Annotated in this window: 58 protein-coding genes (2 of these 58 running past the window's edge); 18 read left to right on the forward strand and 40 right to left on the reverse strand. The window is 63.4% G+C overall.

Annotated elements, in window-relative coordinates:
* The 3 genes from D7S89_RS05060 to hrpA all read right to left on the reverse strand — a co-directional run.
* A protein-coding gene (locus D7S89_RS05060) for a sterol desaturase family protein (protein ID WP_121276285.1) crosses the window boundary here: on the reverse strand, positions 1–927 show its 5' portion. The gene continues 69 nt to the left of window position 1, outside the view; the window shows 927 of its 996 coding nt (coding positions 1–927); the start codon lies at positions 925–927; the stop codon falls past the left edge of the window.
* 31 nt (positions 928–958) lie between these two features.
* Positions 959–1,978, reverse strand: coding sequence for a YVTN family beta-propeller repeat protein (locus tag D7S89_RS05065; protein ID WP_121276286.1), 1,020 nt, complete (start codon positions 1,976–1,978; stop codon positions 959–961).
* A 128-nt stretch (positions 1,979–2,106) separates the two neighbouring features.
* Entirely contained in the window at positions 2,107–6,186 is a 4,080-nt protein-coding gene (gene hrpA / locus D7S89_RS05070) for an ATP-dependent RNA helicase HrpA (protein WP_121276288.1), read from the reverse strand.
* 22 nt (positions 6,187–6,208) lie between these two features.
* Between hrpA and argA the strand changes: the two genes are divergently transcribed.
* Together argA and D7S89_RS05080 are read left to right on the forward strand one after the other, a co-directional pair.
* Complete coding sequence (gene argA / locus D7S89_RS05075; protein ID WP_121277303.1) at positions 6,209–7,588, forward strand: amino-acid N-acetyltransferase; 1,380 nt, start codon at positions 6,209–6,211, stop codon at positions 7,586–7,588.
* A 50-nt stretch (positions 7,589–7,638) separates the two neighbouring features.
* Complete coding sequence (locus D7S89_RS05080) at positions 7,639–7,914, forward strand: oxidative damage protection protein (protein WP_121276290.1); 276 nt, start codon at positions 7,639–7,641, stop codon at positions 7,912–7,914.
* A 115-nt stretch (positions 7,915–8,029) separates the two neighbouring features.
* Here the strand turns inward: D7S89_RS05080 and D7S89_RS05085 are convergent, their stop codons facing one another.
* The 5 genes from D7S89_RS05085 to D7S89_RS05105 all read right to left on the reverse strand — a co-directional run bounded on the left by D7S89_RS05085 (position 8,030) and on the right by D7S89_RS05105 (position 10,832).
* The gene (locus D7S89_RS05085; RefSeq protein ID WP_121276292.1) at positions 8,030–8,356 is read right to left on the reverse strand and encodes a putative quinol monooxygenase; all 327 of its coding nucleotides are present in this window, start codon (positions 8,354–8,356) and stop codon (positions 8,030–8,032) included.
* Positions 8,357–8,369: 13 nt separating this feature from the next.
* On the reverse strand, positions 8,370–9,245 hold the full coding sequence (locus D7S89_RS05090; protein WP_121276294.1) for an alpha/beta fold hydrolase: 876 nt from the start codon (positions 9,243–9,245) through the stop codon (positions 8,370–8,372).
* Positions 9,246–9,327: 82 nt separating this feature from the next.
* Positions 9,328–9,810, reverse strand: a complete 483-nt coding sequence (locus tag D7S89_RS05095) for a metallophosphoesterase family protein (RefSeq protein WP_121277304.1) — start codon at positions 9,808–9,810, stop codon at positions 9,328–9,330.
* 49 nt (positions 9,811–9,859) lie between these two features.
* Entirely contained in the window at positions 9,860–10,051 is a 192-nt protein-coding gene (locus D7S89_RS05100; protein WP_121276296.1) for a hypothetical protein, read from the reverse strand.
* 160 nt (positions 10,052–10,211) lie between these two features.
* Entirely contained in the window at positions 10,212–10,832 is a 621-nt protein-coding gene (locus tag D7S89_RS05105; RefSeq protein WP_121276298.1) for a glutathione S-transferase, read from the reverse strand.
* Between the two features lie 222 nt (positions 10,833–11,054).
* Here D7S89_RS05105 and D7S89_RS05110 point away from each other — a divergent pair, with 222 nt between their 5' ends.
* Positions 11,055–11,597 (forward strand): GNAT family N-acetyltransferase, encoded by a 543-nt coding sequence (locus tag D7S89_RS05110; RefSeq protein ID WP_121276300.1) that lies wholly within the window; start codon positions 11,055–11,057, stop codon positions 11,595–11,597.
* On the opposite strand, the gene D7S89_RS05115 is transcribed toward D7S89_RS05110, so the two are convergent.
* The 5 genes from D7S89_RS05115 to D7S89_RS05135 form a co-directional block, all read right to left on the reverse strand.
* Complete coding sequence (locus D7S89_RS05115) at positions 11,594–12,265, reverse strand: response regulator (RefSeq protein WP_121276302.1); 672 nt, start codon at positions 12,263–12,265, stop codon at positions 11,594–11,596. The two genes, D7S89_RS05110 and D7S89_RS05115, sit on opposite strands and share 4 nt — an antisense overlap.
* A complete protein-coding gene (locus D7S89_RS05120) occupies positions 12,262–13,650 on the reverse strand; it encodes a sensor histidine kinase (protein ID WP_121276304.1) in 1,389 nt (462 codons plus the stop codon). Before D7S89_RS05120 ends, D7S89_RS05115 begins: the two co-directional genes overlap by 4 nt.
* A gap of 79 nt (positions 13,651–13,729) precedes the next feature.
* Positions 13,730–14,587 (reverse strand): ABC transporter permease, encoded by an 858-nt coding sequence (locus tag D7S89_RS05125; RefSeq protein WP_121277305.1) that lies wholly within the window; start codon positions 14,585–14,587, stop codon positions 13,730–13,732.
* 33 nt (positions 14,588–14,620) lie between these two features.
* Entirely contained in the window at positions 14,621–15,418 is a 798-nt protein-coding gene (locus D7S89_RS05130; RefSeq protein ID WP_121277306.1) for an ABC transporter ATP-binding protein, read from the reverse strand.
* A gap of 81 nt (positions 15,419–15,499) precedes the next feature.
* Positions 15,500–16,513 (reverse strand): ABC transporter substrate-binding protein, encoded by a 1,014-nt coding sequence (locus tag D7S89_RS05135; RefSeq protein WP_121276306.1) that lies wholly within the window; start codon positions 16,511–16,513, stop codon positions 15,500–15,502.
* A gap of 438 nt (positions 16,514–16,951) precedes the next feature.
* On the opposite strand from D7S89_RS05135, the gene D7S89_RS05140 reads away from it, so the two are divergent.
* The gene (locus D7S89_RS05140) at positions 16,952–18,274 is read left to right on the forward strand and encodes an amino acid permease (RefSeq protein WP_121276308.1); all 1,323 of its coding nucleotides are present in this window, start codon (positions 16,952–16,954) and stop codon (positions 18,272–18,274) included.
* 111 nt (positions 18,275–18,385) lie between these two features.
* Here D7S89_RS05140 and D7S89_RS05145 read toward each other — a convergent pair whose 3' ends face one another.
* Positions 18,386–19,000 (reverse strand): nitroreductase family protein, encoded by a 615-nt coding sequence (locus D7S89_RS05145; RefSeq protein WP_121276310.1) that lies wholly within the window; start codon positions 18,998–19,000, stop codon positions 18,386–18,388.
* A 105-nt stretch (positions 19,001–19,105) separates the two neighbouring features.
* Here D7S89_RS05145 and D7S89_RS05150 point away from each other — a divergent pair, with 105 nt between their 5' ends.
* The gene (locus D7S89_RS05150) at positions 19,106–19,978 is read left to right on the forward strand and encodes a LysR family transcriptional regulator (RefSeq protein WP_121276312.1); all 873 of its coding nucleotides are present in this window, start codon (positions 19,106–19,108) and stop codon (positions 19,976–19,978) included.
* Between the two features lie 6 nt (positions 19,979–19,984).
* On the opposite strand, the gene D7S89_RS05155 is transcribed toward D7S89_RS05150, so the two are convergent.
* The 24 genes from D7S89_RS05155 to D7S89_RS05265 form a co-directional block, all read right to left on the reverse strand.
* Positions 19,985–20,701 (reverse strand): alpha/beta hydrolase family protein, encoded by a 717-nt coding sequence (locus D7S89_RS05155; RefSeq protein ID WP_121276314.1) that lies wholly within the window; start codon positions 20,699–20,701, stop codon positions 19,985–19,987.
* Entirely contained in the window at positions 20,698–21,171 is a 474-nt protein-coding gene (locus D7S89_RS05160; RefSeq protein WP_121276316.1) for a hypothetical protein, read from the reverse strand. Before D7S89_RS05160 ends, D7S89_RS05155 begins: the two co-directional genes overlap by 4 nt.
* Before the next feature lie 56 nt (positions 21,172–21,227).
* The gene (locus D7S89_RS05165) at positions 21,228–21,545 is read right to left on the reverse strand and encodes a hypothetical protein (protein WP_121276317.1); all 318 of its coding nucleotides are present in this window, start codon (positions 21,543–21,545) and stop codon (positions 21,228–21,230) included.
* A gap of 8 nt (positions 21,546–21,553) precedes the next feature.
* Entirely contained in the window at positions 21,554–22,045 is a 492-nt protein-coding gene (locus tag D7S89_RS05170; RefSeq protein ID WP_121276319.1) for a glycoside hydrolase family 73 protein, read from the reverse strand.
* Positions 22,046–22,048: 3 nt separating this feature from the next.
* Positions 22,049–22,312: a hypothetical protein gene (locus D7S89_RS05175; RefSeq protein ID WP_121276321.1), complete on the reverse strand. Its 264-nt coding sequence runs from the start codon at positions 22,310–22,312 to the stop codon at positions 22,049–22,051.
* A 60-nt stretch (positions 22,313–22,372) separates the two neighbouring features.
* Entirely contained in the window at positions 22,373–22,864 is a 492-nt protein-coding gene (locus D7S89_RS27110) for a hypothetical protein (RefSeq protein ID WP_147426594.1), read from the reverse strand.
* A gap of 10 nt (positions 22,865–22,874) precedes the next feature.
* Positions 22,875–24,503 carry a phage head spike fiber domain-containing protein gene (locus D7S89_RS05185; protein ID WP_121276325.1) on the reverse strand — a complete coding sequence of 543 codons (1,629 nt, stop codon included), beginning with the start codon at positions 24,501–24,503 and terminating at the stop codon, positions 22,875–22,877.
* Positions 24,504–24,558: 55 nt separating this feature from the next.
* Entirely contained in the window at positions 24,559–25,116 is a 558-nt protein-coding gene (locus D7S89_RS05190; protein WP_121276327.1) for a hypothetical protein, read from the reverse strand.
* 2 nt (positions 25,117–25,118) lie between these two features.
* Entirely contained in the window at positions 25,119–26,384 is a 1,266-nt protein-coding gene (locus D7S89_RS05195; protein WP_121276329.1) for a gp53-like domain-containing protein, read from the reverse strand.
* Positions 26,385–26,462: 78 nt separating this feature from the next.
* A complete protein-coding gene (locus D7S89_RS05200) occupies positions 26,463–27,056 on the reverse strand; it encodes a YmfQ family protein (RefSeq protein WP_121276331.1) in 594 nt (197 codons plus the stop codon).
* Positions 27,057–28,214: a baseplate J/gp47 family protein gene (locus D7S89_RS05205; protein ID WP_121276333.1), complete on the reverse strand. Its 1,158-nt coding sequence runs from the start codon at positions 28,212–28,214 to the stop codon at positions 27,057–27,059.
* 1 nt (position 28,215) lies between these two features.
* Positions 28,216–28,686 carry a phage GP46 family protein gene (locus tag D7S89_RS05210; RefSeq protein ID WP_245982709.1) on the reverse strand — a complete coding sequence of 157 codons (471 nt, stop codon included), beginning with the start codon at positions 28,684–28,686 and terminating at the stop codon, positions 28,216–28,218.
* A 36-nt stretch (positions 28,687–28,722) separates the two neighbouring features.
* Positions 28,723–29,364 carry a phage baseplate assembly protein V gene (locus tag D7S89_RS05215; RefSeq protein WP_121276337.1) on the reverse strand — a complete coding sequence of 214 codons (642 nt, stop codon included), beginning with the start codon at positions 29,362–29,364 and terminating at the stop codon, positions 28,723–28,725.
* Positions 29,364–30,527 carry a phage baseplate assembly protein gene (locus D7S89_RS05220; protein ID WP_121276338.1) on the reverse strand — a complete coding sequence of 388 codons (1,164 nt, stop codon included), beginning with the start codon at positions 30,525–30,527 and terminating at the stop codon, positions 29,364–29,366. Before D7S89_RS05220 ends, D7S89_RS05215 begins: the two co-directional genes overlap by 1 nt.
* Positions 30,528–30,570: 43 nt before the next feature.
* Positions 30,571–32,049, reverse strand: coding sequence for a DNA circularization protein (locus D7S89_RS05225; protein ID WP_183085102.1), 1,479 nt, complete (start codon positions 32,047–32,049; stop codon positions 30,571–30,573).
* Positions 32,046–33,917 carry a hypothetical protein gene (locus D7S89_RS27365; RefSeq protein ID WP_183085103.1) on the reverse strand — a complete coding sequence of 624 codons (1,872 nt, stop codon included), beginning with the start codon at positions 33,915–33,917 and terminating at the stop codon, positions 32,046–32,048. Before D7S89_RS27365 ends, D7S89_RS05225 begins: the two co-directional genes overlap by 4 nt.
* 142 nt (positions 33,918–34,059) lie before the next feature.
* Complete coding sequence (locus D7S89_RS05230) at positions 34,060–34,386, reverse strand: phage tail assembly protein (RefSeq protein WP_121276342.1); 327 nt, start codon at positions 34,384–34,386, stop codon at positions 34,060–34,062.
* The gene (locus tag D7S89_RS05235; protein WP_121276344.1) at positions 34,383–34,763 is read right to left on the reverse strand and encodes a phage tail tube protein; all 381 of its coding nucleotides are present in this window, start codon (positions 34,761–34,763) and stop codon (positions 34,383–34,385) included. Before D7S89_RS05235 ends, D7S89_RS05230 begins: the two co-directional genes overlap by 4 nt.
* 67 nt (positions 34,764–34,830) lie before the next feature.
* Positions 34,831–36,324, reverse strand: coding sequence for a phage tail sheath subtilisin-like domain-containing protein (locus D7S89_RS05240; RefSeq protein WP_121276346.1), 1,494 nt, complete (start codon positions 36,322–36,324; stop codon positions 34,831–34,833).
* Positions 36,321–36,500, reverse strand: a complete 180-nt coding sequence (locus D7S89_RS05245) for a DUF2635 domain-containing protein (RefSeq protein ID WP_121276348.1) — start codon at positions 36,498–36,500, stop codon at positions 36,321–36,323. Before D7S89_RS05245 ends, D7S89_RS05240 begins: the two co-directional genes overlap by 4 nt.
* Positions 36,501–36,509: 9 nt before the next feature.
* A complete protein-coding gene (locus tag D7S89_RS05250) occupies positions 36,510–37,082 on the reverse strand; it encodes an ABC transporter permease (RefSeq protein ID WP_121276350.1) in 573 nt (190 codons plus the stop codon).
* Positions 37,083–37,650: 568 nt separating this feature from the next.
* Positions 37,651–38,055 (reverse strand): hypothetical protein, encoded by a 405-nt coding sequence (locus D7S89_RS05255; protein WP_121276352.1) that lies wholly within the window; start codon positions 38,053–38,055, stop codon positions 37,651–37,653.
* 39 nt (positions 38,056–38,094) lie between these two features.
* A complete protein-coding gene (locus tag D7S89_RS05260) occupies positions 38,095–38,493 on the reverse strand; it encodes a helix-turn-helix domain-containing protein (protein WP_121276354.1) in 399 nt (132 codons plus the stop codon).
* A complete protein-coding gene (locus D7S89_RS05265) occupies positions 38,490–38,762 on the reverse strand; it encodes a hypothetical protein (protein ID WP_121276356.1) in 273 nt (90 codons plus the stop codon). Before D7S89_RS05265 ends, D7S89_RS05260 begins: the two co-directional genes overlap by 4 nt.
* A 421-nt stretch (positions 38,763–39,183) precedes the next feature.
* On the opposite strand from D7S89_RS05265, the gene D7S89_RS05270 reads away from it, so the two are divergent.
* The 3 genes from D7S89_RS05270 to D7S89_RS05280 are packed head-to-tail and all read left to right on the forward strand — an operon-like array spanning position 39,184 to position 41,000.
* Positions 39,184–39,579, forward strand: coding sequence for a helix-turn-helix domain-containing protein (locus D7S89_RS05270; RefSeq protein ID WP_121276358.1), 396 nt, complete (start codon positions 39,184–39,186; stop codon positions 39,577–39,579).
* A complete protein-coding gene (locus D7S89_RS05275; RefSeq protein ID WP_147426595.1) occupies positions 39,536–40,033 on the forward strand; it encodes a DUF6932 family protein in 498 nt (165 codons plus the stop codon). The genes D7S89_RS05270 and D7S89_RS05275 overlap by 44 nt, the downstream gene beginning before the upstream one ends.
* Positions 40,026–41,000: a hypothetical protein gene (locus D7S89_RS05280; protein WP_121276362.1), complete on the forward strand. Its 975-nt coding sequence runs from the start codon at positions 40,026–40,028 to the stop codon at positions 40,998–41,000. Before D7S89_RS05275 ends, D7S89_RS05280 begins: the two co-directional genes overlap by 8 nt.
* A gap of 72 nt (positions 41,001–41,072) precedes the next feature.
* Here the strand turns inward: D7S89_RS05280 and D7S89_RS05285 are convergent, their stop codons facing one another.
* Complete coding sequence (locus D7S89_RS05285; RefSeq protein ID WP_121276364.1) at positions 41,073–42,005, reverse strand: LysR family transcriptional regulator; 933 nt, start codon at positions 42,003–42,005, stop codon at positions 41,073–41,075.
* Between the two features lie 110 nt (positions 42,006–42,115).
* Between D7S89_RS05285 and D7S89_RS05290 the strand changes: the two genes are divergently transcribed.
* The 3 genes from D7S89_RS05290 to D7S89_RS05300 are packed head-to-tail and all read left to right on the forward strand — an operon-like array spanning position 42,116 to position 45,602.
* Positions 42,116–42,784 carry a DsbA family protein gene (locus D7S89_RS05290; RefSeq protein ID WP_121276366.1) on the forward strand — a complete coding sequence of 223 codons (669 nt, stop codon included), beginning with the start codon at positions 42,116–42,118 and terminating at the stop codon, positions 42,782–42,784.
* A 27-nt stretch (positions 42,785–42,811) separates the two neighbouring features.
* Complete coding sequence (locus tag D7S89_RS05295; RefSeq protein ID WP_121276368.1) at positions 42,812–43,453, forward strand: glutathione S-transferase family protein; 642 nt, start codon at positions 42,812–42,814, stop codon at positions 43,451–43,453.
* Positions 43,454–43,478: 25 nt separating this feature from the next.
* The gene (locus D7S89_RS05300) at positions 43,479–45,602 is read left to right on the forward strand and encodes a 2Fe-2S iron-sulfur cluster-binding protein (protein WP_121276370.1); all 2,124 of its coding nucleotides are present in this window, start codon (positions 43,479–43,481) and stop codon (positions 45,600–45,602) included.
* A gap of 26 nt (positions 45,603–45,628) precedes the next feature.
* On the opposite strand, the gene D7S89_RS05305 is transcribed toward D7S89_RS05300, so the two are convergent.
* Positions 45,629–46,381 carry an AAA family ATPase gene (locus D7S89_RS05305; RefSeq protein ID WP_121276372.1) on the reverse strand — a complete coding sequence of 251 codons (753 nt, stop codon included), beginning with the start codon at positions 46,379–46,381 and terminating at the stop codon, positions 45,629–45,631.
* Between the two features lie 446 nt (positions 46,382–46,827).
* Between D7S89_RS05305 and D7S89_RS05310 the strand changes: the two genes are divergently transcribed.
* The 7 genes in view from D7S89_RS05310 to D7S89_RS05340 are tightly spaced (at most 36 nt apart) and all read left to right on the forward strand, a layout consistent with a single transcriptional unit that may run on beyond the window.
* Positions 46,828–47,919, forward strand: a complete 1,092-nt coding sequence (locus tag D7S89_RS05310) for a toxic anion resistance protein (RefSeq protein WP_183085104.1) — start codon at positions 46,828–46,830, stop codon at positions 47,917–47,919.
* A gap of 23 nt (positions 47,920–47,942) precedes the next feature.
* A complete protein-coding gene (locus D7S89_RS05315; RefSeq protein WP_121276376.1) occupies positions 47,943–49,226 on the forward strand; it encodes a VWA domain-containing protein in 1,284 nt (427 codons plus the stop codon).
* A gap of 15 nt (positions 49,227–49,241) precedes the next feature.
* Complete coding sequence (locus D7S89_RS05320) at positions 49,242–50,090, forward strand: double zinc ribbon and FHA domain-containing protein (RefSeq protein WP_121276378.1); 849 nt, start codon at positions 49,242–49,244, stop codon at positions 50,088–50,090.
* 31 nt (positions 50,091–50,121) lie between these two features.
* Positions 50,122–51,489 (forward strand): hypothetical protein, encoded by a 1,368-nt coding sequence (locus D7S89_RS05325; protein ID WP_121276380.1) that lies wholly within the window; start codon positions 50,122–50,124, stop codon positions 51,487–51,489.
* Entirely contained in the window at positions 51,486–52,670 is a 1,185-nt protein-coding gene (locus D7S89_RS05330; RefSeq protein WP_121276382.1) for a hypothetical protein, read from the forward strand. The genes D7S89_RS05325 and D7S89_RS05330 overlap by 4 nt, the downstream gene beginning before the upstream one ends.
* 36 nt (positions 52,671–52,706) lie before the next feature.
* Positions 52,707–54,947, forward strand: a complete 2,241-nt coding sequence (locus D7S89_RS05335; RefSeq protein WP_121276384.1) for a serine/threonine-protein kinase — start codon at positions 52,707–52,709, stop codon at positions 54,945–54,947.
* Positions 54,948–54,983: 36 nt separating this feature from the next.
* Positions 54,984–55,521, forward strand: the 5' portion of a protein-coding gene (locus tag D7S89_RS05340) for a PP2C family protein-serine/threonine phosphatase (RefSeq protein WP_121276386.1). Its footprint extends 365 nt past the window's final position; the window shows 538 of its 903 coding nt (coding positions 1–538); the start codon lies at positions 54,984–54,986; its stop codon lies beyond the right edge, outside the window.

Below are 55,521 nucleotides of genomic sequence, written 5' to 3' on the forward strand. Positions count from 1 at the left end.
CAGCCAGTGCTGCGACCAGAACCCTTCGCCATACGATTCGCCTTCGATCTGCGCCCGGATGCCGGTCGGCTCGACTGCGCGATTCCACGACGCCGTCTTGAACAGCATGTCCCACCACGGGAACAGCACGCCGAAGTTGCAGCCGTAGGCCGTGCCTTCGTGGCCGTAGCCCACCGCGTGGTGGCGGCGATGGAACGCCGGACTCACGATGAGCCGCTCGAGCAGCCAGCCGAAGTTCAACCGCGCATTCGTGTGCTGCACGCTCTGCGCGAAATTGGTCACGGCCGTCAGCACGACGAACTGCGTCGGCGCAATGCCGATCGCGAGTGCGATCGCAGCGAAAAAGCCGGCTTGAATGATGTCGTCGAGCAGATGATTGCGATCGTCGCACCACAACGACATCTGCCGCTGGCTGTGATGAACTGCGTGCAGCTCCCACCAGATGCCGATCCGGTGCTGCCAGCGGTGATACCAATAGCCGGCGAAATCGAGCACCACGAGATAGATGAGGAACGTGACGAGCGGCTGCGAGGTCACGCCGGGCCACAGATTGTCCAGATCGATGTTGGCGATGCCTTGATAGCGGAGCCAGACCTGCGTGTTGTCGAAGATCGGCTGAAAAGCGAAGAAGAAGAAGAGATTGAAGAGGCCGAGCTTGGCGATCCACGTGTAGAGGACGTCCACGCGCACGGCCTTGCGGCTCTCCCACCGCTCGATGGGCCGCAGCGCCTCGAGCGGACGCAGCAGCGCGTACATCGCGACGATCGTCAGCAAGCCGACGATGACGGGATACAGCGCATCGTAGGTGTCCTCGTCGTAGTCCATCCAGCCGATTTGGAACAGCAGCGGCTGCGCGACGTTGACGTAAAGCCAGGTCTGCAACGTCGAGACGAGCGTATCGAGCGAACTAACGATCAGATGAAACATAGCCGGACCGATCCTGATGCTGAAGCGCCGTTCAAGCGCCGTTCGGCGCCGTCACCGGCGCGCGGTCGAAGAAATAAATGCCGTGCGGCGAGCGCCCCACCGCGATCGTCTTCACGAGCTGGTAGGTCTTCAAATCGATGATGCCGACATGCTTGGCGAAGCGGAACGTCACCCACAGATAGCGCTTATCGGCCGACAGCTCCATGTCGTCCGGCCCCGGCATCAAGCCCGTGATGTCGCGCACGTTCGTCAGCGTTTCCTCGTCGATGATGCTGATCGTGCCGGCGACGCGGTTGCTGAGCGCCACGTGGCGCCCGTCGTCGAGCGAGCGGAAGTTGTGCGCGCCCTTGCCCGTATGAATGCGCTTGATCACCTGCTGCGTGCGCCAATCGACGACGGCCACGTCGTCCTCGCCGGTCATGCCGACGAGCAGATACTTGTCGCCCGGCGTCAGCCACAAGCCGGCCGGCGTGTCGCCGACCTTCATCTTCCACTTGACCGTCTGCGTCGCCAGATCGACGGCCGCCAGCTCGCCCGAGACCTGCAGCGTGACGAAGACGGTCTTGCTGTCGTTCGTGAACGCCATGTGGCTCGGCATCGTCGCGAGCGGCAGACGCTTGGCGAGCACCGGCTCCTTGCCGTCGTAGTGGTAGACGTCGAGACGATCGAGCCGCAGGCCCGTCGTCACGAACCATTTACGGTCAGGCGAAAAGCCGAGCTGATACGGGTCCTCGATGTTCTCGATCCACTTTTGCAGCTTGCCCGTCTTCGGGTCGACCAGCATCAGGTTGTTCGAGACCGAATTGGCGACGATCAGCGAGCTGTTGTCGGGCATCGCCATCAGGTGGTGCGGCTCTTTGCCCGTCGGCACTTTGCCGACGACTTGCTGCGACGCTTCGTCAATCAGGCTCAGCGTCGCCTCGCCCGAATTGAGCACGATCACGTTGTTCGCGTGGGCCAGTGGGGAGAGCAGACCGGCCGCGGCCGCCACAAGCGCGGCCGCCACGGCGCCGCTGGCGCGCTTCGCGCCCGAAACAAAAAGGGTATGCATGAGTACTCTGAGAAAAAAGCCGACGCAATCTTAAAACGTTTGCGCGGCTGCGAGGTTGACGACGCTCAGGGAAATCCGCCATTCGTCGCGCGCCCCGCGTTTGACTGGCGCAAAAGGGTCGGAGCCGATCACCGTTGCATCGACTCCCACACCTTGTGTAACCGCTTAATGGAGACCGGCATCGGCGTGCGCAGTTCCTGCGCGAACAACGAAATGCGCAACTCCTCGAGCATCCAGCGGAACTCGGTCAGCCGCGCGTCGGCCACGCCCCCGCGGGTGGACTGCGCACGCTGATAGTGCTGCAACAACGGTTGCAATTCCGTGAACTGGCGCGCGTCGCGGGTCGGATCGGCCTTGAGCTTGTCGATGCGCAACGCGACGCCCTTCAGGTAGCGCGGGAAATGCGCGAGCTGCGTGTAAGGCGTATCGACGACGAAGCGCTTGCCGAGCAACGCCTGCACTTGCTGCTGCATGTCGGCATGAGCCTGCGCGAACGGCTTGGCCTGCACGAGCTTCTTCGTCACGGCCGCGTATTCGGCCAGGATCTGGCCGACGAGCCGCGCGATCTCCTGCGCGAGCAGCGAGAGCCGCCCCTTGCCCTCGTCGCGGCGCGCATGGAAGCTCGCGTCGTCGTCGGGCAGCGGCTCCTGCAGACACGCGCGCTCGAGGGCCATATCGATCAGTTGATCGCGCAGTTGCTCCTGTGTGCCGAGCGGCATGAACTGCATCGCCATCTCACGCAGCCCCGGCAGGTTCTTCTCGAGATACTTGATCGGCTCGCGCAACTGCAGCGCGAACAGGCGCCGCAGCCCGGCACGGTGAATGCGCGCGGCTTCCTCAGGAGAATCGAAGACCTCGACGTCGCAGTGCGTCGTGCGGTCGACGAGCGCCGGATAGCCGAACAGCGTCTGTCCACCGCGCCGGACCTCGAGGAGTTCCGGCAGCTTGCCGAAGTTCCACGTCGTGAGGTTCTCGTACAGTGCCGTGGCCGTACCGTCACCGCTCGCCCCCGGTGCCGCCCCCTGCCCGGCCCCGCTCGCGGCTCGCGCGTTCTGCACGCTCTGCGCGCTCGCGCCTCGCTCGGGCGTTGCCGGCGTGCCGCGCACACCCGGCGCGCGCGCTGCCGCGGTGACCGAGGCCGAAGCCGAAGCCGCAGCGCCGGCCACTGCCATCGTCGAGCCCGCCGCGAGCTTCTGGAAGTGGCGCTGCGCATCGCCGCCGAGCTCGGCGCGCAGTTGCGCGAGATTGCGCCCCATCGCGAGCTGACGGCCGTGCTCGTCGACGACCTTGAAGTTCATGAACAAGTGTGCCGGCAGCGTCTCGAGCTTGAAGTCGGTCGTCTTGAGCATGACCTGGGTGGTGGCGCGCACGTCGGCGATCAGGGCTTCGACGAGGCCCCCCCCGCCGACACGCTCGGCCGTCCGCTCGACGAAACCGGCTGCGTATTCGGGCAGCGGCACGCAATGACGACGCAGCTTCTGCGGCAGCGACTTGAGCAGCAGCTGCACCTTCTCCTTCAGCATGCCGGGCACGAGCCATTCGGCGCGCCGCGCATCGACCTGATTGAGCGCGTAAAGCGGCACGGCCAGCGTCACGCCATCGCGTGGCGAGCCGGGCTCGAAATGATAGGCGAGCGTCATGTCGACACCCGCCATCGGCATGCGCTTCGGAAACAGGTCGGTCGTGACGCCGGCCGCTTCATGACGCATGAGGTCGTCGCGCGACAGATACAGCAGCCGCAGCTTGTCCTCGGGCTGCCCGCTTCTGCCGACCTCCTCGCGATACCAGCGCTCGAACGCCGTGCCCGTGCAGATACCTTGCGGCACCGCCTGATCGTAGAACGCGAAGATCAGCTCGTCGTCGACGAGCACGTCCTGCCGACGCGACTTGTGCTCGAGCTGCTCGATGTCGGTCAGCAGCTTGCGGTTATGCGCGAAGAACATGAGCTTCGTGTCGAATTCGCCGTCGACAAGCGCACCGCGAATGAACAGCTCGCGTGCGCGGGCCGGGTCGCGCGGCCCGAACGCGACGCGCCGCCGGTGATAGACCGGCAAGCCGTACAGCGTGGCGCGCTCGAACGCCGACACCTGCGCGGGGCGTTTTTCCCAGTGCGGCTCGGACAGCGATTTCTTCAACAAGTGCGCGCCGATTTTCTCGATCCATTCCGGCTCGATTTTCGCGAGGCAGCGCGCGTAGAGCCGGCTCGTCTCGACGAGTTCGGCCGCCATGATCCAGCGCCCCGCCTTCTTCGCGAGCATGGAGCCCGGCCACAGGAAGAACTTGATGCCGCGCGCGCCCAGATAATGCGGCTCGTCGTCGGCTTTCAGGCCCACGTTGCCGAGCAGCCCCGTCAGCAGCGCGAGGTGAACCTGCTCGTAGGTGGCTTCCGTTTCGTTCAGGCGCCAGCCATGCTCGCGCACGACCGTCAGCAGCTGCGAGTGCACGTCGCGCCACTCGCGCAACCGCAGGTGCGACAGAAAGTTCTCGCGGCACGAGTCGACGAGTTGACGGTTCGACTTCTTGTGCGCGACGGCCTCACCGAACCAATTCCACAGCTTGATCCACTGCAGGAACTCGGAGCGCTCATCGGCGAAGCGCCGGTGCGCCTGATCGGCTTGCTCCTGCGCGTCGGCAGGTCGCTCGCGCGGGTCCTGCACCGACAGCGCGCTCGCGATGATCAAGACTTCGGTGAGCGCGTGCTGATCGCGCGCAGCCAGGATCATGCGGCCCACGCGCGGATCGAGCGGCAGGCGCGCGAGCTCGCGGCCGAGTGGCGTGAGCCGGTTCTCGTCGTCGACGGCACCGAGCTCGTTCAGCAGCTGATAGCCGTCGGCGATCGCACGGCCCGGCGGCGGCTCGATGAACGGGAACGTCTCGATCTCGGTCAGGTGCAGCGACTTCATGCGCAGAATCACCGACGCGAGCGACGAGCGCAGGATTTCGGGGTCGGTAAAGCGCACCCGAGCCGCAAAATCGGCTTCGTCATAAAGGCGAATGCAGATCCCGTCGGCCACCCGCCCGCACCGACCGGCCCGCTGATTCGCGGCCGCCTGCGAGATCGGCTCGACCTGCAACTGCTCGACCTTGTTGCGATACGAGTAGCGCTTGACGCGCGCGAGCCCGGTATCGACGACGTAGCGGATGCCCGGCACCGTCAACGAGGTTTCGGCGACGTTGGTCGCGAGCACGAGGCGCCGCGCGTTCGACGCCTTGAACACGCGCGCTTGCTCCTCGGCCGAGAGCCGCGCGAACAACGGCAGAATCTCGGTGTGCGGCGGATGGTGCTTCCTCAGCGCTTCGGCGGCTTCCCGGATCTCGCGCTCGCCGGGCAAAAACACGAGCACGTCGCCCGGGCCGGCGCGGCACAGCTCGTCGACGGCATCGACGATCGCATCCATGAGATCGCGCTCGGCATCGCGCGCGCTTTTCAAGCGCTCACGCCCCGCGGGCGCGCCCTGCGCCGCTTTGATCGCGGGGCTCACCTCCTCGACGGGCCGATAGCGGACCTCGACCGGATACAGCCGTCCGCTGACTTCGATCACGGGGGCCGGCTTCTCGTCGGTGCCGAAATGGCGCGCGAAGCGGTCAGCGTCGATCGTGGCCGAGGTCACGATCAACTTCAGGTCGGGCCGGCGCGGCAGGATTTCCTTCAGATAGCCGAGCAGGAAATCGATGTTCAGGCTTCGCTCATGCGCCTCGTCGATGATCAACGTGTCGTAGGCGCGCAGAAGCGGGTCGGTTTGCGTCTCGGCCAGCAAAATGCCGTCGGTCATCAGTTTCACCGACGCGCCGGGCGCGAGATTGTCCGTGAAGCGCACCTTGTAGCCGACTACCTCGCCGAACGGCGTGCCGAGCTCTTCGGCGATACGCCGCCCGGTCGCGGCCGCTGCAATACGGCGCGGCTGCGTATGGCCGATGAGCCCCGCACCGCCGGCGCCGCGCCCGCGGCCGAGCGCGAGGCAGATCTTGGGCAGCTGCGTCGTCTTGCCCGAGCCCGTTTCGCCGGAGACGATCACGACCTGGTGGTCGGCGATCGCGCGCGCGATCTCTTCGCGGCGGCCCGAGACGGGCAGCGCGGCGGGAAACTCGATCGGCGGAACCGGGTTGGGCGGGATGGGCGAAGGACGGGAATGGCTCGGGCGCGCCGGACGCGGTGCGCGCGGCGGCCGGCCCTCATTCGTGGCCGGACTTTTGGGTACGTTCGACATGGGGGCGCATTATAATCCCGGCATGAATTCTCAAACCGACCTCGTTTCCGCCCAACAGAGCGCCTCCAGCCGGCCGCCGACGCCCGAGTGCGCCGACGACCACGCGCAGTTCGTCGACTGGATGCGTTCGGTTGCCCCGTATATCCACGCATTCCGCAACAAGACCTTCGTCGTCGGATTCGGCGGTGAGGTGGTCCATCAGGGCCTGTTGAACGCCCTGGTGGCCGACGTCGCGCTGCTGCAGGCGATGGGCATCCAAATCGTGCTCGTGCACGGCTCTCGTCCGCAGGTCGAGGAGCAAATGAGTCTGCACGGCGTGCAGTCGGAGTTCTCGCACGGCATGCGCATCACCGATGCCAGAGCGCTCGAATCGGCCAAGGAAGCGGCCGGCGAAGTGCGGCTCGATATCGAAGCGGCGATCAGCCAAGGCTTGCCGAACACGCCGATGGCGCACGCGCACATCAGCGTCGTGTCGGGCAACTTCGTCACGGCGCGTCCGGTCGGCATTCTCGACGGCGTGGATTTCGCGCATACGGGCGTCGTGCGCAAGATCGATGCCGAGTCGATCCGCCACTCGCTCGCGAGCCGCAAGATCGTGCTGCTTTCGCCGCTCGGTTTCTCGCCGACCGGCGAAGCGTTCAACCTGTCGATGGAAGACGTGGCCTCGGCCGCGGCCATCGCGCTGCGTGCCGACAAGATCATCTTCCTGACGGAAACGCCGGGCATCATGGACGAGCAAGGCGAGCTCGTGCACGAAATGTCGCTCGACGAGGCCTACCGCCTGCACGAGAGCGGCGAGGTCAAAGGCGATGCCGCGTTCTACCTGAAGCACGCGGCGCGCGCGTGCCGCGGCGGCGTCGCGCGTGCGCACATCATTCCGTACTCGCTCGACGGCAGCCTGCTGCTCGAACTGTTCCTGCACGATGGCGTCGGCACGATGATCTCGTACGAGAACCTCGAGAGCCTGCGCGAGGCCACGCCCGACGACGTCGGCGGCATCCTCACGCTGATCGAGCCGCTCGAGTCCGACGGTACGCTCGTCAAGCGCGGCCGCCACCAGATCGAACGCGATATCGATCACTTCTCGGTCATCGAGCACGATGGCGTGCTGTTCGGCTGTGCGGCGCTGTACCCGTATCCGCAAGAGCGCATCGGCGAAATGGCCTGCCTGACCGTCGCGCCCGAGGCGCAGGGCTCGGGCGATGGCGAGCGCCTGCTCAAGCGCATCGAACAGCGTGCCCGCGCACGCGGCCTCACGCGCATCTTCGTGCTGACGACGCGTACCGAGCACTGGTTCTTGAAGCGCGGCTTCGTGAAGGCCACGGTCGACGACCTGCCCGAAGACCGCCGCCGCCTCTATAACTGGCAGCGCAAGTCGCTCGTGCTGATGAAGCACCTCTGAGCGCACGACACTGCCCTGCCGCCCCACATCGATTACAGGAGAAACCCACGATGACCCGCATGGTTCAATGCGCAAAGCTCGGCAAGGAAGCCGAAGGCCTTGATTTTCCGCCGCTGCCGGGCGAGCTTGGCAAGCGCATCTACGAAAGCGTCTCGAAGGAAGCATGGCAAGGCTGGCTCAAGCATCAGACGATGCTGATCAACGAGAACCGCCTGAACATGGCCGATCCGCGCGCGCGTCAATACCTGATGAAGCAAACGGAAAAGTTCTTCTTCGGCGAAGGCGCCGATCAAGCTTCCGGGTACGTTCCGCCGACCGAGGGCTGACCGCCTGCGCGTCGAGCGCCGGCGCCAGAAAGAAAGCCGGTTCGCCCCTACGCTGGGGCGAACCGGCTTTTTTACTTCGTGCGGCCTTCGCGCGGCCGCCAAGGTCACGCGCGGCTCATCGCTTCGGCGCAACGTGCGCCGAGTGCATCGACAGCAGCTCGATGTCCATATCCTTGGCGAGCAGGTCGGCGCTATCCTTCACGAACTCGACCAGATACGGCTGCGCGAAATGCGCGTCCAGATCGGCGTTCGAGCGCCAGTTCTCGTACATCACCCACTGCGCCGGATCGTCGTTCGAACGATGCACGTCGTAGTTGATGCAGCCCGCTTCGCTGCGCGAGGGCTCGACCAGTTTCAGCAACCGGCGGCCCAGTTCCTCTTCGCTGCCCGGCTTCGCTTGCAGATGGGCGATCAGCGTCAGTTGTTGTCGTTCGTTCGTCACGATTCTCGAGTCCTCACATTAAGAAATGCCGCATCAGCGTAGCGATCAGCGGGGCTTGCTCATCGAGCGCAAAGTGGCTCGCATTCAACAGATGGATCTCGGCATCCGGCACCTCACGTCCGATGGCCAGCGCGCCTTCGGTCGTAAACAGCGGGTCCCGCTTGCCCCACACAACGAGCGTGCGCGGCTGCTGCTCGCGCAGCCAGGCCTGCCACTGCGGATACGCCGCAACGTTCGTGCGGTAGTCGTAGACGAGCTCCATCTGAATCTGGTCCATGCCCGGGCGCGTCAGAAACGCGTATTCGTCGGCCCAGGTGTCAGGGTCGATGCGCGCTTCGTCGAACACGCCGGCCAGGTGACGCTGACGCGCGACCTCGGGCGACAGCATCGCCGCACGCGCGGCCTCGTAGTGCGCGCTGCGGTCGTTCCAGAACTCGCGCCTGAGCTTCCAGCCCGCCGACAGCCCCTCCTCGTGCACGACAGCGTTCTGAAAGACCAGCGCCGTGACGCGCTCGGGATGTGCAAGTGCGAGCCGCATGCCGATGGGGCCGCCGTAGTCTTGCAGATACAGGGCATAGCGCTCGAGTTCGAGCGTATCGAGCAGGCGTTGCGTGTAGTGCGCCAGATTGTCGAACGTATAGCGGAAAGCGTCCGGCGAAGGCGCGTCGCTGTGACCGAAGCCTGGATAGTCGGGGGCGATCACGCGGTAGCGGTCGGCCAGCAGCGGCATGAGCCCCGTGTACATGCGCGACGACGACGGAAAGCCGTGCAGCAGTACGATGACGGGCGCATCGAGCGCGCCGGCCTCGCGATAGAACAGCTTGATGCCGTCGATGGTGATCGTGTGGTGACGAACGATGGTGCTGTCGCGACCGTGAAGGGTGGACATGCTGAGCTCCTTGTTGTTGTTGGCTTGTTATCAGGGTCTTTGCCAATGATTCGCCATGCGCGATTCGCCCATGACGCACGAATCAGCTGGCCACGAGCGTGTGTAGCTGCGCGCGCACACGCCCGTCTTCGATGACGAGCACGCCCGCGGACACCGGCAACTTGAACCGGCGCGGCCCCGCGCTGCCGGGATTGACGAACAGCACGCCATCTTCCGTGCGCACCGACGGCTTGTGCGAATGCCCTGTCACGACGACGTCGATACCTTCGGCACGCGGATCGATATCGAGGTCGGCGATATCGTGCACCACGTGAACCGCGACGCCGGCGACCTTCAGCGTCGTGCGCAGGGGCAAATGCTCGGCCCAGACGCCGCAATCGTTGTTGCCCCGTACAGCCGTCACGGGCGCCAATTGCTGAAGCGCCTCGAGCACGTGTGGCGCGCAAATGTCGCCGGCATGCACGATGGCGTCGCAGCCGGCGAGCCAATCGAGCGCCTCGGGTCGCACGAGGTTGTGTGTATCGGAGATCAGACCAATGCGGGCGTGGCTGGCGTTTATCGACATCAGCAAATCGAATATTCAGTGCAGATCCGGCCGCGAATACGCACGTGTGTCATGCATGGGCGCCATGAAGCGAGCAAAGGAGGTCACGTGACCGATGCAGCGCTGCCCGCGCGCCGCGCGTCGCCACGACGGCGCCGACCTGCCCGAGATTGAAGTCGAGCGACACCATCAATTCCATCAGGGCAACCATCGGCAACACCACTGACGGGTTGTAGAGTTGGCTTTCGATCAGGTTCTTCATGATGACTTTCCTCTTTGCTCTTCGCTCTTTGCGGGCGGGGCGCCTAGCCGCCAATCCCTTATCGCTTCGATGGAAACGATTCTAGGCAGAGCGCGCGCCCCGATAAATGCGCAAATCGGAAAGTCACTTGTCGGTGTGGCCGAACAATCGCTCGCGCGCCTTATTCGAGCGGCGCACCAATGAACGCGGGCAACGCCTCAGCGCGCGCGGAGAACGCCGCCAGCGCCGGATAGCGCGCCGCGTCGATCGTGCCCGGCAGAATGAACTGCGTAAAGCGCCAGGCCACGGCTAGGGTGATGTCGGGCTGCATGATGCGCTCGCCAAGCGTCCAGCCGCTCGTCGAGCACGCGGCGAGCTCGCGCTCGAGCAGGTCGTAGGCGGCGGCCAGTTGCCCGGTCAGGCGCTCGAGCCAAGGCCCATGCTGCTTCTCGGCAGGCCGCAAATTCTTTTCATAGACGATCTGCACCGTCTTCTCGGCCGCGACGAGCCCAAAACCGATCAGGTGCAGCGCCCGCGTGCGCGCGGCCAGTTCCTCGGGCATCAAGCGCTGCGCGGGCGCGACCTTGTGGTCGAGCTGATCGAGGATCAGCGTCGAATCGACCAGCAGCGAGCCGTCGTCTTCGATCAGCGTCGGGGCCTTCACGACCGGGTTCAGTGCGGCGAACGTGTCGAACTGGCGAAACACCGATATCGAACGATGTTCGAACGTCACGCCCAGCACGGCCAGCGATATGGCCACGCGGCGCACGAACGGGGAATCCAGCATGCCTATCAGTTGCATGGGGTGCTCTCGTCGGTAACAAAGGGGACCGACTAGTGTAGCGAAGCCGCGCGCGACGTGCAGGCAGACGGGTCAACCGACCATGATCGGCATTGCCTGACAAATTGAAAGGTGAAAACACTACCTCTCACGCTACGACGGCTACCACTCCGACATTTGGCAGTTACCGCGCCAATCCAATCGCGTTACCGTCGCCTGCCCTCTCCTTCACACACCATCGCGATGACCGAACCCATCGAACTTCGCACGGCACGGCCCGACGATTACGCGGCGATCGTCGCTTTGCAAAAGGCGAACGTCATTCACAACCTCAGCGAAGCCGAACAGCGCGGCGGGTTCCTCTCGGCCGAGATCCCCGAGGACAAGCTCTCGACGATCGCACTCGAGACCGGCATCGTCGTCGCTTACGACGGCAGTGAGTTCGCAGGCTTTGTCTGCATCTCGCGTCTCGCGCACTGGCATGGCAACGCGATCATCGACGCGCTCGTGACATCGTTGGGCGAAGAAGCCACCTTCGAACCTGCCCGCACCTGCCTGCTCGGCCCAGGCTGCCTCGCCCAATCGGCACGCGGCAAAGGCGTGATCGGCCAATTGATCGAGCATGCGATCGCGACGGCCAAGCCGCGCTTTCGTACCGCGATCACGTTCATCGCCGCCGATAACGAACGCTCGCTGCGCGCTACCGAGAAGATCGGCTATCGGGCCGCGAACCGGTTCGTCGTAAGCGGGCGGGAATACTGCGGCTTCTGGCTCGCGCTCTCTTAACCGTCCTTGGCTTTCAGGATGTAGCCCAGGCCGCGCAACGTCATGATCTGCGCCGTCGACGAGGCCAGATGCTTGCGCAGCCGATGAATGTAGATATCGATGGCATCGGCGCTGGGCTCGTCGTCGAGGCTGTAGACGCTATCCATCAGGGCTTGCTTCGACACGGTCTTGCCCTGGCGCAGCATCAACGTTTCGAGGATCGCATGCTCGCGGCGGCGCAGCGAGAGCGGCACGTCGTGATGGTGGAACTCGCGTGTGTCGGAGATGTACTGCAAATCGCCGCACACGAGCGCCGTCGACTTTCCGCTCGACTGGCGGCGAATCAGTGCCTTGATGCGTGCAACGAGCTCGCGTGCATCGAACGGCTTGACCACGTAGTCGTCGGCGCCGAGGCTGAAGCAATCGACCTTGTCGTCGATCGAGCCATGGGCGGTCAGCATCAGCACGGGCACGTTGTCGCCGCGGCGCCGCAAGCGCGTCAGCACGTCCTTGCCGCTCATGCGCGGCAGCCGCATGTCGAGCAGGACGACGTCGTAGCGCTGTGTCGCCAGTACGGCGTCGGCCGATTCGCCGTCTGGCGCACAGTCGACGGCGAAATTCTCGCCGCGCAGCAGATTGACGATCCAGTGCGCCAGTTCGGCGCTGTCTTCTACGAGCAACAGCTTCATCGCGTTGGTTCCTCTAGCCCCCGCCAAGCCGGCAGACGCACGGATGCGACGAGCCCTACGCGGCCCGGCCCAGGTGCCACCGCCACCGTGCCGCCATGCGACTGCGCAATGCGGCGCACGATCGCCAGCCCGAGACCCGTCCCGTCACTATCGCTGGCGCCGCGGAAAAAGCGCTTGAATACGTGGGCGCGCAGCTCGGCCGGAATGCCGGGCCCGTTGTCGACGACCTCGAACACGACCTCGTCGCCTTCGCGCCGCCCGGCCGCCGTGACGTGCCCGCCCTCCTGGGTATACCGGATCGCATTGTCGACGAGATTGGCGACGAGCGCCCCCAGCAGATGCTCACTGCCGGCCACGCGCAAGTCGCCGTCGAGCTCGGCGCCAAGATCGATATGACGCCGCTGCGCCGCCAACACGAGCTCCTCGAGCGCCGACGAAACGACCTGCGTCATGTCGACGGCTGCATCGGCGGCCGGCTTGGGCGCCGATTCGGCCTGCGCGAGCAGCAGCAGCTGGTTCGTGATTTCGATCATCTTGCGGCTCGTGCGGCGAATGCCGGCGAGCGCATCGGTCAGCGCCGGATCGTGCGGCGAGCACTGACAGGCGAATTGCACCTGCGTATCGAGCAGCGTCAGCGGCGTGCGCAACTGGTGTGCGGCGTCGGCGATGAACTGGCGTTGCGTACTCGCCTGCAGGTTGAGCCGTGCGATGCACTGATTGATCGCATCGACGATCGGCCTGAGCTCCGAGTGCAGATGCGCGACGCGGATCGGCTCGAGCTGCATCGGCTCGCGATCGGCCACGTCGTCCTTCAATTTCATGAGCGGCCGCAACTCGGTCGTGAGTCCGATCAGCACGAGCGCCACGGCCAGCGCGAGCATCAAGCCCTGGCGCGCGAGCTGCGGATGCCAGAGGTCCTCGATCATGGCCATGCGCGAGCCCTGCGTCTTGCCGACCACGACCGTCACGGGCAGGACGGTGCCCGAATCGTAGAGCTGCCGCTGATAGGCGACGGCACGCAGTGGCTGGCCATGCAGCATCGTGTCATAGAACGCCGGATACGCCTCAGCCTGCTCGGGCAAGGCCAGATCGGGCGAGCCGCCGAGCAGCCGGTCGCGGCCCGCCACGACCTTGTAGAACACGTGATCGTGATACGGCGACTCGAAGATCTCGAGCGCCGCGGGCGGAATGACGGCACTCAACGCACCATTGACCCAGGTCACGTCTTCGCCGATCGTCCGCGCCGAGGCCAGCAACGCGTTGTCCTGCACAAGGTCGGCCGTCTGGCGCGCCGCGCTGTACGACAGCATCCCCGTCACGAACATGAAGGCCGCGAGCGGCAACAGCACCCACCACAGCAGGCGGGCGCGCAGGCTTGCCATCATCGGCCGCCCCCTTCATGCGGGGCCGGCCCCGGATGCGACACGGCCCGGTGGCCGCTGTCGCCGGCGAGGCCGATCAGAATCAAAACGCGGCGGGTCTCCATTTCAACAAACGCTTTTCCAATGCGGTCAACACATAGTCGGTCGTAAGCGCGACCACGGCCAGCACGATCATCGCCGCGAACACGCCGCTCGCGTTGAACGCGCCTTGTGCCGTCGAGATCAACAGACCGATGCCCTGCTTCGAGCCGAGAAACTCCCCGACGACCGCACCGACCAGTGCGAAGCCGAAGCTCACGTGCAGGCTCGCGAGAATCCACGACAGCGCCGACGGAATCACGACCGAGGTCGTCAGCTGCCGTTTCGAAGCGCCCAGGATCTGGGCATTCGCGATCATGTAGCGGTCGGCTTCGCGCACACCTTGAAACGCGTTGCCGAACACGACGAAAAATACCATGACGACGGCCAGCGCGACCTTCGAGGCCATGCCGAGCCCCAACGCGATCACGAACACCGAGCCCAGCACCACACGCGGAATCGAGTTGGCAATCTGGATGTAGATGCTGAAAACGTCGGAGAGCAGCTTGTTGCGACCCAACACGACGCCGCACACGACGCCGCCGATCGAGCCGATCAGAAAGCCGAGCAGCGTTTCCTCGAGTGTCACCCACACCTGAACCAGCAGCGGCCCCTGCGAGGTCCCGTTCTGGAACCAGTCGATGATCTGGGCAAAGATCAGCGACGGCATCGAGAAGAAGAACGGATCGATCCATTTGAAGCGGCCGGCGAGCTCCCAGCCGCCGAGTACGAATACCAGCACCGCGATACGCAGCGCAATGACGAGTGCATGACGTCGACGCAGGTGACGCTGCGCGACACGTTCGGCTTCGGCCAGCGACGCGTGGCCGAAATCCGCTTGGATAGGTTCAGTGGTTGCCATCATCAGTCGTCCATAGTCCATATCGAGGCAGGGTCAAGCGATCTGCACTTCTTCGCGCAGGTCATGCCAGATGTCGCGCGAGATTTCAATGAAGCGCGGCTCATAGCGAATTTCCGACGTGATACGCGGACGCGGCAGGTCGATCTCGTAGACCTTCTTCAGCGTCGCCGGGCGCGCGGTCAGCACGAACACGCGGTCGGCCAGCGCTATCGCCTCTTCGAGATCGTGCGTGACGAACACCACCGAGCCCGCGTTGGCCGACCACAGCTGCAGCAGTTCGTCTTGCATCAGCGTGCGCGTCTGCATATCGAGCGCCGAGAACGGCTCGTCCATCAGCAGGATCTCGGGCTTGTTGATGAACGTCTGCGCGAGCGCGACACGTTTGCGCATGCCGCCCGACAGCTGGTGCGGATAGTGATGGCCGAACTTTTCGAGGCCGACGCGGCGCAGCCACTGCTGCGCTTCTTCGTAGGCCGCCGCTTTCGAACGGCCGCGGAACAGCGGGCCGGCCGCGACGTTGTCGAGCACCGAGCGCCACGGGAACACGGCGTCGGCCTGAAACACGAAGCCGATACGCGGATCGATGCCGGTGACGGGCGAGCCCATCACGCGCACCTCGCCGGACGTCGGCTGGAGCAGACCCGTGATCATGCTGAGCGTCGTCGACTTGCCGCAGCCCGTGGGCCCGACGATGGCGACGAACTCGCCCTTGGCGACGGACATGCTGAAATCGCGCAGCGCGATCGTCGCCTTGCCGTCGGGAGAAATGAAGCGGCACGACACCGAGCGAAACTCGATGACGGGCACGTCTTTCGAAGCAGCGTGGTTCATCTTGGACATCCAGGAAATAGGCGGCGCCGCGAGGAAAGCAGCGTCCGGTGTTCGGCGGCGTGTCGCGCGTCGAGTCGTCCGTTATTTGGCCGTCACGAATTCGTTCGTGTACGTCTTCGACAGATCGACGTGCTTGCCCTTGACCGACGGGTTGAACGCCGCGAGCACCTTCAGGACCGTATCGGGGCCGTCGGCCGGCATCTTGCCGTCCGCTGTATACATCGGCAGCGACGCCTTCAGCGCGCTCACGTACAGCGCCTTGTCCTTCTGATAATCGGCCGGCATCTTGGCTGCGATCTCGTCGGCGCTATGCGTGTGAATGAACTGCATCGTGCGCACGAACGCATGAGCGAGCTTCTTCGCCTGCGCCTTGTGACCGTCCGCCCACGCCGACTGGACATAGAGGCTCGACGCCGGATACGTGCCGCCGAGCGCGGCCTTCGTGCCCTCGACCGAGCGCATGTCGACGAGCACCTTCGCCTCGCCGCCCTTCAGCAGGGCCGAGACGGTCGGCTCGGTCGTCATGCCGGCATCGATGCGGCCTTGCTTGACGGCCGCGATGAAGCTCGCATCGGCGCCCACGGGCAGCATCGTGTACTCGGTCGATTTGATGCCGTGCTGCTGCGCGAGATACTGGGTAAGAAAGCTCGTCGACGAGCCCAGGCCCGTCACGCCCAGCGTCTTGCCCTTCACGTCGCCCATCGACTTGAGCGTATCGGCCGACTTCGCCGACACCATCTCGACTTCGCCGGGCACCTGGCCGAACACGACGATCGACTCGACGTTCTTGCCCTTCGTCTGCAGATCGATCGTATGGTCGTAGAAACCGACGACGGCCTGCACGGCACCGGCCAGAAGCTCGTTCTCGGCGTCGACGCCGGCCGGCTGCGAAAGCAATTCGACGTTGAGCCCTTCGTCCTTGAAGTAGCCGAGCTGTTCGGTCAGACGGGCGGGCAGATAGATGAGCTTGGTGATGCCGCCCACCATGATGCTGATCTTGCCGTCATCGGCCGCCGCGGCAGGTTGCGACGCGGCACCAAATGCGAGGGCCGAAGCAAGTGCGAGAACGTGAAACTTTCGCAAGGTCGGGTACATCTTGGGTCTCCGTTTTTGTCGCGGGCGCGGGATGCGACCGGTCTGCATGGATGGCCGATTCTAGGAGAAGCAATCTTTCCCGAGGCTTTCATGTTCGTAGACTAGGTATACGGGATTTCCATGAGATACGGCTGATTTGCCTCGCCAACGGAGCGATTACGCGTGGGGCGTGTCAGTCCGCATGCCGTGCCTCGGCGAGCCGGTGCGGGAGCGGCCGGCCGCCGGCCGTGCGTCGCAATCGGCCGGCTCGCGCATGCTCGATTCACGGCATCGTTTGCCGGTTATGGGCGATGATGGCGAGCGCATGGCCGTGGCACCGGCATCGGTTTCGATGTTGGCGGCCCATCGATGATACGGAGTCCCCACGATGACAGATGTTTCCCAGCTCGACGCTCCCGCGCCGTGGTTCGGCGCGGCCCGTCACCGGAGCGCGCGCCCATGACCGCTTCGACGGCACAAACACCCACGCCCACTGCCCACGCCCAGCGCCACGGCCTCACGGTCGTGCAAGGCGCGGCGCTCTATGTCGGCGCCGTGCTCGGCACCGGTGTGATCGCGCTGCCCGCGCTGGCCGCGCAAATCGCGGGGCCGGCCTCGCTGCTCGCGTGGCTGGCGCTCGTCATCCTGTCGGCGCCGCTGGCAGGCACTTTCGCGGCGCTCGGCGCGCGCTACCCCGACGCGGGCGGCGTGGCCACCTACGTGCGCAACGCTTTCGGCCCGCGCGCCTCGGCCATCGTCGGTTGGTGCTTCTATTTCGCGATCCCGGCGGGCAACCCCGCGGCCGCCATGTTCGCGGGCGCCTACGTCGCGCAAGCGATCGGCGGCGGGACCCACACTGCTTTTCTGACAGGCGCAGCACTACTTGCGATCGTCACCGTGGCCAATGCGCTCGGTGTGACCGTCTCAGGCCGCGTACAAGTAGTGCTGTCGGCACTGCTCGTCGCGCTGCTGCTCGCCGCCGTCGCGAGCTCGGCACCGCATGCACACGCCGCGAACCTGCATCCCTTTGCCCCGCACGGTTGGTCTGCCATCGTGCCCGCCGCTGCGCTGCTCGTCTGGAGCTTCGCGGGCTGGGAAGCAATCACGCACCTGGCTGGCGAGTTCCGGCATCCGGCACGCGACCTGCCGCTTGCATCCGGCATCGCCGTGGTGGTCGTCGGCGCGCTCTATCTGGCGGTCGCGGCGGCAATCGTGCTCGTGTTGGGCCCAGCGGCAGGCAGCAGCAACGCGCCGCTTGCTGAACTGCTGGTGCTCGGCATCGGCGGCAAGATCCATGTGGTGGCCGCAGCGGCCGCACTGCTGCTGACGCTCGGCACGATGAACGCCTATTTCGCGGGCGCAGCCAAGCTCGGCGCCGCGCTCGCGCGTGACGGCGCTCTGCCGGCCTGGCTCGCGGCAGGCAGTCATGCCGGCGATGTCCCGCGCCGTAGCCTGGCCGCGATCTCGACGATGTCGGCTGTCGCGCTGGCCGCTGTCGCGCTGCTTGGCGTCGACGCCAAGCCCCTCGTGATGTTGACGACGGGCTCGTTCGTGACCGTCTACGCGCTCGGCACTGCCGCTGCGCTACGCCTGTTGCCGCGCGGGAGCATCGCGCATCGCTGCGCGCAATGTGCCATGGCCGCCGTCGCCGTACTCGCCATCGCGACCGGTTGGTTCCTGCTGTGGCCGCTCGTGATGAGCGCCTGCGCACTGCTCTACTTGCACTTCAATTCGCACAGCAGCAAGCCACAGCCGCAAGTCGAGTCGCGCGATTGCGCGTAAGCGCCGAGCCGGTCGGCGCTCAGATATCGCTGATCGGTTCGTGCCCGACTCAACAACCTTGGCGACATGTGGCCCAAGATCTGGGGGCGGCGCTGAGCTGAGCGAGACTGATTACGCGTAGCGCAGGAATTCGGCCAGTGGCTTGCGCGGCTTTTGCGGCCAATTGCCTTGCGCCGCGTAGCCTGCGGCGATCAGCATGACGGGCACTTCGTTGGCGGTCAGCCCAAACGCTTCCGACACCGCTTGTGGATCGAACCCGCTCATCGGCCCCGTGGCGAGCCCCATCGCCTCCGCTGCAAGCATCAACGTCATCCCGGCCAGGCTTGCTGAACGAAACGCCTCGTCGCGTTGCAACTGCGCATTGCCCTCGTGCGATCCCGATGCCATGCCGACCCAGGTATCGAAGATATCCTGCGTGAGGATGCCTTGATCGACCGATGGCTTAAGCATCGTCGGCAGTTGACGATGGGCATTGAGCGTGCCGACCACGATGAAAGTCACCGCAGCATCGACGACCTTCTGCTGTCCGTACGCAGCAGCCTTGAGCCGTTCCTTGGCCTCGCGATCGCGCACCGCGATCAGCGTGCGGTTCTGAAAGTTGTAGGCGCTTGGCGCGAGCGAGGCAAGCCTTGCCAGCTCGTGAATTTGCTCGTCCGATATCGGGCGTGACGTGTCGAAGTGGTTGGCCGAGATGCGTTTTTCAATAGTGTCGTGAACGACTGACATCGAATACTCCTTGGGTACGGGGCTAGGATGACGAAACGATGGACGCAATGTAGGATTTCCATCATGCAATGACCATATGCATCAACACATACTTCACTTGCAGATATGCAATACAAACTGACCGCGGGCGATCTCGAGGTCGTGCTGGCCTTGACGCGTGCCGGCACGCTGGCGCAGGCTGGCGAACGACTTGGCGTCGACGGCTCGACCGTCTTTCGCGCTTTGCAGCGCGTTGAAAAGGGGCTCGGCTTTCGCTTGTTCGAACGCTCTCGTACGGGCTTTCAAGCGCTCGAACTCGCGCAGGAGCTCGCCGCCCACGCCGAGCGCGTCGAATCGCAGCTCGAAGCGGCCCGCTCGGCGACGCAATCGCATCCTGGACAGGTATCGGGCACCGTGCGCATCACGACGACCGATACGATCCTGCACGGCGTCGTTGCGCCGGCGCTGAAGGCGTTGAAGCGCGCTCACCCGCTGTTGACCTATGAGCTGCAAGCGGGCAACGAGCTCGCGAGCCTCACGCGTCGCGATGCCGATATCGCCGTGCGTGCGACCAAGCGGCCGCCTGGTCATCTGCTCGGCAAGCAAGTCGGGCCGATTCGCTCGGCACTCTATGCGGCCAGGAAAGGCGGCCCCAAGACGTTCGACGCTCGTATCGCGCAAGCGTCAAGCTGGATCGCTCCGGACGATGCCCTGCCCGACCATCCTTCGGTCGTATGGCGCAAGAAGCACTTTCCGAAGGTGGCGCCGACTTATCGGGTGAACAGCATCACGAGCGTGGCGGAGCTCGTCGCGCAAGGTCTTGGGATCGGCGTGCTGCCGATGTTCCTCGGTGAGCGGCGCGGTGATCTCGTGCAGATCACGGATGAGCTTGATGAGTGTCGTACCGAGCTATGGGTGCTCACGCATACCGAGACGCGTCATCTGCGACGGGTGGCGGCGGTGTATGCGCATCTGGTTGAGGCGATCGTGATGGAGTAGGCGCGATCAGGCCTGGACGAGACCGGCGCTCGCGATGCCTTCCAGCGCCGTCACGATCTCGGCGATCGCGTGGTTTTCGACATCGAATCCGCCCGGCCACGCCATCGCGTTGATGATGCGAAAGCCGTCCTGGACGAGCCAGATTACTTCGGCTTGCTCGTCATGCTGATATGGGCCTGCAGGTGGCCAACCGTACCAGAGGTCTTGCCGGTTGACCGTGCGTACCGCGCCTGCAAGTTCTTCACGGTAGACGTCCCAGTACGCCTGCGATGCGCATTTAGGCGCATCGAACGCATGCAACGTACCGATGCGCTCCTTCGGCAAGAACAGCGGCGTCAGCAGCGTGCGCTCTCCCCCGAGCGAGTGACCCTCGACGTTCACGGCCACATCGGGTCCGATGTGGGATGACACCCACTGCCATAGCTCCTGCATGCCGCTGTACGCCCCTGCCGCGACGATACCGCCACGTGGCACGGACACGGGCAGTAGGTACAGGTCGTCGAGCAGATCGACGTTGTCAGCCTCGCCAAAGCGCGTGCCACTAATCGACAAGTACGTGGCCCCGGCGGCATCGTGAGAGAGCACCGCTTGGTGCGAGGCGTCGCGATGCTGGCCGATGAACGTGAGCCCCAACGCGGCGAATGCTGCCTTCGCCTCGTCTTCGTCCGCGATATAGGCCGCCTCCGCGCGTTTGGCCGCTGCGTAAATCGCCGGCCAGTTCACGGTGCGCTCGCAGGTGCCGGTACCCGTGCATTCGCCGTCGCGCTTGCGTGCGTAGCCGCGATTTGCTTCTCGATTACGCCCGCTGCACCGATTACCACCTCGATGCCTACGAGGCTAGCCTGAATCTCGGCCTGCGTCTGCGGTGGCATCGGGACAGTGGCGAGCACCGTGCCGAGCGCTGGCAGCGCTTGCTGCGCGAGGCCTTCCACATTGGTGGCCGTGATCGTCGCACCAGCCGTACAGGCAGCTGCAACGGGCTTTTGCGCTTGCGTAAGCAATGCAGCCGCCTTCTGTGCGGCCGGCACATCGGTCATCGATGCGTCGAGCGCAATCAACTGTGCCATCGCAGCCTCGATCGGAGGGCACGCGATTTGTAGCGTTTGTTGCGGTGTCATCGCGGGCGACGAGGCACAACCCGGCAACATCGCGAGCAAGGCTACGCCTGCCGCGCAAGGCAGCATCTTTTTCATTTGGATTCCTTGTTTATTGATGTGCCGCACGACTCGCGGCGAGGTGACTGGACGACTTAATGCTCGAGGGCGGACGATGGGGTAGCCGCCTCGCTTTGGTTAACGGTCATCGCATCAGCAGGCGCGACGGCACCGACCAATAGACCAGCGCTCATGCGCGACCCGTTCAACGCATCGATGCCCGACTGCGCCGAGTGAAAACCGCCGAGCGCTGCGATCGCGCTCATGATGATCGTGACGAGCCCGGCAAGTTGCGCGATGAACTCGGACACGTCGGTTTTACCGCGATAGGCAAAGTATCCCCAGATCGCCAGAACCGAGATCAACAACGCAATCAGCCCCATGTAGATGGCAAGTTTTTGTTTGACGGTCATTCAATTTCCTATCGAGGGGTAGCTGAATCGCTGCCAGCCGCATCGGGAACATCGAGTGCATCGAGGCCGTGCGTTCCAATGATCGATGCGATCTTCGCCGCGTATTGCGGATCGGTTGCATAGCCGGCCTTGGCGATCGCCTCGGCGAAGGCGGCTCCGCTCGTGCAAGCAAATGCGGGCTGATAGCGTGGATTCTCGAGCAGGAACGACGCGTGGTCCGTGATGCTGCCAAGCCAGTCGCCGTACTTGCGCCAGTTTGCAGGCACCATCACCCATTGGCCGCCGAGGTATTCGCGCGTGGGCATCGCCAGCACAGGGCCGTGCCATGACGCGTCGGCCTTCACGCCGAACAGGTTGAAGCCCTCGACAGCGAGACGAGAGGTGCCCCAGCCAGACTCGAGCGCACCTTCGGCGACCACGAATGACGCTGGAATACGCGTGTTTTCTGCCGATGCACGTGCAGCTGGGGCAAGACTGGCGATGAAGTCTTGTGGACTCAAATATCACTCCATGAAGAATTTACGGATCGGCTCGAACCAGCTGTGCTCGCCGCCCGAGCCTTTCCAGGCGAGGTACAGCAGTACGACTAGCACCGCTTTACGAATCAACCCGAATGCACCTTCTCCGACGTCGCGATAGAAATCGTTGCGCATGTACTGCCGCAGCGATGCGGCGAAGTAGCGCGACAGTTCGTCGACGTGCTCTTGCTTCAGGTTGAGGCGTTGCAGCACCTCGCGCGGAATCTCCGGCATCTGATCGTCTTGCATGGGTCCTCCGGAGGTTAAAAAAAAGCCGCCCGAAGGCGGCCGCTTGGTCGACGTCCCGTATTACTGCGGGTTCACCCAGGCGATGGCCTGAGCTGCCGGGATCGTCGTGGCGCTGTTGACTTGATAGGTCAACGTAACAAGCTGCGATTGGCATTTGTTGAGCCACGTCACGAACGATGCGACGACGGCCTGCGCTTGCGCCTGCGTGTGTTGCTTGAACGACCACGTGCCGGCCGACTCGCACCAGAGCAAACCGCCTGATGCGCAATTTGCAACCGTGTTTTGGTTAGTCTGATCCGTCAGCATGCTTGGATAGGCGTACGCTGCCCCAAGTGCGCTGGATGAGAATCCGCTCGTGACCGCGGCCGAGCATGCTGAACTAAGCAGGGCCGCTTGGCTCTGCTGTGCTTGAGGAAGCGTGAGGGATGGGGCGGGCGTGTTCCCCGCATTGACCCACGCCTGATACGCTTGGTAATCGCGATTTGCCGGATCAGCCGGGATGAAACTCCCGTCGTCGCGCTGGATCGAACCAGTCGTCATTAGCTTGTACATGTCGTCTCCCTTAGAGTTCGCAGTCGGCTGTCACGTGCGCGTACATTTGGTAAGTCGCCGTGAGTGCCCCGGTCGCATAGGCCATTCCATTCGATATAACCACACGGGACGTAGAACAGTCCGCGACCGCTAACGGCGCCCGGTAGGTGTTCGACTGAGTCAGATTCGGGGTGTTGGGCAAATCCGGGCACCAGATGTTGATCGTCGGAACAACTCGCTTGTTGACCTTGAAGGTAAAGGTTGCTGCGCCATAGCCCATCGTGGAGGCGCTCGTCGTGGTGGCCAGTTGGGGGAGTGTGATGGACACGGCATTTGTCATACCTGACGAAGTGCTACCCGGAGTGGCCCCATTCGTATATGTCGTTTCGTAGAACCGCTGGCAAAGCGCGAGTTCTTGCTGGGTCGCGCGACGATCGAAATCCGTCGCCACCGGGCCAACCTCAAGTTGCACCCCCGTGATGTAAACGCTGTCATCGGCCCCGGCCGTTCCCGCCGGGGTGTACTCAAAAATCACGGCAAGTTGTGTCGTAAGCGCCGGAATTGGCAGCGCCAGACTGAATCGTTGCCAACCAATGGAAAGTTGTGGGCTGGACTGGCCGGCCGATGCGCCGTTCGTCCATGTGTTACAGGCGCCAGACGGCTGATCCGTGCCCTGCCCCGACCACACGTTCGCGTTGAACGATGCGCCCCCCGAATAATTTGCCCCTGCCTTCGCCCAAAACGACAACGTGCAGGTTTTGCCTTGCACGGGGATACTGGCTGAAGATTCAAGCGCCTGAAGCATTCCGAGAAAGCCCGTCGACGTGGCACCGCTGTTACGCCCGAGCTTTGCGGCGTAAGTAAAGCCTGGAAGCACTGCAGGGACCTGCGCAAGAATCCCCTGCGCACTGTATTGCTGGTACCCAGCCCACCGGTCGACCGACCCATACCCCCAGGCGGTAGAGACAAGCGAGTAAGTGCTACCACGCTGTGCTATATCCATTCCCCCGTTAATGAGAATGTTCTTGTTGCGAAGTGCATTCGTGACGAATGCAGTCGTCGCCAGCTTCGTGCTGTTGTCGAACTGCGCCGCCGTGACGCCGTACGACCCGGCAGCCAACTGACTCGCCCCGCCGCTACATTCGATCAGCACATATGCGCCAGCCCCGGAATTCAACGTCGGGTTCCAATACACGAGTGCATTGCCCTTGGCCACCATCTCACCGCCTTGCAGCGGTGCATGCGCCGAGCCCACCAGCGGATAAGCCGTACCCGTGGCATTCAACGTCGACGCACCGGTATTGGAATTCGCCACTTCAACCCAGAACGGCGCCCAAGGCACCGGGGCCGCAAGCGCCGGCGAGAATGCGACGACATACGCGTTCGTTGTGCCCGTATCTACGCCAACATTTACGACGCTCTGCTGCATTAGCAACTTGATTGCCGTGATGACCTGGTTATAGGCATTCTTACTTGGCGACAGCCCCGCCGTTTTCACGACGTTGAGCAGCTCGAGCATGACCATGTTCATGTAGTCAGCCGACAGGATCGTCGCCGCCTGCCCAGTCCCGGGGTTTCCATTCGTAAAGTACCCTGGCGTGCCAGCGGCGGCAGGCATCGGCATCGACGCGACGCAAGTCGGATCGTCATATTGATACATTCGTACCTCGATGTGTGATTTCGATAACGTTGTGGTGCATCAATCCGCAAAAGAATTACGGATTGACCCAGGCGATCGCTTCGACGGCATCGACCGATGTCGCCGTATTAACCTTCGTCGTCAATGCAATCAGCTGGGATTGGCAGTGGTTGAGCCAGGAGGCAAAACTGGTGACTACCGCTTGCGCCTGCGCTTGAGTGTGCTGGCGAAAAGCCCACGCACCGTTCGACTCGCACCAGAGCAACCCGCCCGACGGGCAATCGGCGACGGTGTTCTGGTTCGCTTGGTCAGTAACTGTGCTCGGATAGATATAGGCCGAGCCGAGTGCGTTCGAGGTGAAGCCCGAAATGATTGCGTTGGCGCAGGCTTGCGTAAGCTCGACTGTTTGCGTCGATTGCGCGGTGGCGAGTAGCTGGGCGGCGGTCGGCGGAGGAACCTGTGCGAGCGCGCCGCTTGCAACATACCACTGGCCCGGTTCGCTGACGCAGGTTTGCCATTGGGCTTGAGTAATCTCGATTACGTTGGTAACGCTTGCCGGAATAGGGCTATCAATATTGTCGTAGAATGCCGTGATGTTTCCGTTGATGTCGTAGACTGCTAATTTTTTTCCCATTTTTATCTCCCAATTGCCATCCACCAAATATAGTCTGTCGCCCACAAGCTGTTTGATGTGCCAAAATTTCCTATCTCAAACTGACTTAGGCTAATCACGCCAATTCGGCCGCTGTTAACACTTGTTGGATTAGAAACTGTCGCGCTTACGTTATAAACGGCGGCAGGGAACGCAATAGGAAAGGGGTAAGTCAGCATGCCCGAATTTGAACCCGGATTCCCCCCCCACTGAATGATCAGCCCGCTCGGCAGCTTTTGATAGCCGTTGGAGCCAAGCGACGAGCCGAAAAGTGGCGAATACTGCAACTGCGCAGCGCCAGCCCAGACAATCCAACCACCATTAGTCCCGCCGCCACTAGTTCCGAACATGACAAACTGCATGGAGTCGCCATTTGAAATGGACACAGATGGCAATGCCAAATTATTTGGAAAAATTTTGTCCGATCCTGATGGAACGACAGTGACCGCAGAACCACAGCCGTTATAGACGGTAAAGGCGGTCCCGAGTGGAACGCTCGTCGACGATGGGAGTGTTACATTCCCAGAAAACCCCAACGGCAAGTCTATAATTTGGCCAGCATTCGATGCGGACAGTACCAATCCGCCCCCCGTGCTCTGCTGCAAGACCCCTGACATATTGCCGAGCGTTCGCTGCACGAACGCCGTCGTCGCAAGCTTCGTACCGTTGTCGAACTGCGGCGGCGTCACCCCATACGATGCCACCGCCAACTGACTCGCCCCGCCGCTGCATTCGATCAGTACATAGGCCCCCGCACCCGAGCTCAACGTCGGGTTCCAATACACGAGTGCATTGCCCTTGGCCACCAGCTCGCCGCCTTGCAGCGGCGCATGCGCAGCGCCCACGAGCGGATAAGCCGTACCAGTCGTGTTCAACGTCGACGCACCCGTATTGGTATTCGCCACCTCGAACCAGAACGGCGCCCAAGGAATGGGCGCGGCAAGCGCCGGAGAGAACGCGACAACGCACGCATTCGCCATCCCCGTGTCGATGCCCACATTGGCAACGCCCTGCTGCGTCAGCGCCTTGACTGCCGTCACCACCTGGTTATAAGCGGTCTTGCTAGGCGACAGCCCCGCCGCCTTCACAACGTTGATCAGCTCGAGCATGACCGCGTTCATATAGTCGGCTGACAGAATCGTCGCCGCCTGTCCCGTGCTGGGGCTACCGTTCGTGAAGTAGCCCGGCGTGCCCGCCGCAGCGGGCGTCGGAAGCGTCGCCACGCAGGTCGGATCGTCATATTGATACATTCGTGCCTCAATGAATGAAGTTAAGGAGGGGCTGCGCGATGCGGTGGATCGACAGCAAAGCGCAGCGGAGGACGTACCTCAGTAAGCGAAGTTAAGAATCGTGTGCGCGGGCTGTACCTCGCGGAGCTCGCATTCGAGTACCGCATTGCCCCAACTCGCCAGCGCCTGCCCCATGCAGGCATGCCCGATGCTGAAGTAGGTGATCGTGACGGGCGGCGCATTGAGCTGCCACGCGTAGGCCCAGTCCTGCGTGCCGAGTTGTGCACCCATGGCCTGCTGGCCCACGCGGAACGGCGTGAACTCGGTGACCGTCACGTTGTAGCCAAGCGTGCCCGCGTAGCCGATGTAGTACGGCGCCGATTGCCCGCCGCTGTTGACGAGCCGCGTGACCACCTGGTTCTGCCGGCCCTGCAGCGTCGGCGACGCGCCGGCGCACGGGTCGGGCAAGTTCAGCGCCGCTTCCCACTCAGGCAGCAGATCGACACTCGTCGCCGGAAACGCGTCCACGAGCAGATAGTTGTTCGCCTGCGTGTGCCGCGTCCATGTCGGCGCCAGGCCCTCGACCACCTGCGTCATCACCGACGACGAATCACGCGGCCAAGCCAGCCCACGCGGCATCAACGCCTGCAGCGTATCGACGAAATCCGAGGTTTGATAGTTGGGCGCGGCCATTTACGGGAGCCAGGTAATGGTGCCGAGCACCGGGAGCTGCCCCGTCGTGCCGACGATGTTTGCCGTGGGAGCCGTGATGACGAAGCCGTCGGTTCCCGAGATCGCCGCGATGGCGGAGTTGATGTACGACAGGTCGACTACGCCGTTCTGTCCCGTCGTCGTACCGAGCGGCGAGCCGTACATCGCGAAGATGCCGGAGATCGCCGATGCGATCAGCGCCTTGGTCGCTGCCGAAAAGTTCGACGAGCCCGTGATCGTGAAAGGGACCGCCTGCTGCGTCGGCGCACAGACGTACACAAGCGCCGTTGCCGGCCGCAAGGGATAGATCCAGTTCGCCACCGTCAGCTGATCGCCGGTAGCCTGCGTGCCGCGAGATTCGGCCGTCGCCACACCATTCACGCCCTGCGGAAAACCACCGTTGGCTGCTTCAGCTGCGTCGAACATCGGATAGACGACGACGGTCCCCGCACCGAAGCCCATCGGATTGCACCACGCACGCGTCACGCCGTTGACCTGAAGCGCCCAGCTCACATAGTCCTTTTGTGCCCCGCCTTGCGGTACGTTCTGATACGCGAGCAACATGCGCGAGCGCAGACTGTCATCTGTTTCGACGTCGGCACCACCCGTGAATGCGGTCGATACCGAGCCCGTCGAGTTGATACCAGCGATCGCCGTACCAAGCGTCATCGCGGTGCCCACGGCGCAATTGCCGAACGCGCCCGTCAGTCCGTCGGGATCGGCATTCGCCACGGCGCTAACGGTAACCGTGCCGCCTACAACCGTGGCGGCCGAGGTCGTCGTGTAGCCGACGCCATCACCACGCACGAGCGGCGTACCGCTCGGCAGTGCGATGCCGGTCGTGCCGGAGAACGTCACCTGCCCCGGCGTCGATGCACCAGCCTGCGTCGCCGGCTCGCGAAACACATTCTTCAGCGCGGCCCAGGCTTCGAGAAACTCGTCGCTGGCCGTGAATGGGTTCGACTGCTTCGCGACCCAGTCCGTATAGCCATATTGCAATTGCGCGAGGCCGGCCAGCGCGGAGCCCAGCACATTCAGGCTGGAAAAACGCAGCAGTGGATCGGAGCCCGCGGCGCTGGCCTGCAAATCGGCTGCGACTTGTCCGCGCAGCTGCGTCAATGTCGGTCGTGGATAAGGCATATCAGTTCATCCCCTGCCAGGCCCACGTATAGCGGCCTGTCGTCAATAAGGTGCCGTCCTGCTTGTAGGCAATGATCTGCGCGCCGAGCACGCCGCGGCTGACCCACTGCGTCCGGATGTCGAAACCCGCCACTACGCCGTCGTCGATGAGCCAGCGCAGCGCCTCGGCGATGTAGTCGTAAGCGCGCTGAAGCGTCTCGCGTGTTTGCTTCGCACGACTGAGCAACCAGATGCGCGAACCGATCGGCAAGTCGTCGTCGGCCCACCAGCCGCGCGGATCGTTGGTGCCGTCGGGAATCACATCGTCGGGCTGAGCGATTCGGTCAGTGAACAGACTGATCAGAATCGCGGTCTCGAGATCGTCGCCCGTTGCGAGAACGGGACCGTCCAAGGTCCAATCGCCGCGGCGATGCGCGGCGTCCCATGAAATCGTGATGTCGGCCATGTCCGTGAGTACAAAAAAAGCCCGCATCAAGCGGGCTTGTCATAGATCGGGGGGCCGGCCGCGTCACATCGTCGGACTCGGCGTGCCCGTAGTCGTCGTCCCGTTGCCGGGCTGCACATTCGGCACCGGATGCTCGTGTGCGTCGTAGTCGGCGCGCATGATCTTCATCGTGGCCGAATTGCTGCCGGAGTTGTCCTGGATGTCGCCGCTCGCCGCCACCAGCGGTGCCTGAAAGTTCGCCCCGCCCGGCGCGACGACATTGAACTTGCCGCCGCAGTTCACGGTGAAATCCCCCGAGCAATTGACCGTGACGTTCCTCGCCTGATTGACGACGATGTCCTGCCCCTGCGCCGTCACCACGATGCCGCCCGAGGCCGTCAGATAAATCTGCTTGCCGTCCTGGCTGTAGAGCATCGACTCACCGGCCTTGAGGCCCGTCGGCCGCGACGGCTGATGATTCGTCGCGACGACCGCGCCCACCGACTGGTCGCCGGCCACATGCAGCACCAGGGCGTCGGAGCCGATCGGTGGATTCGAGGTGAATCCGAACTCGGGCACACGCAGTCGGTTGTCGGCCGTCACCAAGCCGCTCATGCGCACCTGCATCTGCTGCACGGGCCCCGAGTCGTCGACGAACGTCACGCGGCCACGTCCGAACAGTCCGCGCACACGCAGGAACAGCCGCTCGATCGCTGTCGAATCCATTAGTTCACCTTCTTATCTTGTCTTCGGGTTGGCGGCTTCTGTGTCGGATCTTGAAGGAATGCCTCGGGCGGCATGATGACGAGCTCGGCGCTCGTGCCATTGTTATCGCGTCGGTACGTCACTTCCGAAATGAGCCATGTCTTGGGCTCGAGCTTCAGACTCGGCAACTCGATCGACACGAGCGTGTTCGGCGTCCACAGCACACCGTTCGCATCGCGCCAGCTGCCGACCGTCACGCTGACCTGCTGCGAGCGCCCCTTGCGGCGCGCCAGCTCCCAGTTCACGCGCTGCTTGGCGACCTGTGCCCCGCCACTCGCGTTCTCCGCGACGATCGCCCGATAGCGAAAACGCGGTACCTCCGGGTCCTTTACCGATGCCTTGACGTTGCCGGCATCGCCAGTCTCCTTCAGCGTGTCGAGGCCGTGATAGACCGCGTCGTAATCGGAAAAACGCGTGTCCATCGTCCACGTCAGCGACGCGGCTTGCACATTCACCCCTTCCTTTAACGTACCAGAAGCCGTTGGCGTCGTACCTGCCGCCTTTGTGCTGCTGCCGCTGCTACCGGTGCTGTTGCCCTCGCCATCGTTACCGCCGTTGCTGCCGCTCGCGAGCACGAGGTTGCCGTTCACGTCGTCGAACAACAGCAGACCTCGATAGCGGCAGACTCGCTCGAGCACGTCGTAGATCGACTCGCCAGGCGAGATGTTCGTCTGCGCGATCGGCTCACCGACGTTCGTGCCGTTGAGCACACTCACTTCCACGCCATATGCCTTGCATAAGAGCTTGGCAATATCGGGCACAGTGAGCTTGGGAAGTTGATGGTTCGTCCAATGCGCCGAGCAGTCGACGATGTCTTGGCACTTGCTGCGCCCCGAAACCGAGATCGTGTGATCGCGTCCGCTATAGGCCGGCTGATAGCGGTCGATGTAGCCGGTCAGCACGAGGTCGTTGCCGAGAAACACCTGGCAAGCGTCACCGGGCTGCACGAGCAGATCGGCTGCGCCCGGGTATAGCTCGGTGAACGAAATGTCGAAACTCGACGGGCAACGCTCGATCCCCCGTTGCACGCGCACGCTCGTCCATCCGCTGATGTTGCGCGAGTTCGTCACGCCGCTATTGCCGGGCGTGCTGGTCCCCACCGTCAAGCGTAGTTCGTCGGTCATGCACTGCTACTCCATGATGAAGACGACGCGCTGACGCGCCGCCCTAACTGGCCAGCGCGTCGAACGTCGTCGGGCAAAATGCCGGGTGAATCGGCTCGATCTGCTGCACGAGACCGGGCTCGCGTGACGGATCGCGATAGATACGCGTCGCCAGCACGAGCGACGGCAGCGAGGCCTGAAAGCTGAACGTCGCGACAGCCGCCAGGTCGGCACCGCGCGAGCCGAGATCGGCCACGACCGCTTGCCGCAGCCCGCGCAGCGCCTGATACGTGTTGTCGTCGCCCGTGTCGCCCGCCGTCGCGATCTCCGTATCGATGAGCGCAAGCGCCGACGACAGCACGGCGGTCGCATCGTCGCGCGAGGACGGCTGGTACGTCGTCAGGGTCACGGCGAGCTGGGCGAGCGCAACGCGGCGAAACAGCGCGGCCGACGCCACTTGCATGTCGGCCATTGCCTCGCCGATCGGGCCCGGCGTCGTGACCGGCGTCGGCGTGTACTGCGCCAGGTTGCTGACCATGCGCACGGCATCGGCCGGATCGTTCGCGGCAGCGGCTACGGCCGACACGAGCGTCTGTGCGGCCGAGCCGAACGTCTCGGCATCGCTCGGGTTGGCCGCAGCCGCCCGCAAGATTGCGCCCGCCGAAATCACGGTATTGCGCGTGGCCGTGGCAGCCCCGAGCAAGTCCGTGACCGTCTTATCGATCTGCGCCGGAAAGTTCGAACCGGCGAAGCCGTTGTTGCCGCCGCCGAAAAGCCGCCCGAAATCGCCTACCAGCGTCGACACCGAGCCGATCACGCGCTTGACGTCATTGACGACCTTCATGGCCCTGTCGTACCAGGCGCGCGCCGTCTGGAGGTTTTTCTGGATGACCTCCGCGCCATACTTGATCTTGTCCTCCGTCTTGCGGACGAAGTCCTGGACGGCGGCCACCCAGGCCCACTTCGCGTGTTCGTGAACGTCATCTTGCTTGGCCGGCGCTGGCTTCGGATACTGCTCTTTACCCGACACGGTCAACGACAGACGGAACGAGAACACGCCGCCCAGGTCGGCGCGCTCTTCGATGTCGATGCTCAGGCATACGACGTTCTCGATCGTGCCGAGCGTCGGGTGCACCAGCTTGGCCGGCCCACCCTTTTCGCACGCGTCCAACAACGCGTTGCGCTGCGCGTTGGCTTGGCCGCCCCCGGTGACCGCATCGTCTTCGACGAGAAAACCCTGTACTTCGAACTGCCGGGCCTTCTTGCCGAGGTCTTCGACCCAGACATCGTCGCGGAACGGGTAGTCGTGCACCGCCGTCTTGCGTCCCGCTGTCGTGCGGACCGATTCGACAGCGAACGGCACGCCCGCGAAGCTGGCCTTCTGCAGCAAATCGCGCCAGGTTTTAGGCGAAAGATCTTGGCCGATCGTGCCGTTGGCGATCGCGTTCGTGAGCCTACCGATGCTGCCCACGACGCTCGTCGTCTCGTTCGCGAGTGCGCCGACCTTGCCTGCGGTGGATATTGCGTTGTCGATGATGTTCACGGCAATCCCCTCATATCGCCGCCCATGGCGTAGTTGATTTTGGTCGGGAAATGCGCGCCCGATGGCGAGCGTGCTTCGACGCGGGTGCCCGCGGGGACGTTGTCGAAGGTCACGCGTAGCGCGACTTCGCCTGCAGGCCGTGCGACCGTAGCCGCCGGAGCGTTGCCGATTGGCCAGGCCGGTGCTGTACCTGACAGCGGCGACTGCACAGGCGCCCCCTGAGGCGCGACAGGACCGAGCGGCCGTCGACCAGTCAACAACAGTCCCGACGGGCCAATGCCGAGCAAGCTCTCATTGAATGCCGCCTCGGCGCCCCCAGTACCTTGCCGCTTCGCGTTGAGCATGTCGCGGTAAGGCTTTGTCGTGCCGAACATCGTTTGGTCCGCGGCATAGCCGGCGTTTGAGTCGGGCGCGAGTTGTCCGGCTTGCGGCTTGCTTGCCGGCGCTTTCCCGTCTTGCGCCTGACTTGCCTTGAGCATCTGCGCAATTTCGTCGTTGGACTTACCGGATGCCTTGGCCAACAGCGCCTGCACAAAATCGCCCAACGGAAGATGAGCCGACGCAGCGAGCCATTGCCCCCCGCGCACGTCGTCGGCTCCCTTCGCGACGTTGGTGTCAGGCAGCCCTGCCCATTTCGCGACTTTCAACGCTCCCCAAGATAGCCCCGCGACAAGTGCTACCGGTGCTAACAACGGCGCCATGGCCGCGATGACCTCCGGCAGCACGGTGGCCGCCAGCGAAGTCAGCATGCCGATCAGCGATGACGCGCCAGCGATCAGGCCGGAAAACGAAATCGCCGGCAGCACAGCGGTCACCAGCGACGTCAAAGCGCCGATCAGCTTCAGCGCACTGGCGATCGGGCCAGCGAACGAAATCGCAGCAATCGCAATAGCGACGCCCTTTGCCCCACCTAAAGCGTTGTACACGCTGCTGGCCATCCCCCCGATCTTGTCCCAGTCGAGGTTCGACATCCAGTTGACGAACTTCTGGACGGCCGTCGCGATCTGGTCTGCGATCTGGGCACGGTTCGCATCGAACCACTGCGCGAGCTTCTTGACGACCGGATCGAGCACCGGCATCAGCGCAAAGCCAATGCGATTGCCGAGATCCTCGACCGACTCGGTGAGCTTGTCGACGTCGTCATTGAAGTCCTTCGCTCGCGCGACCTCCTCCGAAGTCGGCACCAGCCCGCGTCGATACGCCTCCGCCTTGTCTTCGTTCCACGTTCCCTGCTGCATCATCGGCAGCCAATCTGCCGTGCCGGTCTTCTCTGCAGCGTCGCGCTGGTCCACGACGTTCGGCATCCGATGTATCGAAGTCATCAAACGCTGCTGCGTCGTCAGATAGTCGATCGAGCCGTCGCGATTGTGCGCGGTGCGAACATGAAGCTTGCGCATCATGGCGGCGGTCTCCGGTGCTTCGCCGTGCGCCGCTGCGCGAATCGCATCCTGCGACTTCGACATGCCGTCGTCGAACTCCTTCGTCGTCATGCCGGCCGCCTTCGCCGCCGCATGCCACGCTGCCAGCGACTGCGTGTTCATGCCGATCTTGCGTGACGCCAAGTCGAGATCGGCGCTGAATTTACCGAAGTCTTGCGCGAGCTTCGAGAGCCCGGATAGCGAAGTAAAGTCCTTGAGCCCCTCCAGGCCCGGAATCACGCCGACAATCTGCTCGCCCGCCTTCTTCGCGGCTTCGCCTATGCTCTTGAAGCCTTCCTTCAGCTTGTCGAGCCGGCTCGGCGCCTTCTCGCCAAGTTCGGTGACGCTGCCCGAAGCCTTCTCGACCGACCCGGTAATGTCCTCCACCACGCCGGTCACGCTTTCGGCAGCGGCCACCACCCCATCGACGACCGCGTCTAATTCGCCCATGCCGCCACCCCACCATCCATCGTTCGTTTAATAGCGGCGGCATACCGCGCGTACTCCCTGACCTCGCTCCATGTCAGTCGCTTGGTCTCGCTCGGTTGCCACCCCCAGAAGTATTCCGTCGCCTTGACGACGTGCTCCCAGGTTACTGGGAGCCCCCCGCGTTTCCCTCCGGATCGTCCTCGTCCGGCGGCGTGATGAACGCCACGAGGTACTGCTGCGCCTTATAGAAGTCACGCACGCCGACGCGCTCCATCACCGGCAGCGGCACATCCGCCACCGCCGAGATCAGAAACTTCATCGCGTCGACAGCGTTTTCCTTCTGCGTCTTCTTGATGAACTGACTCAGCTGCGAAACGTTCGGCTCGCGCAACACGAGTTCCGTATAGGTCGTCGAGTCGTCGCCACCGCTCATGGTGATCGGCTGGCCCAGTTCGACAACGAGTTCGTCAGGAATGTCTCGCTTGCTCATGCGCCCACCGACACGGTTTGTTCGGACACTTGCGGGCCTTCGAACTTGACTTCGAACTTGGCGTTCTCGGTGTCGACTTCCTTCACTTCAGTGGTGGCCATGTTGCGGCCCGTCACGACCTTGCCGTTCGCGAGCTGCAGCACGACCGTCGCGTTGCGCATCGCGCTGAAGCTGGCGACGCTGAGGCTGGCGGCGTCACGGATCGACAACGTGATCGAGCCCGTGACCGGCGTCTCTTTCCAGCCGTGAAAGCCGTCCTGGCCGATCATGGCCTCGCGCTTGACGGTAGCCGGACTGTATTTAGCACTGCTTTCCAACTGATAGGTCGTACCGTTCACCGATACTTGGGCGATACCGGCAATCAGATTGCTGGACATGCGTAATCTCCGAAATAACGAAAAGGCCGCCCGCAGGCGGCCTCAATGCAATGAATGGCGATCCGGCTTACTGGAGTCGGAACTGAACGAGCGTCGCGAACGTGCGCATCTGGTTGACCGGCGTGCCGGGCCACAGAACGTCGACGCGATTCGGGTTCGTCTGGTTCTTGTTCACGACGAGCGCCTGCGCGAAGGCCGCGCTGTTCTGCACATAACCGGCCGCCTCGCGCTCCTGATACAGCGCAATGATGTCGGCCTGAATCATGGCCGGCGTGACGAGACCCGAATTCGCGGCGGGACGCGTGCCGTTGTTCGCGAGCTTGCAGCGCGCGTACTTCGACGACAGCATCGCCTGCAGCGTACGAATCTCGAGCATCAGCTGGAACATCGTCTCGACTTCGAGGTAGCTGTTGTCGGGCACGCCCTGAGCATTCAACTGATACGTCGTGACGACGTTCTCGGTCAGCACGGTACCGTCCTGCTGCACGAGGAACGTCGAAATGCCGTCGTACAGCAGCGTCTCGCGCTGGTTGGCCAGGAACTGCGACTGAATGGGCGGCGCCAGCACGCCGCGAAGCGGCAGATATTGGAGCGGCACGCCAGGATCGGCACGCACGCTGACCGCTGCCTGTGCACCGAGCGCCGCTGCCCAGAGCCAGCTCGGCGTCGGGCTGCCGGAGAAGCCCATGACCGTCTGATGCTGGTTGTTCTGCGCGAGGCCCAACGTCGTCTGCGCCGCGAACGTACCCGCATAGGCCATGAACACGTGGCCGTACAGCTGCGACGACCAGCTCCACCGGCCCGTCTGGTCGTTGAGGAACTGTTGCAGCGAGGTGAGCGACGCGGCATCGGTGTACGGCGACACGATGAAGTCGAACGTCATGTTGCCCAGATTACCGAGCGCCGTCGCCAGCGACGGATTCGTCGCCCCACCCGACATGGCCGTGATCGTGTAGGTCAGGCCCGCCGGCGTCGATTCGCCGGCCTTCGTGCCGTAGTAGTTGAAGCGGATGTCGATTTCGTTGCCGCACAGGCCCTTGTGCAAGGCCGTCAGCGTGACGGTGTTCGTCGCACCCGTGGCCACCGCAGCGGTTACCGGCATCGTCGGCACGAGCGCAATCGCCGCAGCAACGGCCGTCGCAATCGCAGCCGTCGTTTCGCCGGCCGTGACCGGCACCGTCACGAGCTGGCCCGCGATGTACAGCGACAGCGTGCCGTTGGCCGTCGGCGCTTGCGTGAACGCGATCGAACCGGCTGCCGCCGTTGCACCCGTGGCATCGGCGAGCGGCAGATACCAGACTTCGCCGAAGCTGTCGTTCAGGCGATAAGCCGCCGTCATCGTCGCCAGCATCGAACCCGCGCCGCCTTGCAGCGTCGCATCGCCGACACCGCCCGAGATCAGCGGAACGTTGGGCGTCGCCACGCCTGCGGCCGTGATCTGGCCGATGATCAGCGCGCGCTGATTAGCTTGCGCCGTGTTGGCCTGCGAGTTGTCGAGCTCGAAGAACGAGCCCGGCAGACGCAGGCCGGCCGGCGTGACTTTGAACGGAATCGTACTCATGCGTGATCACCTTCCTTGGCGGGAGCGGCTTCGGTCGTCACGAGAACGACGTCGCCGTCATTGAGAAGCTTGGTCCAGAAAATGTCGCCATCGGGAACGTCGATGCCGTCCACGGACAACAATTGCTTGTCGGCCGGGTTCCTGACGCTCAGGCCCGGCGCAGGTTTGATGCGCATGCTTCACTCCTAAGAAGTGGAGGTTGGAAAACTGATCGAGAAACCGGGTGCGACGGTTCCTGCGGGTTGCTGCACTCCGGCATTGAACCCAGCGAGTGGGGTGCTCGGAATCGGGTAGAAATCGGCCGGACTTTGCGTAAACTCGATCGCGAAATTCATCGTCAACTGAGCCGTCGGCAACGAGCCAGCCGAGCTCGTGGTGAACTGGGAATCCACCGACAGAAACTGCTGAACGCGCTGCCCGCCGTTCGGATCGGCCCACACGGCGGGGTTGTTGATCAGCGCCGTTTCGATCTGCGCCTTGATTTTTTCGGCGGCGGCGAGCGCCACGCCGAGGCCCGCATTGCCCGTCTGCGTGGGCGATTGCGTGCAGGCGATGATCTGCACCATCGTCGTCACGGTGAACAACGGCGCATAGCGGCCCTGCGAGACCTTGCGCTCGCTCGGCGCACTGACCAGCACGACCGGATAGCTGCTCGGCGTACTCGGCCAGTCGAACGGCGAATAGACAGCCGAGCCGGCGTCGGTGGCGCCCGTCAACGCGGCGACGACCGCCTGGCGAATATCGGCGGATGTCGTCATGTCTGGCTCTTTTCAATAGGAGTACGAACGGTATGGCTCATGACGCATATCCCCTCATAGATGTCGATCGGCAGAAGCGTCCATATCGTGACGCCGCACGATTGGCTGCCCCATAACGCAAAAGCCCGCCGTCTTTCGACTGGCGGGCTTTGGTTGGGCGCAACGGCTCGGAAATCAATGTAACCGCGTCGCCCCGATTTCACAACGTATCGATTCTCGATCGCGCCGCGCATGCTCTCATCCTTCAAGCGTTAGAAGCATGCGTTGGCATGTAAACGGAAAAGGCCCACCGTCTTGCGAGCGGTGGGCCATTCGTTTTGCAGATGCAGTGATCCGAGTCGTTACTGTAGCGCAGTGGCTCGCGTCACAGCAAGGTATCCATCCTTACCTCACCACACCGAACGACTGCTCTCATATATAGCGCAAAGCCCGCTGTCTTTCGACAAGCGGGCTTCTTGTAACGCAGCGGCATGAGCAACACTTTAATGAATGATGGCATCGTCAAGCAAGGTACCCATCTCGGCGACGCCCTCCTCTTCGCACATGCGGCAAATGCGGCTCATTCGGCTCACGCCGCGCACACCTGCTCCTGCAGTCGCAACAGGCCGCGGGCAGCGAACATCGGCAGCAGGCGCGCCTTGGCCGCCTGATAAACGGCATGCTGCTCGCCGGCACGCGCGCTGCGCCAGACCGAGCTCCCGCATTCCTTGTTGCGCATACTCACCGAGATGGCCGCACGCGCCTCGATCGGCAACGCATCGACGCACATCTGCACCTGCTCCGATTGACGATCGTCGAGCGTCGCGTAGGCATCTTCCTCGTCGTCTTCGCCGTAGGGCGTTTCATAGCCGCGGCAGGAGCCGTCCTCGGTGTGATAGTAGTGTGCAAGGATCTCCGCCTGCGACTGACGGATTTGCCACCGATACCACATCGACAGCAATGCCTCGATCTGTTCGCTTTGTTCACGCGTCATAGCCGGTCCCTCTCTTAGTGTTCGTATCGATGTGTCGCGTCAAGCTGCCGCTTCGAGCAGCCACGCCTCGTCTTCGCACTCACGCTCGTATTCGCGTTCGCTGCAACCCAGGCGCACCATGTCGAACAAGATCCGTTCCAGTTCGCCGCGCTTGATGGCCGCGGGTGCCCATGTCTTCGCCTTCGCTTCGGGCCGAGCGCGCGGCATGCATTCGACCGAGGGCGGAAACGACTTGCCCGTCAGCGTGAACGTCGACGAATAGTCGCCCTCGCGCTTCACATAGCCGTTGCGCTCGAGCTGCGCGAGCGTCTTCTTGACCGTGACGTAGATGCTGCCGAGCCCCTCCGACACCTGCCGGCGCGTCGCGCCGGGGTGCGCCAGCAAGAACTCGCAGATGCGCCGCGAGCCGAACTGCATGCGATGGTCGACGACGCTCATTGGGCCTCCTTGAGCGGCAGCCCCAGCAGCTGCTGACGGCTCTGCGTCGCGAGATCCTTGCGCGCCGAACGCACGACGAGATGGCCCATATCGAGCAGTTCGCGCACGCGGCCGCACACGCTCGAGAGTTTCAGATGCGTGAGCGACGCGACGTCTTCGCGTGTATACAGCTGGTCGCGGTCGGTAAAGCAGTTCATCACGAGCTGCTGGGTGTAGCACAGCTTCGTGGGCGTCATCGCGTCATGCGCTTCGTATTGCGTCTTCGTCATACGGCGCGAAACGCCGCGGCTGGTGATTTGTTGTTGCACAATGACCTCTCTCTCAAAGGCCGACACCGCACGAATAAGCGCTCAAATCGCGGGGTCGAGTAGGTTCCCGGTCGTCGACTCCATATCGAGACCGTCCTTCATGTTTTTTGATTCGGTGTACTAATTTCATGCCGGGCACATCGAGCAATCAAGCCGACTTGAACGGCGCCTGAATCAGCGTCAGAGCATCGAACGATCCCGCCGCTTCGCGTCGGGTGGCCCGATCGCCGCCTTGACCTCCCACCTCCCCCGCAGGCTGTAGCTGCGGGGGACTCCACGGCGGGCGTTAGAGCGGGTAAGAAGTGCGTCCATGGGTGTATTTAAGCACGCTTACTTTGAACAGTCAAGCATACTTAATTCAAAACAAGTTAAGCTCGCTTAAATGAAGATGTTCGTGGACAGATTGATGGCTGCGGTGGCCGCGTACGAAAGCGCGACCGGGCGCAAGCTACTGAAGAAGGAACTCGCGGAGGCGGCCGGCGTGTCGTCGGCCGCTGTCAGCCTTTGGTACAAGGGCACGACGCAAAGCCTGAAGGCCGATCCGGTCCTGCGTCTGGCCAATTTCCTCGGGGTGCGCGCCGAATGGCTCAGCGAGGGCCGCGGCCCGATGAAGGACGACGAGCTCGCGGACTTCTTCGGCGAACCCACGCCCTACCAAAAGAAATACGAGCGGGCATCGAAAGCGGTCCAGGCCGCCGCCGATGCACTGTTGGACCTGCCTGCAGAAAAACAACGTGAAGCAGTCAACTACATCGAATACCTGGCAAACAAGCGCTGAGCCCCATTTAACCCCTCTGTTTCCGCCCGGCTTTCATCGTCTCGACCAGTCCGCTCTGTTCAACCGCACGGTGGCGGCATTTCCGCTGTCGAGCCGGAGGCAGATGATCTGGGACGGCTTCCTGCGCTTTTCCGACGATCTGGCGCGCTGGCCCGTTACAGGGGAAATCTGGCTTGACGGATCGTTCACGACGAATAAAGTCGACCCTGACGATGCCGACCTCGTCATCCTGTTCGATCGGGAGCCGCTGCTGCAAATGACGCCGCAGGGGCGCGGCGAGCTCAAGAGCTGGCTGAGCAGCAAGCCGTTCCTGAAAGCGAATTATCATTGCGACGTTTATTACATTGCTTCGGAGAACGTAGATCGGTGCGACTACTGGTCTCGTTGGTACGGGCATTGCGAAGATCGAAGGACCCCGAAGGGCATCCCGATCATGAGGATCCATCATGGCTAACGCGCAGGATCTCGAGCGACAACTCGCTGCCGCGCGCGAGCAACTCGAAAACGAACGACAGCGCAGCACCCAAGACGAGCTCGGCGATTTCTTCGTGAGCCCGCTGGCCGCGCACGTCAACGAACTGGAGCGCGCGCTCGCGCGGGCGCGCGCAACCGAACGCGTCGAAGTGTTCCAATGGCGACTGTTCGGCGAGAAGGTCAATCGCGGCAGCATTCCGTTGAAGCTGCTCGCACGGCTGGCCGGCCCGCTCAACGACTGGATCGCCGCTGCCGCCCATCGCAGCCGCTATGGTGCCGACAAGAAGCGCGGCATCGCGCAGGACGTCGCCGACGAGATCGACTTCCGGCTCCAGGGCCTCGCGCCGGGCTCGACGCGCCTTTATTTCACGGGCAACACGCACCCCGATCTGGCGGGCGAATCACTGCTGGCCGATACGCTCATCAAGCAGTTCAAGCTGCTCAACGCGAAGACCCCGGACGAGTTCTACGAGCAGTTGCACGACGTCGGCCTGAAATCGGCCAAGAAGCTCGGCGAACTACTCGATATCCTCGAGGACGAGGGGCTGGCCGTCGAGTTCACGTGGGATGTGCCCGACCGCGATTGGATCTGGCAAGGCCGCGTCGACGAGATCGTGCGCGTGCGCAGCTTGCTGACGGGCGCCGACGACATGCAGTGGTCGCATATTCGCGTGGAAGGCTCCGTGGCGCTGCTCAGCGAGGATGGCCGGCTCGATATCCATGCCGACAGCCTCGGCCGGAAGATCAAGATCAAGTTCACGCCGGCGCAATACCATTTGATCCAGTCGCTACGCATGGCCGATCGTGTCTCGCTCGATGTCGAGGCCGCACGCTATTTCAGTCCCGCCGGGGACGGCATGATCGAAAAGTACTCGCTGATCGGCGTGGCAGGGGGCGATTCGCCCCAGCCGTCGCTGGACCTCGACGACAACGACGAAGATTCGTAGTCTCCATCCCTGCTCATCGATATCAGGCCCGCCTCGCGCGGGCCTTTCTTATGGGCGGGTCCGGGAATCCGGTCAGGTGGCGCGCACCGATTCTCCCCAAACGTCGTCGACATGCTGCTTCAATGCTTCGACGAACACGCGAATCTTCCTGGGCCGGTGGCGTGACGCCGGAAACAACGCGTGAATGCCGCCACTCGGCAGCGAATATTCGGGCAGCACGCGCACGAGCCGTCCCGCCGCAACATCGGCCGCGACGATGAAGTCAGGCAACACCGCCAGCCCCCCACCCGCGAGCGCGGCCATCCACAGCGCGTAGGCGCTGTTGGCCGACATCGACGACTCGAAACGCACGGTCTGCTTGCCGCCATCGCGATGCTCGAACGTCCACGTCAGGGGCTGCTGCAATGCCGACAGTGACATGAACGGATAATCGACCAGCGCATCGAGCGTCTTCGGTGCGCCACGCCCGCCGAACACACCAGGATGCGCGACGAGCCAGTCCGCAAAGCCGCCGATGCGCACCGCCTGATAACTCGAATCGGCCAGCCGCCTGCCGATGCGAACCGCCACGTCGATGCCTTCGTTCACGAGATCGGACAGATGATCGCCGACGAGCAGATCGATCTTGAGCGCCGGGTAGCGCTTACGCAACGCGACGGCCACCGGGGCGACGACGGTCGCCCCGTACACGACCGAAGCCGTCACCCGCAACGTGCCGCGCGGCTCGACGGTGTCCTGGCCCGCCGCCTCGATCGCCTCTTCGGCATCGCGCACGATGCGCCGGCTCGCCTCGTAGAATGCCTCGCCCGCATCGGTCAGGCTCAGACGCCGCGTCGTGCGCACGAGCAAGCTGGCCCCCACCTCCGCTTCGAGCCGCTGCATATGCGTGCTGACCATCGTCTTCGCTAGCCCGAGCCTGAGCGCAGCGGCCGTCAGCGAGCCCGTTTCGACCACCGTCACGAACACGACGAGACGGTTCAAGTTGACTTCGTGGAGGTTCGACATGTCGATTGTCCAATTTGGATGGACTAACAAACCATCATTATCCATCTTATCGAAACGTTCGGGGGTCGTTAATCTGCGCGTCATCGATCAACGAATTACGCAAAGTCACTATGTCCATCGCTTCCGACCTTCGCATCCGCTATGTTTTCGATCCGCTGTGCGGGTGGTGCTACGCCGCATCGCCGGCGATCGCGGGCCTTGCCGAGCGCTACGGTCTTGCCCTCGACATGCTGCCGTGGGGCCTGTTCGCCGATGACGAACCGATGCGGCTGTCGCCCACCCTCGCTCATCACTTCTGGAGCAACGACGAACGCATCGCGCGCCTGACCGGCTTGCCGTTTTCGCAGGCCTATCGCGACGACGTGCTGGGCGCGCACGGTAGTGCGGTCGACTCGCTGCCGGCGACGCGCGCGCTCACGCTCGTGCGAGAGACTGCTCCGGCCCGCGAGTTCGCCTATTTGCACCAGCTGCAGCGTGCGCGCTATGTCGATGGGCGCGACATTACGCGTGCCGATGTGTTGGCCGACCTGGCTGCCTCGCTCGATATCGACGCGCCCGAATTCGCCACACGCGTGGCCCACGGCCGCACGCTGGACAACACGACGGCGGCACGCATCGGCGAAGCTCGCACGCTGATGACACGCATCGCCAGCAACGGCGTGCCGGCACTCGTCGTGTCGATCGGCCGCAACGAACACGTCGTACATGGCGCCCCGCTGTATCGCGGCGCCGAGATTCTGCTGTCCGCCGTCGACTCACTCGTCTCTAACAACATTTGAACAACGACTCCATAAGGATAACGAATTATGTCTACACCTACGCCCACTGCCGCACCGATCGTGTTGTATCGTCATCCGCTGTCGGGCCACTCGCATCGCGTCGAGCTGTTCCTGTCTCTGCTTGGCCTGCCGGCCACGCTCGTCGACATCGACTTGCGGACCGGCGAGCACAAGCAGCCGCCGTTTCTCGCGCTGAACCCGCTCGGGCAACTACCGGTGCTGCGCGACGGCACGCTGGTCCTGACCGATTCGCAAGCGATCCTCGTCTACCTCGCCACGCGCTACGGAGACGAACGCTGGCTGCCTCGCGACCCCATCGGCGCGGCAGCCGTGCAACGGTTCATGTCGCTCGCCGCCGGTGAGCTCGTACAAGGGCCGATGAGTGCACGGCTCGTCACCGTGTTCGGCCTGCCGCGCGATCACGAAGCGGCCAAAGCCAGCGCGCATCGTCTGCTCGCCATGCTCGACGGACATTTGACGGCGCATACGTTCCTCGCCGCCGAGCATCCGACCATCGCCGATCTCGCGCACTACGCCTACATCGCCCATGCCCCCGAAGGCGGCGTATCGCTCGAGGCCTATCCGCATGTGCGCAGCTGGCTCGCGCGCATCGAAGCGTTGCCGGGCTTCGTGCCGATGCGCGCCACGCGCGTCGCGCTGGCGGCTTAGCCGCTCAACCGACGGGAGGCCTTTCATGTCGACGACTCCGCTTGCAGCCCCGCCCGGCTGGCCCTTCGCCGAATCGCCGTTTCACCGCGGCGAGCGCGCCGTCCAAGCGCGCGTCGGCGTGCTCGAGAAGATGAACGTGCAGGCACGCCGCGGCATCCGCGACTTCATGCCCGACCAGCATCGGCAATTCTTCGCGCAACTGCCGCTGCTGATCGTCGGTACGATGGATGAAGCCGGACAGCCGTGGGCATCGGTGCTGACCGGTGAGCCGGGGTTCGTCTCGTCGCCGCACGCGCGGCAACTGGACGTGCATGCTGCGGCAGGCTTCGCCGATCCGCTGCACGGCACGCTCAAAGCCGGCGCGTCGATCGGCCTGCTCGGCATCGAGCCGCATACGCGGCGGCGCAACCGCATGAACGGCACCGTCGTCCGTCATGATGCAAACGGCTTCTCCGTCGGAGTCAGCCAAAGCTACGGCAACTGTCCGCAATACATTCAAGCGCGCAAACCGATGTTCGTCGGCGACGAGGCCGAACGCAACGCGCCGCAGCCCGTCTTTCGCACCGATCGTCTCGATGACGCCATGCACGCGCTCGTCGCGAACGCCGATACGCTCTTCATCGCGACGGCATTCACCGGTGATGCGGGCGGCACGTCGCCTGCTCGCGAGCATGGCGTGGACGTGTCGCATCGTGGCGGCAAGCCCGGCTTCGTGCGCATCGACGACGCGCAGACGTTGACGGTGCCCGACTTCGTCGGCAACTTCTTCTTCAATACGATCGGCAACCTGCAAGTGAATCCGCGGGCCGGCCTGCTGTTCATCGACTTCGCGAACGGCGATCTCCTCTACTTGGCGGTCGAAGCGCAGATCGTTTGGGATGGCGAAGAGGTCGAGGCCTTTGCCGGCGCCGAGCGACTCTTTCGCTTTCACATCAAGACGGCACTGCGCGTGGCGAATGTGCTGCCGTTGCGCTGGGGAGAGGCCGAGCTGTCGCCGCTGCTCGCGCGCACGGGCTCGTGGAGCGAGGCCGCACGCCGCCTCGAGGCCGAACACGCTCCCAAGCACGGTGATCGCGAGTTCGTCATTACGCGGATCGAAGACGAGAGCACGCTGATTCGCTCGTTCTATCTGACGCCGACCGACGGACAAGCCGTGCCGGCTCACAAGCCCGGCCAGTTCCTGCCGATCCGGCTCGACGTACCCGGCCAAGCGTCGCCCGTCGTACGCACGTATACGCTGTCGGATGCACCGAACGGCCACGGTTATCGCATCAGCGTCAAGCGTGAAGCGCACGGCACGGCATCGCGCTGGCTGCACGATGAAGCGCGCGTGGGTACGACGATCAAGGCGCGCGCCCCAAGCGGCACGTTCACGCTGGACCTGCAATCGAAGCGTCCGGTGGTGCTGCTGTCGGCCGGCGTCGGCGTCACACCGATGATCGCGATGCTCAACACGGTGCTCGTCAACGATGGCCGCTCGCGCTATCCGCATCCGATTCACTTCATTCACGGCGCACGCGACGGTCGTGCCCTGGCTTTCGGCCCGCACGTGCGCGCGCTGGCCGCACGCTATCCGAACCTCTCGGTGCATCTTCGCTTGAGCACGCCCGATGAAACTGATCGCATCGGCGAAACGCACGACAGCGTCGGGCGAGTCGACCTTGCGCTGATCAAGCAGCTGCTGCCACTCGACGATTACGACTTCTACTTGTGCGGGCCGCTCGACTTCCTGCGCTCGCTGGCCGACGCGTTGCGCTCGATAGGCATACGCGACGAGCGGATCAAGCAAGAAGCGTTCGGCTCGACCGGCCCTGCCGAGCCGCCTCCTCATGCCCAACCGCATGAGGACGCCAGGCTCGAAGGTACTGTCGTCGAATTCGTGAAGTCCGGCAAACAGGCGCTGTGGACGCGCGAGCATCGGTCGTTGCTCGACGTGGCGATATCGGCTGGCGTCGACCCGCTCTACAGCTGCCGCGCGGGAAACTGCGGCACCTGTGCGACTCGCCTGCTCGACGGCGAGGTCACTTACCGCATGCAGCCGACGGCCGAGCCCGCCGCCGACGAAGTGCTGATCTGCTGCGCCATGCCGAAGCGCGATGTTTCATCGACGGACAACGGACAGCGCATACGCGTGGCGCTCGATCTATAGCATCGGCCATCGTCAACGGCAGCGCATCACTGCGGATCCAACAGATTGCGCAGCATGCGCTGCGGATTGGCGAAAAAAGCACGCAACACCTGATAGTGCTCGGTGTCTTCGTAAGCGACACGCGAAACGCCATCCGCGTCGAACTGATAGATCCAGGCATCCGGATACGCCATGAGGATCGGCGAATGCGTCGCGATGATGAACTGTGAATCGTCGACGACCAGATCGTGAATGCGCGCGAGCGCGGCGAGCTGGCGCTGAGGCGACAAGGCCGCCTCCGGTTCGTCGAGCAGATACAAGCCCCTCCCACCGAAGCGATTCATCAACAGCGCCATGAAAGACTCGCCATGCGACTGCTCATGCAGCGAATGGCCGCCGTACGAATTGATGATCGGTGGCCCGAAAGACGGCTCGTCATCGAGCCGCTCGATTTCGGTGGCAAGGTTGAAAAAGCTCTCCGCGCGCAAAAAGAAGCCGTCGCGCGGCTTCCTTATTCCTTTTGCAATCCTAAGATAATCGACGAGATTCGAATGCGAGGCGCGTGTGCCGAAGCGAAAGTTCTTCGTGCCGCCTTCGGGATTGAAACCCATCCCCACGGCAATCGCCTCGAGCAGCGTCGATTTACCCGAGCCGTTCTCGCCAATGAAGAACGTTACTTTCGGATGCGGCTCTAGCGTCTCGAGCGCGCGAACGGACGGCAAACAAAATGGATATCGCTCGAACGAGTCGATTTTGTCGCGCTGTAAGGTAATTCGGCTGATGTACTGAGTGGAAATCATGGCTACCGACGATGGGCCCGTGTGGCAGCCATTTTAAGCATTTGCACTGGGTGGAGCCTCCATTAATCGCTGCGCCCTAGCTGTCTATCGCGCGGCGCACCGTGCAATGAAGCGCCCACGTGCTACCTCCCTCTGCAGACGCTTACCTAGCTTACGGGAAGCATTCGACCGAGAACCACTTCCTCGACGCGACGCGTATTTTTACATTACTTTTATACCCCGGAAATTAGCATCTCCATTCAGGCCGATCGGCAACGACGACCTAAAGCCGCGCGCAAAGATCACGGGGCCGCGGACTTGTTTATGGCGCCTTTATGGCGACAACATTACCGAGTGAAAGGAAATTTGTGGAAAAAAACCTAGAAGAACCGGGAACCTCTGCGGTAACGGCCCCGGGCACCTCCCTCATACCGGCACTCACCTACGAACTAAAGCCTGAACATCAGATGGACCTGAGCAGGTTGAGCAGCGAACAAGTCACCCGCGTCAATCAAATCGTAGCGAGCGTGGCCTTTGACGACACGAACAGTCTTTTGACATTCGGCGCCGACGCTCAGCAAGCCTTGAGCGCCCATCTGGACGAATTGCTCACCGGGTTGCGGACCAATCAAACCGGTCGTGCCGGCGAGATCACCCTGGCGCTCGCCACGACGCTCAAGGATCTGAACCTGACGAAGGTACAGGCAGAGATCAAAGACAGCGGAGGCATCGCGAGCGCGCTCGGGAAGCTCCCCGTCGTCGGCGGCTGGTTTTCCGCACTGCGCGCGCTCCACGAGAAAAGCAAGGAAATCTCCGATCACCTCGATGCGATCCTGCGTAAGGCTCAGTCGGATATGGTGGAGATCCGCTCGTGGAACGACAAGCTCGACCGGCTCGTCGAGAACACGATCGAGCACATTCAAAATCTCGAACTGTATATGGCGGCCGGGCAAATCATCATCAAGCGGGCCCGAGTCGAATTCCAGGACCGCCGCGATAAAGCGCTCGAGACGAAGAACGTCCTGGAAATTACGCGCCTGCGCGACTTCGCGGAGCGCCTGAACGCGTTCGAGGCCAGAGTCGTACGGGTTCACCTCGGCCACACTCGCTCGATCGTCGTCGTACCCGAGATCAGGACGACGCAGACTGCCGCCTTCATCGAGATGAACAATCTCATGGACAGCATCCTGTTCGATCTGCCCGACCTGAAGAGCGCCATCATTCGCGTCGCTGCGCTCGGCAAGATCGCCAACGCATCGCACGACACCCAGATGCGCCGCGACCTCCGACGCGAGCTCGACGGCATCGCAAGCGACCAGTTGCAGACGACCTATCTCGCCGCGAAGGAAAGCCAAGGCGATTTCGCGGCCGATGTAGCCGCCCTTGCGCAGTCAGCCGACAAGTTGCTCGAGACGATCCGGCTCGGCGAAAAAATCGACGAAGCCAACGCGCAAAAACGCGTCAAGGCACTTGAAGACCTCTCGGGGCTGAACACCCGTTTCAAGGAGGGGCTGATCGAGGCCGGCAACCGATTCGTCTCGCCATCATCGGCACAGTAATCCAACCCGCTCGCGGAGAAACGATGTTTCAGATTCAAGGATTCTTCAACCCGTACCTGCCCGCCGGGGAAACGCGACTCGATGCAGTCCTGACCGTGACGTCCGATACGAAGGCGGTATCGACGTCGACCAATCGGAAGGTCGTCGGCTTTGTCCTCGACGTTTCCGGCTCGATGCGAGGTGAAAAACTCACGCAGGCGAAGCTCGCCGCCCGACGCGGCATCGATATGCTGCCGGAGGACGTCTGGTTTTTCGTGGTGGCCTTCTCGGGCACGGCAACGGTCGTGGTTCGAGCCTGCCCTGCCACTGCCGCCAACCGGGAGCGCGCCCATCATTCGATCCAGAATCTCGATGCCGGCGGCAGCACCGCCATGTCGCGCGGCCTCGAGTTCGCCCTGCGCGAAGTTCAGAGCAGTGGCGCCGAGATCGCAAGCGTCTACTTCGAAACAGACGGCGACAACAATCCCGACGACAACGAACTCCTCCCCCAGGTCCTCGCGGACTGCAAGGGAGTTTTCCAAGCGGAGTGCCGCGGCATCGGCACGGACTGGAAGCCCGAGCAATTGCGTCGTATCGCCTCTGCCCTGCTCGGCACGGCAGACGCCATCCCCGACCCGGCTGGCCTCGAGCGGGATTTTCAAGCGTTCCTGGCGCGCTCGCTCTCCAAGGGGATTGCCAACGCGACGCTCAAGCTCTGGTCGCCCAAGGTCGTGAAAGTCACGACCGTGAAACAGATGAGCCCCGAGATCGCCGACCTGCTCCCCCTGGCCGTGCACGTGGACGACAAGACGATCCATGTGCCGCTGGGATCGTGGGGCGCCGAAACCCGCGACTACCAGGTGGCGTTTCAACTCCCGGCGGGAGCGATCGGCGACGAGATCCTCGCGTGCCGGGCAGCGGTCGTGTACCAGGATGGCTCGGACGAAATCAAGGTCGACTGCGGCCCGATTGCGGTCGCCTGGTCCGAGGACGCCGCGCTGACGACCCGGATCGTCAAGGAGGTGGCGCATTACAACGGCCAGTCCGAACTGGCTGCTTCGATTCAAGAAGGTCTCGAGGCGAAGGCTCAAGGCGATGAAGATCTCGCCACGCGGCTTCTCGGTCGCGCGGCACAGATTGCGGCCCAGTCCGGCAACGAGGAAGTCACGCGTCGTCTGAAGAAGGTCGTGGACGTCGTGGACGCAACAGCCGGCACGGTTCGACTGAAACGCGCGGACAAAGGTGCCGAGATGGAGCTCGAGCTGGGCGGTACCCGCACGGTGCGCCGGAGCAGTGGCGCTGCCCCGGTGGCTGGTGAACACGCCTGAGTCGCGAGGATCGCAATGAATCTTGTTTGCCCGAAAGGCCACGTGTCCACCGATGCCGACTTCTGCTCCGAATGCGGCACCCCCATGCAAAAGGGAGCCTCTGTGCTGCGCGGCGTCCCGGCCTCGGCGACGCCGCCCGCAGCAGCCGGCGGCAACGCGCAAAACTGTCCGGACTGCCTGACGCCGCGGCCCGCGGGCGCGCGATTTTGTGAAGTATGTCGTTACGATTTCGTCGCCGGCAAATCGTTCTCCGGACTTGCTGCGTCCACACCGGGCGAAGCATCCACGCCGCCCCCAGTGGCTTCGACTGTGACAGGTGACGACACCACGCCAAGCCCGGCAGCCGACACGCCCGCAGCCATTACCGCCGCTCCGACGGCTGATCGCGTTAGCGACGATCTCGTCGAGACCGACATCGCACTGGCGGCAGCAACAGCTGCCGCGTCTGCACCGGCCGGTGTCGCCGCTGTGCCCGCCTCGAGCGCCGATGTCGGCGCCCAGCGACTGAAGCTGCGCATCGTCGTCGACGCCTCGCTCTACGTCGAACCCTCGCCCGACACGCCCTGCCCGATCGACACACCGCCGAAGGTCTTCCATCTGGATCTCGACGAAAACACGCTCGGCCGTCAATACGAGGGGAAAGGTATCCACCCCGAGATCGTCATCCACGATCCGGGTATTTCACGTCGACACCTGAAATTCGTGCGGACGGCCTCCGGTGGCTACACCGCGCTCGAACTCGGCTCGTCCAACGGCACGCTTCACAACGGTGCACCGCTCGATGCGGGTATCGAAAAGCCAGTGAAACCAGGCGACCAGTTCACGCTCGGAATGTGGACCCGCGTATTCGTCGAAGCGCGCTGATCCCGTTCTCACGCATAAGAAGGAAAAAAAAATGTCCTCCGTTCAGTCCCTGACTGCGGCTGCCACTTCGCAGCAGCTCGATGCGTACTCGCGCGTGCCGTCGCAGTTGCGCGCGAGGCAGCTCATCATCGCGCTACTGTCGCTGCTGGTGGCCTTCATAGGATGGCTCGCCTACCGCCAGTACGAGTCGGTCGTCCAGACCATCGGCCGCGACTCCGAGCCCTCCATCGTCGCGGCGGAAAACATTCGCAGCACGCTCGGTGACGCGCACACCGACTTCGTCAACGCATTCGTGACCGGTGAGGGCGCGTCGGGAGACAGCATCCGCCACTACCGGAAGGCGATCACCTCGGCCAATGATTTCCTCGTTTCCGCCTCGCAGAACATCACCTATGGTGACGATGAGCGCCGCCCCATTCTCTCGGTACTCAATAACCTGTCGGAATACCAGACCCTCGTGGGTGGCGCGCTTGCCGGTTCGGGTAACCTCGATGACGTACGCGCAGCGGATGCGGTGATGCGCGAGCGGATCAACCCGGCGGTCGAGGCATTGGCGGACGCCAACTTCGACCATCTGCACGAGGCCTACAACCATGGCCGGAAGATCGCACGAATCTGGGGGATGACTTTCCTGGCCGTCGCGTTCGTGCTTCTGCTCGTGCTCATCGATACCCAGCGCTTTCTCGCGCGTAGGTTCCGGCGCGTGATCAACCCTTTTATCGCGGGCGGCACCGCGGTCTTCGTCATCAGCGTGATCGGCTTCGGCAGTTTGGCCAGCGGGGTGCTCTCGAACATCCGTGTCGCAAAAGAAGATGCGTTCGACTCCGTGTACGCACTCTCGAAAGCACAAGCGCTTGCCTACGCCGCGAATGCGCAGGAGAGCCTCTATTTGCTCATGCATGACAAAGCGTCGGAGCAAGCGCTGCAGGCCACGCTGTTCCAGAGCACGACGGACAAGCTCTTCCCCTTCGGCATCAAGGACAAGAGCCCGTTACCCGCCGACCTCAACCAACTGAAGGGTCACGGTCTCCTCGGCGACGAGCTGGCCAATATCACCTTCGACGGCGAGGAAACGGCGGCGCGCGCCACCGTCGCTGCCTGGCTCGACTACATGCGCATCGACGGGAAAATTCGCGAGCTCGAGTCGTCAGGGCATCACAAGGAAGCCGTCGCGCTATGCCTCGGCACGCAACCGATGGAGTCCGATTGGGCGTTCGAGCGGTTCACACATGCACTGAAGGCCACGTCCGACATCAATCAAATCCAGTTCGAAGCCGCGGTGGATCGTGCCTTCGGCAATGCACGCCTGCTCGGCTTCCTGCTCTTGCCGATACTGATCGCGCCGCTCCTCGGGTCGATTCTGGGGCTTGCCCAACGGCTCGCGGAGTTCCGCGAATGACTGAAGCTGAAGCGCTGCTCGAGGTATGGCGGGGCCGGCTGGCACTCATCTCGTCGAACCTGAACGAGCTTGCCTCGAGCGAAAGCACGAAGCGCGTCCGGATCAGGGCTCGACAAAATGAATACAAGGGGCGAACCAAAGAGCAGGCAGATCGCGCCATCGAACTCATGCGTGCCTTGTCGGACGACTACCTGCTTCTTGCCAATGCCGTCAACGACGCCAACGAGGCGCTACGCGGGGGATTCTTCGTCAACCGTGAAGCACGCCTCGAACGCGTGAGCGCCCTGTTGGGGAGCGGTGCGATTTCCCGCGCTACCGGCGCGGTGCCCATTGCCAACCGCGCTCTGCTGGGCTCGGCCCAACACGCCGATCGGCTGTCCGCGGATGAACTGCTCGCCTTGATGGAGTCGGAATTTGCGTCGGCGCGCGACGCCCTTCACGCGATCGATCAGGCCGAGCAGCAAAACAAAATGGCCATCGAGGCACTTAGGCGCGACTACGAGAGACTCGATACGGTCGCGGCATCGTTGGGCGTGACATCGGACAGGCCGTCGTTCATCGAACTGCAGGATCTCGGACAGGATCCCCTGGCGGCGACGGCCGGGATCGAGGCCATGCGGCGTGCCCTCGAGACATGGGCCGCCCTCATCGGCAAGACCACCCAAGCCAAAGAAGGCGCGACAACCGGCATCGCGCGCGCAGGCGCCACGCTCGGCGAGCTGCGCGGCATGAGCGCGCGCTACGAGACCGAGCGGGCGAAGGTCGAGTCGCTGCTTGGCACCGAAGCCGCTGCGACAGTCCCTCCGTTGCCCGCCGATACGGTAGGCATGCTGACGAGATGGTTCGAGACGTTGCGCAGCAGTCTCGAGCAAGGACACTGGACCGCGGTGAACGTCGGCCTCGCGCATCTCGAGGCCGCCTTGGAGGAAGCGACGGCCGCCGCGGAAAAGGCGCTGGTGGGTGCGCGCGGGAAATGCGACGAGCTCGACGATCTGCGCGGCCGGTTTTCCGCGCTGAAGGCAAAGGAAACGGCCATCGCCGCGCAAAGCCAACATCAGCTCGGCACCGAGGCCATCAAGGCGGAGATCGCCACCGCGCTCTCCGCGCGCCCCGTCGACGTACCCATGGCAGTCGAAAGGTTACGGCAGTATCAGATGCTGCTGTCGGGGCAACTGCAGTAGGCCTCCAGAAAAAACGGATACAACAGGAGTTTCCAAATGGCAAACGCGTGCACCTTCTGCGGCGGCACGATCGTCGACGGTGTCTGTGAAGATTGCGGCAAGCCCGCCAAGGCGGCGACGCTCATCACCGCCAACATGGGCGGCATGGAACACGTGGCATCGGTTCAACAAGCGGCTCAACAGCAAGACACGCTCACGACGAACCGGACCGGGAAGTCGACCCGCTTCACCGTCCACTACCCTACGCGCGGCACCGGCACGAACGCCACCAAGACCACACGGCGCCGCGCCGATGTATCGACGCACACCAGCACGCGCCGCAATGCGCTTGGCGGCGGCCTGATTTCCCTCCCCGATCTCCCGAGCCTCGACCCGTTGACGTTGCTCATGGCCACGCCCGAGGTGCCCGCGCACAAGCGGCACTGCGGGAAGTGCGACGTGCAGGTCAACCGCTCCAAGGGCTTTTGCCCTAACTGCGGCACGCCCTATGACTTCGAGCCTCATCTCAAACAAGGCGATGTCGTCGCGGGCAAATACGAGGTCAAGGGCCCGATCGCTTTCGGCGGTCTTGGCTGGATCTACCTGGGGTTCGATACGGTGCTCTCGCGCTACGTCGTCCTCAAGGGGCTGCTGAACGCGAACGACGAAGCAAGCGCTGCCGCCGCGGTGGCCGAGCGCCGCTATCTGGCGGCCGTCAAGCACCCCAAGATCGTCGGCATCTACGATTTCGTCAACGAGGGAGCCGAGGGCTTCATCGTCATGGAATACGTCGGCGGCCAGACGGTCCACAGCCTGCGCAAACAACGCGGACCGCTGCCCGTTGCCGAAGCGATCGCCTACATCCTCGGCATCCTGCCCGCCTTCTCCTACCTCCACGCGCAAGGGCTCGTGTACTGCGACTTCAAGCCCGACAACGTGATGATCGAGGGGGGCGACGTCAAGCTGATCGACATGGGCGCGGTGCGCAAGATCGGCGACCCGAACGGCGACATCTACGCGACGGTCGGTTTCTGTGCGCCGGAGGCCGACAACGATCCCACCGCCGTGTCCGATCTCTACACGCTCGGGCGTGCCCTGGCGTTGCTCATCATGGACTTCAAGTACGCGTCCACCTATGAGCACGCGTTGCCCTCGCCCGACGAATGCGTCGTGCTGGCGGAAAACGAGTCCCTGTATCGCTTCCTTCTGCGCGCCACGCACGTCGACCCTGACGAGCGTTTTCAGAGCGCCGATGAGATGGCCGAGCAGCTCTTCGGCGTTCTGCGCGAAATCGTCGCGCTACAGTCGGGCCCGAGGCCGGCGGACAGCAAGGTGTTCACCGGCGACGGACTGATCGATGCGACTGTCGATCAACTGGTGTCGACGCCCCTGCCGCTCGACCTGCCCTCGCTTCGCGTCAACCTCGAAGACCGGGCGGCGACCGAGGTCATTCGTATCCTGAGCCTGATGGACCCGGTGCAACAGGAACGCGAGTTCCGCGCGTTGGTCGCGCAATATAGGGAGCGCGCAGTCGAGCCGAAGCTTCGGCTCGCTGAACTGCTGATTCGCAATGACCGGTTGGCGGGGGACGCTCGCGCGTCCGATATCTTGTCGACGCTCGATTCGCTCGATGCCGCCGACCCATTCGACTGGCGTCCCAGCTGGTTCCGCGCCATATGGTTCTTGACCTCGAATGAGGCATCGAAAGCGCTTCCGCTCTTCGAGCGGTGCTATTTCGAAATGCCCGGCGAACTGGCCCCTCGGCTTGGAATGGGTATCGCTGCGGAGATGGCCGGCGAAGTCGAGCAGGCACTGCCTTACTACGAGCGTGTCGGCCGTGTCGATCCATCGTATGTCAGCGCCCACGCCGGCGCGGCGCGCTGCCACGCCAAGGCTGGCCGCCTTGGTGACGCGATCGCCGCGCTCGAACAAGTGCCCGATACCCATGCTTTGCGCAGCCAAGCCCAAATGGCGATAGGCGAATTGGTGCTGGCTCACCCCGCCCTCGTCGACGACCCACTTCTGCAACGAGCCGAGGCCGCGGTCAACGCAGCGCTGAGTAACGGCGGCAGCGCCCACCAGATCGCAGCACGGCTACTCTCGTTCGCGGCGAGCCACCTGAAGAACCTCACGTGGCCCGCATCGACACCGTTCCTTGGCGGCAACTTCGACGAGAACGCGCTGCGCATCAATGCCGAGGGCCGATTCCGTCATGCGGCGCGGCATGCCTCCTCGCGCGAGGAAAGGTGTTTCCTCGTCAGCGAGGCCAATAGCATTCGCCCGGTCACGCTGTTCTAAGCGTCGAGGCGCAGGGAGACTGATTTGAGTAATTGTATGAAATGCGGTGACGTCCTTTCCGCCAGCGCGGCGTTCTGCGAGAACTGCGGCAGCCCGGTGGGCGCCGGCAACCGACTGCTGTGCCACGTGGATGACGAGGGCGCCGTCAACGTCGGCGGGCTCCCGTCCGCCACCTCTTCGGTGCGTGAACACGTCGACACGAAGGTCATTGGCGAGGTTGCCACATCGGCGACTCATCGTGGCCGCCGCCATCGAGACAATCAGGACTCGGTGGCGATCGCTCGGTTCGCCTATGGCGTGGCGCTCGCGGTGGCCGATGGGGTCTCCACCTCCGCACGTGCACGCGACGCGGCCGACGCGGCCGTGCAGGTGGCGCTGGAAGTGCTCGGAGCGTCCCACTCCTGCGACGACGAAGTCATGCTGGCGGCGGCCAGCAGCGCGCACGAGGCAATCTGTCGTCTTCCGTACGAACCAGACCCGGATCTCGCCGAGCCGCAGGCAACGATCGTGTTGGCCTTGGTGCAAGGAGATCAGGTGCGGTATGCGTGGGTGGGCGACTCGCGTCTGTATCTTG

Origin of the sequence: Trinickia fusca, from assembly GCF_003628145.1 — a bacterium.
Lineage (GTDB): Bacteria > Pseudomonadota > Gammaproteobacteria > Burkholderiales > Burkholderiaceae > Trinickia > Trinickia fusca.

What these genes read in the sequence shown, in the direction of transcription:
- D7S89_RS05065 (WP_121276286.1), bottom strand. Translation starts at nt 1,978, where the DNA reads ATGCATACCCTTTTTGTTTCGGGCGCGAAGCGCGCCAGCGGCGCCGTG.
- hrpA (WP_121276288.1), bottom strand. Translation starts at nt 6,186, where the DNA reads ATGTCGAACGTACCCAAAAGTCCGGCCACGAATGAGGGCCGGCCGCCG.
- argA (WP_121277303.1), top strand. Translation starts at nt 6,209, where the DNA reads ATGAATTCTCAAACCGACCTCGTTTCCGCCCAACAGAGCGCCTCCAGC.
- D7S89_RS05080 (WP_121276290.1), top strand. Translation starts at nt 7,639, where the DNA reads ATGACCCGCATGGTTCAATGCGCAAAGCTCGGCAAGGAAGCCGAAGGC.
- D7S89_RS05090 (WP_121276294.1), bottom strand. Translation starts at nt 9,245, where the DNA reads ATGTCCACCCTTCACGGTCGCGACAGCACCATCGTTCGTCACCACACG.
- D7S89_RS05095 (WP_121277304.1), bottom strand. Translation starts at nt 9,810, where the DNA reads ATGTCGATAAACGCCAGCCACGCCCGCATTGGTCTGATCTCCGATACA.
- D7S89_RS05100 (WP_121276296.1), bottom strand. Translation starts at nt 10,051, where the DNA reads ATGAAGAACCTGATCGAAAGCCAACTCTACAACCCGTCAGTGGTGTTG.
- D7S89_RS05105 (WP_121276298.1), bottom strand. Translation starts at nt 10,832, where the DNA reads ATGCAACTGATAGGCATGCTGGATTCCCCGTTCGTGCGCCGCGTGGCC.
- D7S89_RS05110 (WP_121276300.1), top strand. Translation starts at nt 11,055, where the DNA reads ATGACCGAACCCATCGAACTTCGCACGGCACGGCCCGACGATTACGCG.
- D7S89_RS05115 (WP_121276302.1), bottom strand. Translation starts at nt 12,265, where the DNA reads ATGAAGCTGTTGCTCGTAGAAGACAGCGCCGAACTGGCGCACTGGATC.
- D7S89_RS05120 (WP_121276304.1), bottom strand. Translation starts at nt 13,650, where the DNA reads ATGATGGCAAGCCTGCGCGCCCGCCTGCTGTGGTGGGTGCTGTTGCCG.
- D7S89_RS05125 (WP_121277305.1), bottom strand. Translation starts at nt 14,587, where the DNA reads ATGGCAACCACTGAACCTATCCAAGCGGATTTCGGCCACGCGTCGCTG.
- D7S89_RS05130 (WP_121277306.1), bottom strand. Translation starts at nt 15,418, where the DNA reads ATGAACCACGCTGCTTCGAAAGACGTGCCCGTCATCGAGTTTCGCTCG.
- D7S89_RS05135 (WP_121276306.1), bottom strand. Translation starts at nt 16,513, where the DNA reads ATGTACCCGACCTTGCGAAAGTTTCACGTTCTCGCACTTGCTTCGGCC.
- D7S89_RS05140 (WP_121276308.1), top strand. Translation starts at nt 16,952, where the DNA reads ATGACCGCTTCGACGGCACAAACACCCACGCCCACTGCCCACGCCCAG.
- D7S89_RS05145 (WP_121276310.1), bottom strand. Translation starts at nt 19,000, where the DNA reads ATGTCAGTCGTTCACGACACTATTGAAAAACGCATCTCGGCCAACCAC.
- D7S89_RS05150 (WP_121276312.1), top strand. Translation starts at nt 19,106, where the DNA reads ATGCAATACAAACTGACCGCGGGCGATCTCGAGGTCGTGCTGGCCTTG.
- D7S89_RS05160 (WP_121276316.1), bottom strand. Translation starts at nt 21,171, where the DNA reads ATGAAAAAGATGCTGCCTTGCGCGGCAGGCGTAGCCTTGCTCGCGATG.
- D7S89_RS05165 (WP_121276317.1), bottom strand. Translation starts at nt 21,545, where the DNA reads ATGACCGTCAAACAAAAACTTGCCATCTACATGGGGCTGATTGCGTTG.
- D7S89_RS05175 (WP_121276321.1), bottom strand. Translation starts at nt 22,312, where the DNA reads ATGCAAGACGATCAGATGCCGGAGATTCCGCGCGAGGTGCTGCAACGC.
- D7S89_RS27110 (WP_147426594.1), bottom strand. Translation starts at nt 22,864, where the DNA reads ATGTACAAGCTAATGACGACTGGTTCGATCCAGCGCGACGACGGGAGT.
- D7S89_RS05185 (WP_121276325.1), bottom strand. Translation starts at nt 24,503, where the DNA reads ATGTATCAATATGACGATCCGACTTGCGTCGCGTCGATGCCGATGCCT.
- D7S89_RS05190 (WP_121276327.1), bottom strand. Translation starts at nt 25,116, where the DNA reads ATGGGAAAAAAATTAGCAGTCTACGACATCAACGGAAACATCACGGCA.
- D7S89_RS05195 (WP_121276329.1), bottom strand. Translation starts at nt 26,384, where the DNA reads ATGTATCAATATGACGATCCGACCTGCGTGGCGACGCTTCCGACGCCC.
- D7S89_RS05200 (WP_121276331.1), bottom strand. Translation starts at nt 27,056, where the DNA reads ATGGCCGCGCCCAACTATCAAACCTCGGATTTCGTCGATACGCTGCAG.
- D7S89_RS05205 (WP_121276333.1), bottom strand. Translation starts at nt 28,214, where the DNA reads ATGCCTTATCCACGACCGACATTGACGCAGCTGCGCGGACAAGTCGCA.
- D7S89_RS05210 (WP_245982709.1), bottom strand. Translation starts at nt 28,686, where the DNA reads ATGCGGGCTTTTTTTGTACTCACGGACATGGCCGACATCACGATTTCA.
- D7S89_RS05215 (WP_121276337.1), bottom strand. Translation starts at nt 29,364, where the DNA reads ATGGATTCGACAGCGATCGAGCGGCTGTTCCTGCGTGTGCGCGGACTG.
- D7S89_RS05220 (WP_121276338.1), bottom strand. Translation starts at nt 30,527, where the DNA reads ATGACCGACGAACTACGCTTGACGGTGGGGACCAGCACGCCCGGCAAT.
- D7S89_RS27365 (WP_183085103.1), bottom strand. Translation starts at nt 33,917, where the DNA reads ATGGGCGAATTAGACGCGGTCGTCGATGGGGTGGTGGCCGCTGCCGAA.
- D7S89_RS05230 (WP_121276342.1), bottom strand. Translation starts at nt 34,386, where the DNA reads ATGAGCAAGCGAGACATTCCTGACGAACTCGTTGTCGAACTGGGCCAG.
- D7S89_RS05235 (WP_121276344.1), bottom strand. Translation starts at nt 34,763, where the DNA reads ATGTCCAGCAATCTGATTGCCGGTATCGCCCAAGTATCGGTGAACGGT.
- D7S89_RS05240 (WP_121276346.1), bottom strand. Translation starts at nt 36,324, where the DNA reads ATGAGTACGATTCCGTTCAAAGTCACGCCGGCCGGCCTGCGTCTGCCG.
- D7S89_RS05245 (WP_121276348.1), bottom strand. Translation starts at nt 36,500, where the DNA reads ATGCGCATCAAACCTGCGCCGGGCCTGAGCGTCAGGAACCCGGCCGAC.
- D7S89_RS05250 (WP_121276350.1), bottom strand. Translation starts at nt 37,082, where the DNA reads ATGACGACATCCGCCGATATTCGCCAGGCGGTCGTCGCCGCGTTGACG.
- D7S89_RS05255 (WP_121276352.1), bottom strand. Translation starts at nt 38,055, where the DNA reads ATGACGCGTGAACAAAGCGAACAGATCGAGGCATTGCTGTCGATGTGG.
- D7S89_RS05260 (WP_121276354.1), bottom strand. Translation starts at nt 38,493, where the DNA reads ATGAGCGTCGTCGACCATCGCATGCAGTTCGGCTCGCGGCGCATCTGC.
- D7S89_RS05265 (WP_121276356.1), bottom strand. Translation starts at nt 38,762, where the DNA reads ATGACGAAGACGCAATACGAAGCGCATGACGCGATGACGCCCACGAAG.
- D7S89_RS05270 (WP_121276358.1), top strand. Translation starts at nt 39,184, where the DNA reads ATGAAGATGTTCGTGGACAGATTGATGGCTGCGGTGGCCGCGTACGAA.
- D7S89_RS05280 (WP_121276362.1), top strand. Translation starts at nt 40,026, where the DNA reads ATGGCTAACGCGCAGGATCTCGAGCGACAACTCGCTGCCGCGCGCGAG.
- D7S89_RS05285 (WP_121276364.1), bottom strand. Translation starts at nt 42,005, where the DNA reads ATGTCGAACCTCCACGAAGTCAACTTGAACCGTCTCGTCGTGTTCGTG.
- D7S89_RS05290 (WP_121276366.1), top strand. Translation starts at nt 42,116, where the DNA reads ATGTCCATCGCTTCCGACCTTCGCATCCGCTATGTTTTCGATCCGCTG.
- D7S89_RS05295 (WP_121276368.1), top strand. Translation starts at nt 42,812, where the DNA reads ATGTCTACACCTACGCCCACTGCCGCACCGATCGTGTTGTATCGTCAT.
- D7S89_RS05300 (WP_121276370.1), top strand. Translation starts at nt 43,479, where the DNA reads ATGTCGACGACTCCGCTTGCAGCCCCGCCCGGCTGGCCCTTCGCCGAA.
- D7S89_RS05305 (WP_121276372.1), bottom strand. Translation starts at nt 46,381, where the DNA reads ATGATTTCCACTCAGTACATCAGCCGAATTACCTTACAGCGCGACAAA.
- D7S89_RS05310 (WP_183085104.1), top strand. Translation starts at nt 46,828, where the DNA reads ATGGACCTGAGCAGGTTGAGCAGCGAACAAGTCACCCGCGTCAATCAA.
- D7S89_RS05315 (WP_121276376.1), top strand. Translation starts at nt 47,943, where the DNA reads ATGTTTCAGATTCAAGGATTCTTCAACCCGTACCTGCCCGCCGGGGAA.
- D7S89_RS05320 (WP_121276378.1), top strand. Translation starts at nt 49,242, where the DNA reads ATGAATCTTGTTTGCCCGAAAGGCCACGTGTCCACCGATGCCGACTTC.
- D7S89_RS05325 (WP_121276380.1), top strand. Translation starts at nt 50,122, where the DNA reads ATGTCCTCCGTTCAGTCCCTGACTGCGGCTGCCACTTCGCAGCAGCTC.
- D7S89_RS05330 (WP_121276382.1), top strand. Translation starts at nt 51,486, where the DNA reads ATGACTGAAGCTGAAGCGCTGCTCGAGGTATGGCGGGGCCGGCTGGCA.
- D7S89_RS05335 (WP_121276384.1), top strand. Translation starts at nt 52,707, where the DNA reads ATGGCAAACGCGTGCACCTTCTGCGGCGGCACGATCGTCGACGGTGTC.